General features: G+C 59.8%; 50 protein-coding genes and 1 pseudogene (1 of these 51 running past the window's edge). 31 read left to right on the top strand and 20 right to left on the bottom strand.

Translation table 11 applies throughout. The features are described 5' to 3' along the window. The 3 genes from LUN51_RS16135 to LUN51_RS16125 form a co-directional block, all read right to left on the bottom strand. Window positions 1-161, bottom strand: partial view of a tRNA dihydrouridine synthase gene (locus LUN51_RS16135; RefSeq protein WP_277812058.1) — the 5' end (the start) only. 862 nt of this gene lie to the left of the window's left edge; only the first 161 of its 1,023 coding nucleotides appear in the window; its start codon is at window positions 159-161; the stop codon falls past the left edge of the window. Between the two features lie 126 nt (window positions 162-287). Next, on the bottom strand, window positions 288-911 hold the full coding sequence (locus LUN51_RS16130; RefSeq protein ID WP_277812057.1) for an IMPACT family protein: 624 nt from the start codon (window positions 909-911) through the stop codon (window positions 288-290). Continuing rightward, on the bottom strand, window positions 911-1,384 hold the full coding sequence (locus LUN51_RS16125) for a LexA family protein (RefSeq protein WP_040239712.1): 474 nt from the start codon (window positions 1,382-1,384) through the stop codon (window positions 911-913). Before LUN51_RS16125 ends, LUN51_RS16130 begins: the two co-directional genes overlap by 1 nt. A 182-nt stretch (window positions 1,385-1,566) precedes the next feature. Here LUN51_RS16125 and smc point away from each other — a divergent pair, with 182 nt between their 5' ends. Next, complete coding sequence (smc, locus tag LUN51_RS16120; protein WP_277812056.1) at window positions 1,567-5,061, top strand: chromosome segregation protein SMC; 3,495 nt, start codon at window positions 1,567-1,569, stop codon at window positions 5,059-5,061. A gap of 197 nt (window positions 5,062-5,258) precedes the next feature. After that, window positions 5,259-6,530 carry a cell division protein ZipA gene (gene zipA / locus LUN51_RS16115; protein ID WP_277812055.1) on the top strand — a complete coding sequence of 424 codons (1,272 nt, stop codon included), beginning with the start codon at window positions 5,259-5,261 and terminating at the stop codon, window positions 6,528-6,530. 121 nt (window positions 6,531-6,651) lie between these two features. Here zipA and LUN51_RS16110 read toward each other — a convergent pair whose 3' ends face one another. Together LUN51_RS16110 and dcuS are read right to left on the bottom strand one after the other, a co-directional pair. Then, entirely contained in the window at window positions 6,652-7,392 is a 741-nt protein-coding gene (locus LUN51_RS16110) for a response regulator (RefSeq protein ID WP_277812054.1), read from the bottom strand. 21 nt (window positions 7,393-7,413) lie between these two features. Further along, window positions 7,414-9,039 (bottom strand): DcuS/MalK family sensor histidine kinase, encoded by a 1,626-nt coding sequence (gene dcuS, locus LUN51_RS16105; protein WP_277812053.1) that lies wholly within the window; start codon window positions 9,037-9,039, stop codon window positions 7,414-7,416. A 207-nt stretch (window positions 9,040-9,246) separates the two neighbouring features. Here dcuS and LUN51_RS16100 point away from each other — a divergent pair, with 207 nt between their 5' ends. Then, the gene (locus LUN51_RS16100; RefSeq protein WP_277812052.1) at window positions 9,247-10,563 is read left to right on the top strand and encodes a 2-hydroxycarboxylate transporter family protein; all 1,317 of its coding nucleotides are present in this window, start codon (window positions 9,247-9,249) and stop codon (window positions 10,561-10,563) included. Between the two features lie 94 nt (window positions 10,564-10,657). Here LUN51_RS16100 and LUN51_RS16095 read toward each other — a convergent pair whose 3' ends face one another. The 5 genes from LUN51_RS16095 to LUN51_RS16075 form a co-directional block, all read right to left on the bottom strand. Next, window positions 10,658-10,927: a YheU family protein gene (locus tag LUN51_RS16095; RefSeq protein WP_040239721.1), complete on the bottom strand. Its 270-nt coding sequence runs from the start codon at window positions 10,925-10,927 to the stop codon at window positions 10,658-10,660. Beyond that, complete coding sequence (gene ligA / locus LUN51_RS16090; protein ID WP_277812051.1) at window positions 10,924-12,969, bottom strand: NAD-dependent DNA ligase LigA; 2,046 nt, start codon at window positions 12,967-12,969, stop codon at window positions 10,924-10,926. Before ligA ends, LUN51_RS16095 begins: the two co-directional genes overlap by 4 nt. Further along, the gene (gene mnmC / locus LUN51_RS16085) at window positions 12,966-15,053 is read right to left on the bottom strand and encodes a bifunctional tRNA (5-methylaminomethyl-2-thiouridine)(34)-methyltransferase MnmD/FAD-dependent 5-carboxymethylaminomethyl-2-thiouridine(34) oxidoreductase MnmC (protein ID WP_277812050.1); all 2,088 of its coding nucleotides are present in this window, start codon (window positions 15,051-15,053) and stop codon (window positions 12,966-12,968) included. Before mnmC ends, ligA begins: the two co-directional genes overlap by 4 nt. A gap of 158 nt (window positions 15,054-15,211) precedes the next feature. Next, window positions 15,212-15,511, bottom strand: coding sequence for a YciI family protein (locus tag LUN51_RS16080; RefSeq protein WP_040239724.1), 300 nt, complete (start codon window positions 15,509-15,511; stop codon window positions 15,212-15,214). Then, window positions 15,511-16,080, bottom strand: coding sequence for a septation protein A (locus LUN51_RS16075; RefSeq protein WP_261505935.1), 570 nt, complete (start codon window positions 16,078-16,080; stop codon window positions 15,511-15,513). The genes LUN51_RS16080 and LUN51_RS16075 overlap by 1 nt, the downstream gene beginning before the upstream one ends. A gap of 110 nt (window positions 16,081-16,190) precedes the next feature. Here LUN51_RS16075 and LUN51_RS16070 point away from each other — a divergent pair, with 110 nt between their 5' ends. Continuing rightward, a complete protein-coding gene (locus LUN51_RS16070) occupies window positions 16,191-17,084 on the top strand; it encodes a PHP domain-containing protein (protein WP_277812049.1) in 894 nt (297 codons plus the stop codon). A gap of 106 nt (window positions 17,085-17,190) precedes the next feature. Continuing rightward, window positions 17,191-17,814 (top strand): L-threonylcarbamoyladenylate synthase, encoded by a 624-nt coding sequence (locus tag LUN51_RS16065; protein WP_097023555.1) that lies wholly within the window; start codon window positions 17,191-17,193, stop codon window positions 17,812-17,814. A gap of 11 nt (window positions 17,815-17,825) precedes the next feature. Here LUN51_RS16065 and LUN51_RS16060 read toward each other — a convergent pair whose 3' ends face one another. Both LUN51_RS16060 and LUN51_RS16055 read right to left on the bottom strand, forming a co-directional pair. Then, window positions 17,826-18,704, bottom strand: coding sequence for an ion transporter (locus tag LUN51_RS16060; protein WP_277812048.1), 879 nt, complete (start codon window positions 18,702-18,704; stop codon window positions 17,826-17,828). A gap of 36 nt (window positions 18,705-18,740) precedes the next feature. Next, a complete protein-coding gene (locus LUN51_RS16055) occupies window positions 18,741-19,616 on the bottom strand; it encodes a CYTH domain-containing protein (RefSeq protein WP_277812047.1) in 876 nt (291 codons plus the stop codon). A 104-nt stretch (window positions 19,617-19,720) separates the two neighbouring features. Between LUN51_RS16055 and LUN51_RS16050 the strand changes: the two genes are divergently transcribed. The 6 genes from LUN51_RS16050 to glrR all read left to right on the top strand — a co-directional run bounded on the left by LUN51_RS16050 (window position 19,721) and on the right by glrR (window position 27,560). Next, entirely contained in the window at window positions 19,721-20,401 is a 681-nt protein-coding gene (locus LUN51_RS16050) for a TIGR00153 family protein (protein ID WP_246893916.1), read from the top strand. A 50-nt stretch (window positions 20,402-20,451) separates the two neighbouring features. Further along, the gene (locus LUN51_RS16045) at window positions 20,452-21,723 is read left to right on the top strand and encodes an inorganic phosphate transporter (RefSeq protein WP_261505939.1); all 1,272 of its coding nucleotides are present in this window, start codon (window positions 20,452-20,454) and stop codon (window positions 21,721-21,723) included. Between the two features lie 114 nt (window positions 21,724-21,837). Beyond that, window positions 21,838-23,151: an amino-acid N-acetyltransferase gene (gene argA, locus LUN51_RS16040; protein WP_277812046.1), complete on the top strand. Its 1,314-nt coding sequence runs from the start codon at window positions 21,838-21,840 to the stop codon at window positions 23,149-23,151. Between the two features lie 896 nt (window positions 23,152-24,047). Next, window positions 24,048-25,604, top strand: a complete 1,557-nt coding sequence (locus tag LUN51_RS16035) for a sensor histidine kinase (RefSeq protein ID WP_277812045.1) — start codon at window positions 24,048-24,050, stop codon at window positions 25,602-25,604. Continuing rightward, complete coding sequence (locus tag LUN51_RS16030) at window positions 25,601-26,131, top strand: hypothetical protein (protein ID WP_040239748.1); 531 nt, start codon at window positions 25,601-25,603, stop codon at window positions 26,129-26,131. Before LUN51_RS16035 ends, LUN51_RS16030 begins: the two co-directional genes overlap by 4 nt. 28 nt (window positions 26,132-26,159) lie before the next feature. Beyond that, complete coding sequence (gene glrR / locus LUN51_RS16025) at window positions 26,160-27,560, top strand: two-component system response regulator GlrR (protein ID WP_277812044.1); 1,401 nt, start codon at window positions 26,160-26,162, stop codon at window positions 27,558-27,560. A 9-nt stretch (window positions 27,561-27,569) separates the two neighbouring features. Here the strand turns inward: glrR and xseA are convergent, their stop codons facing one another. The 6 genes from xseA to LUN51_RS15995 form a co-directional block, all read right to left on the bottom strand. Next, window positions 27,570-28,919 carry an exodeoxyribonuclease VII large subunit gene (xseA, locus tag LUN51_RS16020; RefSeq protein ID WP_277812043.1) on the bottom strand — a complete coding sequence of 450 codons (1,350 nt, stop codon included), beginning with the start codon at window positions 28,917-28,919 and terminating at the stop codon, window positions 27,570-27,572. A 136-nt stretch (window positions 28,920-29,055) separates the two neighbouring features. Continuing rightward, the gene (locus LUN51_RS16015) at window positions 29,056-29,985 is read right to left on the bottom strand and encodes a nucleotidyl transferase AbiEii/AbiGii toxin family protein (protein ID WP_277812042.1); all 930 of its coding nucleotides are present in this window, start codon (window positions 29,983-29,985) and stop codon (window positions 29,056-29,058) included. After that, a complete protein-coding gene (gene abiEi, locus LUN51_RS16010) occupies window positions 29,975-30,514 on the bottom strand; it encodes a type IV toxin-antitoxin system AbiEi family antitoxin (protein ID WP_277812041.1) in 540 nt (179 codons plus the stop codon). Before abiEi ends, LUN51_RS16015 begins: the two co-directional genes overlap by 11 nt. A gap of 143 nt (window positions 30,515-30,657) precedes the next feature. Continuing rightward, complete coding sequence (locus LUN51_RS16005; protein WP_040239756.1) at window positions 30,658-32,160, bottom strand: tripartite tricarboxylate transporter permease; 1,503 nt, start codon at window positions 32,158-32,160, stop codon at window positions 30,658-30,660. 12 nt (window positions 32,161-32,172) lie between these two features. Continuing rightward, the gene (locus LUN51_RS16000) at window positions 32,173-32,622 is read right to left on the bottom strand and encodes a tripartite tricarboxylate transporter TctB family protein (RefSeq protein ID WP_277812040.1); all 450 of its coding nucleotides are present in this window, start codon (window positions 32,620-32,622) and stop codon (window positions 32,173-32,175) included. Further along, window positions 32,619-33,608, bottom strand: coding sequence for a Bug family tripartite tricarboxylate transporter substrate binding protein (locus LUN51_RS15995; RefSeq protein WP_277812039.1), 990 nt, complete (start codon window positions 33,606-33,608; stop codon window positions 32,619-32,621). The genes LUN51_RS16000 and LUN51_RS15995 overlap by 4 nt, the downstream gene beginning before the upstream one ends. 149 nt (window positions 33,609-33,757) lie before the next feature. On the opposite strand from LUN51_RS15995, the gene LUN51_RS15990 reads away from it, so the two are divergent. The 8 genes and pseudogenes from LUN51_RS15990 to LUN51_RS17465 all read left to right on the top strand — a co-directional run. Beyond that, window positions 33,758-34,426 (top strand): response regulator, encoded by a 669-nt coding sequence (locus LUN51_RS15990; RefSeq protein ID WP_277812038.1) that lies wholly within the window; start codon window positions 33,758-33,760, stop codon window positions 34,424-34,426. Next, the gene (locus LUN51_RS15985) at window positions 34,423-35,826 is read left to right on the top strand and encodes a sensor histidine kinase (RefSeq protein WP_277812037.1); all 1,404 of its coding nucleotides are present in this window, start codon (window positions 34,423-34,425) and stop codon (window positions 35,824-35,826) included. Before LUN51_RS15990 ends, LUN51_RS15985 begins: the two co-directional genes overlap by 4 nt. Beyond that, entirely contained in the window at window positions 35,826-36,980 is a 1,155-nt protein-coding gene (locus LUN51_RS15980; protein ID WP_277812036.1) for an ABC transporter substrate-binding protein, read from the top strand. The genes LUN51_RS15985 and LUN51_RS15980 overlap by 1 nt, the downstream gene beginning before the upstream one ends. A 1-nt stretch (window position 36,981) precedes the next feature. Beyond that, window positions 36,982-37,641 carry a glutathione S-transferase family protein gene (locus LUN51_RS15975; protein WP_277812035.1) on the top strand — a complete coding sequence of 220 codons (660 nt, stop codon included), beginning with the start codon at window positions 36,982-36,984 and terminating at the stop codon, window positions 37,639-37,641. A 151-nt stretch (window positions 37,642-37,792) separates the two neighbouring features. Beyond that, entirely contained in the window at window positions 37,793-39,262 is a 1,470-nt protein-coding gene (gene guaB / locus LUN51_RS15970) for an IMP dehydrogenase (RefSeq protein ID WP_246893904.1), read from the top strand. A gap of 95 nt (window positions 39,263-39,357) precedes the next feature. Then, a complete protein-coding gene (guaA, locus tag LUN51_RS15965) occupies window positions 39,358-40,935 on the top strand; it encodes a glutamine-hydrolyzing GMP synthase (protein ID WP_277812034.1) in 1,578 nt (525 codons plus the stop codon). Window positions 40,936-41,345: 410 nt separating this feature from the next. Beyond that, on the top strand, window positions 41,346-42,788 hold the full coding sequence (locus LUN51_RS15960; protein WP_277812033.1) for a hypothetical protein: 1,443 nt from the start codon (window positions 41,346-41,348) through the stop codon (window positions 42,786-42,788). A gap of 849 nt (window positions 42,789-43,637) precedes the next feature. Further along, window positions 43,638-43,935 (top strand): annotated as a pseudogene (locus LUN51_RS17465) (NYN domain-containing protein); the annotation flags it as partial. 70 nt (window positions 43,936-44,005) lie between these two features. Here the strand turns inward: LUN51_RS17465 and LUN51_RS15950 are convergent. Continuing rightward, complete coding sequence (locus LUN51_RS15950; protein WP_277812032.1) at window positions 44,006-44,893, bottom strand: AraC family transcriptional regulator; 888 nt, start codon at window positions 44,891-44,893, stop codon at window positions 44,006-44,008. Window positions 44,894-45,000: 107 nt separating this feature from the next. On the opposite strand from LUN51_RS15950, the gene LUN51_RS15945 reads away from it, so the two are divergent. Continuing rightward, window positions 45,001-45,810: a sulfite exporter TauE/SafE family protein gene (locus LUN51_RS15945; protein WP_277812031.1), complete on the top strand. Its 810-nt coding sequence runs from the start codon at window positions 45,001-45,003 to the stop codon at window positions 45,808-45,810. Between the two features lie 58 nt (window positions 45,811-45,868). Here the strand turns inward: LUN51_RS15945 and LUN51_RS15940 are convergent, their stop codons facing one another. Then, window positions 45,869-46,744: a LysR substrate-binding domain-containing protein gene (locus LUN51_RS15940; protein ID WP_277812030.1), complete on the bottom strand. Its 876-nt coding sequence runs from the start codon at window positions 46,742-46,744 to the stop codon at window positions 45,869-45,871. A gap of 129 nt (window positions 46,745-46,873) precedes the next feature. Here LUN51_RS15940 and LUN51_RS15935 point away from each other — a divergent pair, with 129 nt between their 5' ends. The 11 genes from LUN51_RS15935 to LUN51_RS15885 form a co-directional block, all read left to right on the top strand. Continuing rightward, window positions 46,874-47,959: an aromatic ring-hydroxylating oxygenase subunit alpha gene (locus tag LUN51_RS15935; protein ID WP_277812029.1), complete on the top strand. Its 1,086-nt coding sequence runs from the start codon at window positions 46,874-46,876 to the stop codon at window positions 47,957-47,959. 16 nt (window positions 47,960-47,975) lie between these two features. Continuing rightward, window positions 47,976-48,842 (top strand): DMT family transporter, encoded by an 867-nt coding sequence (locus LUN51_RS15930; RefSeq protein WP_277812028.1) that lies wholly within the window; start codon window positions 47,976-47,978, stop codon window positions 48,840-48,842. Between the two features lie 505 nt (window positions 48,843-49,347). Next, window positions 49,348-49,680, top strand: coding sequence for a helix-turn-helix transcriptional regulator (locus LUN51_RS15925; RefSeq protein WP_179000295.1), 333 nt, complete (start codon window positions 49,348-49,350; stop codon window positions 49,678-49,680). 58 nt (window positions 49,681-49,738) lie between these two features. Further along, window positions 49,739-50,983 carry a type II toxin-antitoxin system HipA family toxin gene (locus LUN51_RS15920; RefSeq protein ID WP_277812027.1) on the top strand — a complete coding sequence of 415 codons (1,245 nt, stop codon included), beginning with the start codon at window positions 49,739-49,741 and terminating at the stop codon, window positions 50,981-50,983. 502 nt (window positions 50,984-51,485) lie between these two features. Then, window positions 51,486-52,214, top strand: coding sequence for a hypothetical protein (locus tag LUN51_RS15915; protein WP_277812026.1), 729 nt, complete (start codon window positions 51,486-51,488; stop codon window positions 52,212-52,214). Between the two features lie 178 nt (window positions 52,215-52,392). Then, window positions 52,393-52,767, top strand: coding sequence for a hypothetical protein (locus LUN51_RS15910; protein WP_277812025.1), 375 nt, complete (start codon window positions 52,393-52,395; stop codon window positions 52,765-52,767). 219 nt (window positions 52,768-52,986) lie between these two features. Beyond that, window positions 52,987-54,090, top strand: a complete 1,104-nt coding sequence (locus tag LUN51_RS15905; protein ID WP_277812024.1) for a hypothetical protein — start codon at window positions 52,987-52,989, stop codon at window positions 54,088-54,090. Window positions 54,091-54,434: 344 nt separating this feature from the next. Continuing rightward, window positions 54,435-54,851 carry a hypothetical protein gene (locus tag LUN51_RS15900; protein WP_277812023.1) on the top strand — a complete coding sequence of 139 codons (417 nt, stop codon included), beginning with the start codon at window positions 54,435-54,437 and terminating at the stop codon, window positions 54,849-54,851. A gap of 820 nt (window positions 54,852-55,671) precedes the next feature. Further along, window positions 55,672-55,875, top strand: coding sequence for a cold-shock protein (locus LUN51_RS15895; protein WP_277812022.1), 204 nt, complete (start codon window positions 55,672-55,674; stop codon window positions 55,873-55,875). Window positions 55,876-56,223: 348 nt separating this feature from the next. Next, window positions 56,224-57,171 (top strand): DUF808 domain-containing protein, encoded by a 948-nt coding sequence (locus tag LUN51_RS15890; protein ID WP_277812021.1) that lies wholly within the window; start codon window positions 56,224-56,226, stop codon window positions 57,169-57,171. 312 nt (window positions 57,172-57,483) lie between these two features. Continuing rightward, a partial coding sequence (locus LUN51_RS15885) for a hypothetical protein (protein ID WP_277812020.1) occupies window positions 57,484-57,671 on the top strand: 188 nt, incomplete at its 3' end.

Below are 57,671 nucleotides of genomic sequence, written 5' to 3'. Positions count from 1 at the left end.
CGCAGGAACACACGCGCCGGCAGACGTGCGTCGACCACGCGCACGAATTCGGTCACCGTCCAGTCGAGCGCCCCGTCGGCGCTCAACAAGTCCCGCGTGACCACGTCGATCACACCTTCCATCGGGGCTAAGCCGATGCGCCCATTGGCCACTTGCGTCATGTCTGCGCCATCACCCTTGATGTCATTGCAAAATCCCTGGAACCGGGCAGGTCATTATGTCATTACCCCCGGACGATAAGGAAAACGCCAGTTGCTATGGGAGCGGTGAGGGTGAGATTTCGCTGCCTACAATGAAACGTCGAGTGGAGTAAGACGCCCCTTGAGGCGCGAGGTCAGCTCGCTCAGGTCGCTTGCGCGTTCGCGGGGCCAGGCGATGTCGAGCGTCACGCCGTCGGCTTCGTAATCGGCGTTTTCGATGAGCGCATCTTGCGTGGCGAGCCACTCGCGGGCAATGGTCTCGCCGGCGAAATCGATGCGTATCCGCAGTGTTCGGCGCTCAATGAAGGGGCGTCGTGGCAGGTCCTCGAGTGCCTGGACGACCGCCTGTGTATAGGCGCGGACCAAGCCACCGGTGCCCAGCTTGGTGCCACCGAAGTAACGAATCACCACGCAGCCGATCTGCCCCAGTCCCGAGCCTTCCAGCGCCTGATACATGGGCCGCCCCGCGGTGCCGCCGGGCTCGCCATCGTCGGAAAAGCCGATGGCGTTCTGCTCACCGGGAGCACCGGCAATATAGGCCGTGCAGTGATGGCTAGCGTTGGGATGAGCTGCCCGTGCTTGCGCCAGCAACACGTCGAAACTGGCGATATCGGGGATGAAGGCCGTCCAGGTAATGAAGCGGCTCTTCTCGATTTCGATCTCATGGTAGCGATGCTCACCGGAGGCGAGGTCGGGAATCGCGTAGCGCATCAGTGACTCGTGGGCGCGTGACGCATCACGCCCATCACCAGACCCAGTACTTGTACATCGTCGTTCTTGAGATAGATGGGCGGCATGTCATCGTTGGCGGGTTGTAGGCGCACACCGGATTTCTCGATGTAAAGCCGCTTGAGCGTGACTTCCTGATTGTTGATTTGTACCACGGCGGTTTCGCCGTTTTCGGCGGACTCGAAGCGCTCGATGATAATGATGTCGCCATCGAAAATGTGGCTGTCGATCATCGAGTCGCCGCGCACGCGCAAAGCGTAGGTATTGCGTCGCACCATGCGCGATGGCACGTGAATAGCCTCGTCGTCGAGGCAGGCCTCCATGGGCAGACCGGCGGCGACCACGCCCAACAGGGGAATCTCGACGAAATCGGTCGGGTCGATCTCTTCCCAGGCGGCGTCCGATAGTGGCAGGTTCGGCAGGCGCTGCAGGTAGTGCGGCGTAACGTGCGACATGACCCTCTCCCTCGGATGATCCTGCGGCATCATAGCAAGGCGGGGCGAAGCGGCAAATCCCGCTGGCGACATGGAGTTGGCAAAGGGGCTTGGGCCGCGCCCGCGCCTCGGATAGACTGCGGGCTCTCATGCATGGCTCGAGCATCGGGCCGCGACTCACTCCTGGGGAATTCCGGCAGCGCATGCGCCTCACGTCCATCAAATTGGTCGGCTTCAAGTCGTTCGTCGATGCGGTCAATGTGCCGTTCGCCGGCAACATGACCGCCATCGTCGGCCCCAATGGCTGCGGCAAGTCGAACATCATCGACGCCGTGCGCTGGGTGATGGGCGAATCCTCCGCCAAGACGCTGCGCGGCGAGTCGATGACCGATGTCATCTTCAACGGTTCCACCGGACGCTCGCCGGTGGGACAGGCCTCCATCGAACTGGTCTTCGACAACAGCGACGGGACCATGGGCGGCGCTTACGCCCAGTACGCCGAAATCTCCGTCAAGCGTCAGGTGACCCGCGACAGCCAATCCAACTATTTCTTCAATGGCCAGAAGTGTCGACGTCGCGATATTTCCGATCTTTTCCTGGGCACGGGGTTGGGGCCGCGTTCCTACGCCATCATCGGCCAGGGCATGATCTCGCGGCTGGTCGAGGCGCGCCCCGAGGAGCTGCGCTCGACACTGGAGGAAGCGGCGGGCGTTTCCAAGTACAAGGAACGCCGTCGCGAAACCGAGAATCGCTTGCGCCGCACTCAGGAGAATCTCGACCGTCTCGACGACATTCGCGAAGAGCTCGACAAGCAGCTCGAGCGTTTGAAGCGCCAGGCCGATGCCGCGCGACGCTACCAGACTCTGAAAGACGAGGAATATCGCCTCAAGGGTGAGCTGGCGCTGCTGCGTACGCGGGCGTTTCGGACCCAGCAGCGCACTCAGGAGCAGCACGTCCGCGAGCTGGAAAATCAGGTCGAGCACGAGATCCTCGGCCAGCGCCAGTGCGAAAGTCGTTTGGAAGAATCGCGATTGGCGCACGATGAGGTCGCCGCCGAACTGGAGACCCATCAAGCCCGCTTTTATGAGACCGGTGCCGAGATAGCGCGGATCGAGCAGTCCATCGAGCATGCCCGTTCGCGCGATCAGCAACTGGCGCAGGATATCGAGGATGCGCGCCGCGAGCTGAGTGAACTCGAACAGTTGGGGTCCCAGGATGACGAGCGTCGCGCGGCCCTGGACGAGCGTCTGGAGAGCATCGCTCCCGAGCTTGAAGAGGCCCAAGAAACGCTGGAGATGCTGCAGGAGTCGCTGGACGCCGCCGACGAAGAAGCCACCACCGCGCAACAAGAGTGGGAGCGTTTCAACGAAAGCGATCGTGATGTGGCGCACGGGGCCGAGCGTGCCCAGGACGACGTTCGTCGCCTCGAAAACGCCATCGCCGAATTGGACGATCAGATCGGCAAGCGTCGCCAGCAACGCCAGGAACTGCCCGATGTCGAGGCCTTGCGCGGCGAGCGCGGTGAACTGCGCGAGCAACTCGAGGCACTGGAACTCGATCAGGAAGCGCTGGAAAGCCAGCGCGAACGCCTGCAGCAACAACGCGAAGACGCCCAGACACGCCTCGACGAAGCAGCAGCTCAGCGCGATACCCAGCGTTCGCAGCTGAGCCGCCTGCAGGGCGAGCTGGCGTCGGTAGAGGCCTTGCTCGATGCCGCCCTGACCGATGACGACGCCGCCCTGGAGTCGCATCTCGAGCGCCATGGCCTGGCCGAGGCGCCGCGTCTGGCCGAACGGTTGGAAGTCGCCGCGCCCTGGGAGACGGTCGTGGCTTGGGTTTTGTCGCCGTGGCTCAAGGCGCGTCTCGCGACGACCTCCACCATGGCCGAGATCGTCGCCGACGCCCCGCCTGCTGAATTGGCCTTGCTAGGTGGCGATGACGTGGTGCCGGTTGCCGGCACATTGAGAGCACAGGTCGATGGCGCCGGGGCGCTGGGCACTTGGCTCAATGGCATTCACTGCGCCGCCGATGAGGAGGCCGCCTGGTCGACGCGCACGCGCTTGATGGCAGGCGAGAGCGTGGTCACCCCTAGTGGGTTGTGGCTGGGCCCGGATTGGGTACGCCGGCGCGGCGAGTCGGCATCCGATGATGGCGTACTGGTTCAGCGCCGTCGACGCGAGACACTGCAAGCCGATATCGCGGCGCTCGAAGCATCGCTCGAGACCCTCGAGGAAACATTGCAGGTCACGCGTGAAGCGGTGGAGCACTCGGCGGCGGAACTCGAATCGCTGCGTCTTCAAGAGCGTGATCTTGGGCAGCGTCGGCAGCAGCTGGCCTCGCGCGAGGCTGGGCTGGCGAGCCGCCTGGAACAGCTCGACGCACGCTCTCGTGAGCTCGATGATGATGTGGCGCAGCTCGTCGAGCGCCATGCCGAGCGACGCCTGGAACTCGAGGAAACGCGTGAGCGCTGGCAGGCGGCGATGAGTGACGTGGACGCCAATAGCCAGACGCGCGAGGCATTGGAAAATCAGCGTCGCGATGCGCGGGAAAAAGCCCAATCCCTACGCCAGCAGGTAGCGCCTGCGCGCGAGCGCCAGCAACATCTGGCGATGGAGCGTCAGCGTTTGGAGACGGAACGCTCGGGGCTCGATCAGCAGCATGCGCGCTCGCGTGATCAGCGCGAGCGCCTGGCCGAGAAGCTCGCCATGCTCGAAGAGCAGCGCGCGACCCTGCGTGAACCGGAAGAGGAAACTCGGGAACGGCTCGACGAATTGCTCGACCGCCGCAGTCGCGAGGAGGCGACGCTCAACGCCTCGCGCGATCGCGCCCACCAACTGGCCGAAACGCTACGCGACACCGAAGCCAAGCGCCAGGAACACGAACGCAATCTCGATGGTCTACGTGGCAAGCTTGAAGAAGCGCGCCTGCAGGTGCAGGCCCTGACCCTGAAAGCCGATACGCAGGATTCGCACCTCGAAGAACTCGGGCACGATGTCGACGCGCTGCGTGAAGGGCTCGACCCCAACGCCACCGAATCGGCATGGCAGACCCGGCTTGATGAGCTCGGCGATAAGATCCGTCGCCTCGGCGCCATCAACCTGGCGGCCATCGAGGAGTACGACCAGCAGGCCGAGCGTCGCGACTATCTCGAGGCCCAGCATGCCGAGTTGAGCGAGGCCATCGAGACCCTGGAAAAGGCGATTCGGCGTATCGACCAGGAAACGCGGACGCGTTTCAAGCAGACTTTCGATCAGGTCAATGCCGGCTTCGGCGAGCTTTTTCCCAAGGTCTTCGGCGGTGGGGCCGCATGGTTGACGCTAACCGGCGACGATTTGCTAGAGACGGGGGTAGCCATCATGGCGCGTCCGCCGGGCAAGAAAAACACCACCATTCATCTCCTATCGGGAGGTGAAAAAGCACTGACGGCATTGTCGCTGGTATTTGCTATCTTTCAGCTCAACCCGGCACCATTCTGTATGCTCGACGAAGTCGATGCACCGTTGGATGATGCCAACGTGGGACGTTACGCCAAGCTGGTGAAGGAAATGTCAGAGAGTGTTCAGTTCATTTACATCACACACAATAAGATTGCCATGGAAGCGGCCGAACGATTGATGGGCGTGACCATGCAGGAAGCCGGGGTGTCCCGGCTGGTATCGGTAGGAATCGACGAGGCGGCGACCCTGGCGGATGCATGAACGACTTGCAGAAAATCGCCAAAAGGGTTACCAACACTATTGTGTGAGCCTCGACAGGGATATTGAAGGGTGATTGCTCTGAGCTAAGGGTACTACTTGACATTCAAAAAAAGTGGCCCTTTTTTTGTTAATCGCGCTATGCTTCTTCACGAACGAGTTTTAATCATGGCGCCAATAGCGAACAGGCAAGACGACCCATGGAACTAAGAGAGTGGCTAATCATCCTGGGGCTGGTACTGGTGACGACCATCGTGATCGACGGTGTGCGTCGGCTCCAGCGCCAGCGCCGCGTCCCGCGCCTCGACCAGGCAGCGCATAGTCGGGTATCCGAGGGCAGGGACGCCGAGGAAGAGGATCCGGAAAAAGCGGCCCGCGAGGCTGAGGTCCGGCGGGAGTTGCCCAATGGAGGTGCGCGTGTCGTGCGCGATGCCACCTTCGATCGTAGCGAGGAGCGTGAACCGGTACGGCCGGAGTCGCCCTTGCGCCAGGAGCGAATCCCCGAGGAAAAGCTCAAGCCCAGCGTGCTCAAGCGTGGCCGGGATCATGCTTATGAAGGCGATGCTTCTAAAGGCAATGCGCATAGGAATAATGACGCTCAGGAGGGCAAGCGTTCCGGCATGCAGGGCATGAAGGATGCCGTGCGCGCGGGGGCTCAGCGTATGAGCGCCTCGGCCCAGCGCTTCACGGCGTCTCGTGACTACGATGACGAGCACCTGTCTGATGATGAGCATCCGCATCACGAGCCGACACTTGAGTCATCGTCGGCTCGTGAGCCTGCGCCCGAGGCGGCGCGTCCGGCAATGGACGAGACCCCGCAGCGTCGCGAGGAAGCGTCCGCGCGACGGGCAATGCCTGACGAGCCACCGGCGGTGCGTGCCACGGACGAAGAGGCCGAGGCACCCTCGCAGCCAGCGCGTGCCGACGAACGTACGGCACACCGCGAGGTGGTCACCGATCACCCGGCGGTAGAGCGTGCCAAGCGTAATCCGGTGCATGCCGATCGTGCACGCGAGGCGTTGTCCGACGCCGAAGAAGTCATCGTCATCAGCGTTCTGTCACGCGATGAGGCGGGTTTCCAGGGCCCGGACCTGCTCAACCTGATGCTGGCCTGTGGGTTGCGTTACTGTCATGAAATGGGCGTTTTCCATCGTTTCGAGACCGAGTCGGACGACAGCGCCTTGCAATTCACCATGGTCAACGTGCTCAAACCGGGCGTGTTCGATCTCGATGACATGGACGAATTCGCGACGCCGGGTGTGACGTTCTTGATGCCGCTGCCCAGCGCGCATGACAGCGCGGCGGCGTTCGAGGCCATGTTCGAAACTGCCATGGTGCTGGTACGCAATCTCAGCGGCGAGCTGAAGGACGAAAACCGCAGCGTGATGACCGCGCAGACGGTGGAGTTCGCCCGGCAGCGTGTGCAGGAATTCGAGCGCCGCCATCGCCTGCATCGCTATCAGGCGAACTGAGAGCGTTAGCGTCGCGATTCTTGCCTGTTCTCGCTGATGCTTGTTCTTTAAGACGGCCACTCTTGAAAACCAGCGGGGCCCTTCGGGGCCTCGTTTTTTTTATGCATGTCGATGGTCGATTTCATGGTGTCGTGCGATTAGCCGTGAGGAGCCCTTGCAGGGCGTTAGTATCCAGGCAGCGATAGGTAAACGAAGGGCGCCCCACCTGCCCGTAGTGGAAGGACTCGCCGAGGTAGCCGTGCTCGGTCAGGTATTTCAAATACTTGCGCACCGATACGCGGGACATGCCGGTGGTCGGGATCAGGCTTTCGGTGGTGAAGGTTTCCTCGTCGAGGCTCAGAATGGCCTGGACGATTTGTACCAATGAGGGTGTCGTCAGCCCCTTGGGTAGCCCATCGCTACGTGTTTGGCGTGGCCTGGCGGGCTGGAAAAGCCGGTCGAGATCGCGTTGGTCGGCTTGTTCGGGGAGACGCTCCAGTGTGGCACGTACGCGTCGGCAGGCATCGACGGCGACCTTGAAGCGCTCGAATTCGAAGGGCTTGACCAGATAATCACGCACGCCGAGGCGTCTCGCGGCGCGCACGGTCTCGGTCTCGCTGGCGGCGGTGATCAAGATGACGTCGATGTCGCGTCCCAGCCGTTGCAGGTAACGGACGATTTCCAGCCCGTTGCGGCCGCGCAGATAGACGTCGAGCAAGATGACGTCGACGGCGTCGCGCTCCAGCACGTCCAGGGCAGCGGGGACATCGCCGCATTGCGCGACCAGCGCGACGTCATCGAGTCGGTTGAGGTATTCGACGTTGAGGCGCATGACCATGGGGTCATCCTCGACGATGAGTACTTGCAGTGGCGTGTCACTCATGCCGGCGTTCTCATTGCTCGCTCAATTCTCGGTGGTGGCCGAAACGGGATAGGGCAAGGCGACTTCGATCAAGGTGCCGCGCCCGGGCTCGGAATACAGCGCCAGGGTACCGTCATGCGCTTCGACATGCTCGCATACCATCGTCAGTCCGAGGCCGCGTTGGCGTCCCTTGGACGAGGTGCCGCTGGCGAAGACGTGCTCACGCATGGCCTCGGGGATGCCGGGGCCGGTGTCCTGTACATGCAAAGACAACAAATCGGTGTCGACGCCCATGGTCAGCGTGACCTGGCGCTCGTGTTGCTCGTCGACGGCGTCGAAGGCGTTCTCCAGTAGATTGCCCAGCACGATGACCAGCGTGTGAATCATGGCGGGGTCTCGCGGCGCGGGGATGGCGTCCTCGACATCCACCGTCAAGGTAATGTCGCGCTCGCGGGCCTCGCTTTGCTTGCCGAGCAGAAAGCCCGCCAATACTGGTTCGCCGATGCCTTCGACCAGGGATGCACCCGGCGCGACATGGTGGTCCACCACATCGCGGAGGTAGCGGTGCAGCGCGGGGTATTCCTCGAGTTGCATCAGACCGAGCATGACATGCAGTTTGTTCTTGAATTCATGTGTCGCGGCGCGCAGAGCCTCGGCGTAACGTCGGACGCCAGTCAGCTCCTCGGCGAGCAGACGTACTTCGCTCTTGTCACGGAAGGTGGCTACTGCCCCGATTACCTGGCCTTGGTGGCGAATCGGCATGCGATTGGCGAGCAGCGCCTGGCCGTTGATGAAGACTTCCTGGTCGAGCGAAGCCTCGCCGCTTTGCAACACATCCGGCAGTCCACTCTGCGGCAGGTAGTCGATGATAGGCGTGCCCAGCGCCGGCGCTTCAAGGCCCGCTTGGTCTAGCAGTGAGCAGGCGGCGGCGTTGGTCAGGGTAATACGCCCGGCGACATCCACCGCGAGAATGCCTTCGTGCACCGAGCCGAGAATCGCCTGGCGTTCTTCCACCAGGCGCGTGATCTGGTGCGGTTCCAGCCCCATCAGCACACGCTTGATGTAACGGGCCAGCCAGCTGGCACCCAGGGTGCCGAGAATCATTAGAAGCCCGATGCCCAGCACCATGTGCAGGCGGTTGTCGGACAGGCGGGCGCCCAGCGTATCCAGTGTCACCCCTACCGAGACGGCGCCGATCACCTCGCCGGCATCATTGCGTACCGGGGCGAAGCCGCGAATGCTGATGCCCAGGGTTCCCTCGGCCCGCGAGGCATAATGCTCGCCCTGCAGTGCCGGGCCTTCGTCGCCGCCCTGGAAATGCGCACCGATACGCGCCGGGTTGGGGTGCGTCAGGCGTATGGCATGGGAATTCATCACCACGATGAAATCTACTCCCAAGCGCTGGCGCAAGGCGTCGATTTCCCGTTGTATGTCGCTATCGGCGGCGAAATCGCGCTTGCTTTCTGCCTCCTTCAACACATTGACGACACGCCGTTGAGACGCCACGACCTGGGCGATATCTGTGACACGGGCCGCCTGGGCGTCTTCCTGAGTATCGCGCAAGGTGGCATCAAACATCCATAACGCCACGCCCAGCGTAACGATTACCGTCGAGGCAACGAGCAGCGAGATCAGCACATTGAGGCGAACAGTCGGCAAGCGGGACATGCGTATTGGGCCATATGGGGTGATTTTCGACCTTGGTGTAATACCCAAGCATGACGTGCTATGCCGGATACAAGGTCGTCGTTTTCAATAATTTCAAAACGCTTTAATAAGTTGGCAAAGCTTGGTTCACGGCACGTGCGGCTTATCCTCGGCGGCGTTCACGTTCTCCGCCCGCGCGGGCGGATTCCAACACATGGGAGCACGCCAATGAATACCAGTGCCGCTACACAAAGCCTGGACGATACCCAGCACGCTTCGAGTGCGCTGGGTACGTTGCGCATCTTCGGCATGCCACTGCCGGTCTTTTTCATCTCTTTCGCTGTCATGGTCGTGGCCATGTTCACCGACACGCTGCCCAGCGGCATGATCGGTGCCTTGCTGGTCATGATGATACTCGGTGAACTCCTGGGCTTCATCGGTGATCGTATGCCGATCGTCAAAAGCTACCTGGGCGGTGGCGCGATCCTGGCCATCTTCGGCGCGGCCGCATTGGTCTATGTGGGTTGGCTGCCTACCAGTATCTCCGAGAATGTCACCCAGTTCATGAAAGGCGGTGGCTTCCTCAACTTCTATATCGCCGCTCTGATTACCGGCAGTATCCTGGGCATGGATTCCACGGTGTTGGTCAAGGTCGGCTCGCGGTACGCGCTGCCCTTGCTCTGCGCGGTGTTCTTCGCGGGGCTGTTCGCGGTGATCGTTGGCGCATTGATGGGCTTCTCGCCGAAGGACGCCCTGGTGGTCATCACGCTGCCGATTCTCGGTGGTGGTATGGGCGCGGGCGCGGTGCCCTTGAGTCAGATCTACGAGCAGCTTCTCGGTCAGCCAGCGAGCTACTACATCTCGATTCTGGTGCCGGCGCTGGCCCTGGGCAACGTGTTCGCGATCATCATCGCGGGTTTGCTCAACGGTCTGGCCAAGCGTTTTCCGAAACTGACGGGTAACGGCCAGATGATGCCGGGCGTGGAAATCGAGGAGCGCAAGAGCACCTTCGACCTTTCCAAGCTGGGCATCGGTGTCGTCGCCGCGCTGACGTTCTTCACCGCCGGACAGATTCTGGGTAGCTTCATCCCGCTGCACCCCTATGCGCTGATGATCATCCTGGTCGCCGTGCTCAAGATCGCCAACGTGGTGCCGGAAAGCATCAACGAGTCCGCCTCGCAGTGGTTCCAGTTCGTGGCCAAGAACTGGACCTTCGCACTGCTGTTCGGGATCGGCATTGCCTATACCGACCTCGGCCAGGTGATTGATGCCATCACGCCGACCTATGTGATGATCGTGCTCGCCGTAGTGGCCGGGGCCGCCTTCGGCGCCGGGCTGGTTGGTAAGTTGGTGGGCTTTTATCCCGTCGAGTCGGCGATTACCGCGGGGCTGTGCATGGCCAATATGGGCGGCACCGGTGATGTCGCGGTACTCTCGGCCGCCAAGCGCATGCAACTGATGCCTTTCGCGCAGATCTCCTCGCGCCTGGGTGGCGCCTTGATCCTGCTGATCTCCAGCATCCTCGTGCCAATGTTCTTTACTTGAACCGTTCTTCACCGGATTCGGTCCGGCGAAACGATCAACGGCGCCCCTTGGAGGGCGCCGTTTGCGTTTGACGCTGGGTACACCGAGAAGCGTCTCAGCCTTCTTCCTCGTCGTCGGCTAGCTGGCGTCCGAACGCATGCCATTGTGCCAGCGTCATGACCTCGGTGGTCTCCGTTTGCAGGTCATGGGCGATCAGTAACTCGCCGCGTTCGAGCTGGCCTTTGAGCTCACGTACCCAGGCCGTCATGCCTTCGCCTTCATCGGTCGTGTCGTAGCCTTCGCGGGTGACGAAACCCTCCAGCAACGCATCCAGGGTGTCGGCCGGCAGCATACGGTAGGGCACTTCGATGAAACGTCCGCTCATTGGTTTTCCTCCGCGTTTTCCCACTCGGCGAGTCGTTGCAGGAATGTACTCTCATCGAGCACTTCCACCTCGAGCTCGCGTGCCTTTTCGAGCTTGCTGCCCGCTGCCTCGCCAGCGACGAGCGCGGCCGTCTTCTTGGAGACGCTGCCTGAGACCTTGGCGCCGAGCGCTTGCAGGCGCGCCTTGCCGTCATCGCGGGTCATGCTCTCGAGGGTACCGGTGAGCACCCAGGTTTGCCCGGTGAGTGGCTGGGGACGACCAGCAAGCTCGACCTCCTCCCACGTGACACCGACCCCCTGAAGGTCTTCGAGCGTTTCCTGGTTGTGGGGCTGACGGAAGAAGGTGTGAATATGCCGGGCGACGACCGGGCCCACGTCCTCGACCGCTTCCAGCGCGTCCAGAGAAGCCTCCGACAGTGCCTGCAGCGAGCCAAAGTGACGTGCCAGGCTCGCGGCGGTGGCTTCGCCCACTTCACGAATGCCGATGGCGTAGATGAAACGCGCCAGCGTGGTGCGCTTGGCGTTTTGTAGGGCGTTGACCAAGTTGTTGGCGGACTTCTCCGCCAATCGGGGCAGTTCGGCCAGCGATTCGGCCTCGAGCCGGAACAGGTCCGCCGGGGTCTTGACCCATTCGCGATCGACCAGCAGTTCGATCAACTTCTCGCCCAGGCCGTCGATATCCAGCGCGCGACGGCTGGCGAAGTGCTTGAGAGCTTCCTTGCGCTGCGCGGGACAATACAGGCCTCCCGAGCAGCGGGCCGCGACTTCACCCTCGGCACGCTCGATCTGCGAGCCGCAGACCGGACACTCGGTCGGCATCTCGATGGCCCGGGTTTCGGTCGGTCGCTGGGCGTCGACGACACCCACGATCTGCGGGATGACGTCACCGGCGCGCCGCACGATTACGGTATCGCCGATACGTACGCCAAGGCGCGCGACTTCGTCCATGTTGTGCAGCGTGGCGTTGGAGACGGTGACGCCGGCTACTTGGACCGGCTCCAGCTTGGCCACCGGCGTCAGCGTGCCAACACGGCCGACCTGGAAAGCCACGTCGTTGAGCACCGTCACTTGCTCTTGGGCCGGGTACTTGTAGGCGATGGCCCAGCGCGGGGCGCGGGCGACGAAGCCCAACTCGCGCTGATCGCGCAGGCTATCGACCTTGAGCACGGCGCCATCGATGTCGTAGTCGAGGCCTTCGCGTTGCTCGCCCAGGCGGTGGCAAAAGTCGATCACGCCGCGCTCGCCCTGGACCACGTCGAGCAATGGGCTGGTGCGAAAGCCCAGCGCCCGTAGTCGCTTGAGATAGTCTGAATGGGAGCGAGCATCGTCCTCGCCCTCCAGCCGGGCGACCTGGTAGGCACAGAATTCCAGCGGCCGTTGGGCGGCGATCGAAGAGTCCAACTGGCGTAGGCTGCCGGCGGCGGCGTTGCGCGGGTTGGCGAAGACCTTGTCGCCGTTCTCGCGGGCGCGTTCGTTGAGCGCTTCGAATCCGGAATGGCGCATATAGACCTCGCCGCGCACCTCGATCCGTGAGGGCACTGCACCGCCGCGTAGCTTGAGCGGAATGGAGCGCACCGTGCGCAGATTGAGCGTCACGTCCTCTCCGGTACGTCCGTCGCCGCGTGTGGCGCCCTGCACCAGTTGACCGTTTTCATAGACCAGCGCCACAGCCAGGCCGTCGAGCTTGGGTTCGCAGCAGAACGTGAGCGTTTCGCCGTCACGTTCGAGCTTGTCCGCGACGCGTTTGACGAAGGCCGCGAGCTCCGCTTCATCGAAGGCGTTGTCCAGCGACAGCATGGGGACGGCATGGGTCACTTCCTCGAAACGCTCGGCGGGGGCCGCCCCGACGCGTTGCGTGGGGGAATCCGGCGTCACCAGTGCGGGGTGCTCGGCCTCCAGTGATTGAAGTTCGCGCAGCAGGGCATCGTATTCCGCGTCGGTGATGCGTGGGTCGTCCTCGACATAATACTGATGGTTGGCGTCTTCCAACTGCTGGCGCAGGGTATCGGCCCGCTCGCGGACCGTTTGGGGAATCTGGCTCATGGCGTCTCGGTCGTGTTCGGTGACGTCGGGGGCTCGTCGCGCATGGATGATGCCGACAGTGTAGCGTTTCCCCGGATGATATCGGCAATCAATCGTCGCCCGGGATGCAGATGGTCGGCGAGTTCGCGCTCCAGTGGGAGGGGTTCGTCGCACAGCCGCGAGGCGATGACCTCGGCGCACAGCGGCGCGCTGGCCAGCCCCCGCGAGCCATGCGCGGCACTGACCCACAAGCCGGGGTAATGCTGTCCCGGTGTGTCGGGTACGCGACGCGCATCGCTGCCGAGCACGGAGTAATCGTCGAGCCAGGCCTCGCGTACGGGCACTGACCCCGCGTAGGGCGACTTGTCAGGGCTGGCGGCGCGCAGGCTGGCACGGCCCTCGCAAGCGGCCGGGTCGAGCGTGACGCCGGCTTCGCGCAGCGCCTCGGCGAAGGCGGGCAGGGTGGCCTCGAATTCGGCCAGATTGCGGGCGTGATCGGCCGTGTGCACGGCGGTGTCGGTATCGCCGGGAGCGAAGGTCGCGCCGAGGCTGAGCATGCCGTCCATCGCCGGGGCGACATAGCCGCCCGCGCAGATCACGCGCGCCAATGACGGCGCGTCGGCGGGTACCGGCAGATGGGTGAGCTGGCCACGAATCGGCTGAAGTGGCAGTCCGGCCAAGGGGCCCAGCGCGGGCGCCTCGTGGGCGGTGGCGACGATCACCTGATCGGCCTCGAGAGTCGTGCCATCGGCCAGTGTGATGCGCCATCCGGCATCGTCTGCATTGCGCTCGAGCGTGCGCGCCTCGCCCTGATGGAAGGTGACCCCAGGGTGAGCGGCCAGGCGTTGGCAGAGCATATCGGGACGCACCCAACCGGCCTGGGGATAGTCGAGTCCCGGGGCGTCGAGCGGTGTGCCGGCCTTCTGGCTCGCGGTGGTCGCATCCACGCCGTGCACCACGCGCTCGGGTAGGGCGTGATGGGCCAGGAAACGCTGCTGGCGGGCGGCTTCCTTGGCGTTGGGGGCGAGTTGCAGCACGCCGCAGTCGCTCCAAAGCTGACGACACTCGGGGTCGAGCGTGGCCAGCCAGCGCCGGGTGTGCAGCAAGCCGGCGAGGTAGACACGGCTCTGCGGGTTGGTCTCGGCGGCGAGCTTGACATAGAGCGCACCCTGGCGATTGCCGGAAGCGCCCGCGCCGGGGGCGTCGCGCTCGAGCAGCGTGACCGCGACCCCGCGGCGGGCCAGGGCTGCGGCCACGCTAGTCCCGGCGAGCCCCGCGCCGATGACCAGCACATGCCGCGCGGTGAATGCTTTAGGCGGTGTGTACCAGGGCGTCGCCGCGCGTCGCCTGTCATCCGGAGGCGCGGCGATCTCGCCGCACAGCATCTCGCGTTTGCGGCCGAAGCCGGGCGCCTTGCGCCAGGTGAAGCCCGCATCGCGAAGCCCGCGCTTGACCACCCCGGCGCAGGTGAAGGTAGCGAAGGTGGCGCCGGGGCGGCTGACGTTGGCCATCGCCTCGAACAACTCGGGTTGCCACATGTCGGGGTTCTTGGCCGGCGAGAAACCATCCAGAAACCAGGCGTCCACACGGCCATCGAGACGCGTCAGACGCTCGGCCGCATCGCCAAAGTGCAGATCCAGGGTGACGCGCTCAGAAAGCCATAGCCGGTGCACGCCGCTGAGCGGTTCGGGCCATTGATCGATCAGCGGGCGAGCCTGCGCGGCCAGGTCGGGCCAGATCGCCAGCGCCCGCGCCAGGGCATCACGCGGGAACGGATACTTCTCGGTCGACACCAGGTGCAGGCGTGCCTCGGCGGGGGCGTGTTGCTCGAAACACGTCCAGGCGCAGAGCATATTGAGGCCGGTGCCGAAGCCGGTTTCACCGATCACGAAGGGCCTCGCTTCTCGCCATGCGGCGAAACGCTCGGGTAGTCGGTTGCCGTCGAGAAAGACATGTACGGTCTCGGCGCGGCCGTCGTGACGCGAGAAATACACATCGTCGTAGACGCTGGAATAGGGCGCGTCACTGACATCGTCGGCGCGCCATTCCAGGTCGGGGGCACTTAGCGCGGTCAGTGGCGGCAGGGGACGCGAAACGGCGGGCATGGCACTCGCTACCAGGTCAAAGTCTGGTTAAAAATTGATCGAAATCGGCAAGGCGGCGTGATAACGGCGATCTGGAAAGCCGTCCGCCGCCTCTTCACAGTGTTATCCACACCTGGTGTGCATAACAGCTCGTCGCACGGGTGTGGATAAACTTGCGCTTACGGCAAGACCTTCTTGAACGGCTTGACGGTGACCTTGGCGTAGACGCCAGCGATCACGAAGGGGTCGGCGTCGGCCCACGCCTGGGCATCCTGCAGGCTGTCGAATTCGGCGATCACCACGCTGCCGGTGAAGCCGGCCTCGCCCGGGTCGTTGGCATCCACGGCGGGGCTGGGGCCGGCGAGAACCAGGCGCCCTTCGTCGCGGAGTTTCTCGAGACGCGCCAGGTGATCGGGACGCGCCGCCTTGCGGCGTTCGAGACTGTCTTGCACATCGTCGCTAACGATTGAGTAAAGCATCAGACGTCATCCTTCTGGTGGTCGTTTTGATGAAGCGTATCGTGGGACATGTGACGCGCCAGGTAGAGACCCTGGCCGATCACGAACAACAGAGTCAGCCCCAGCATGCCGAACAGCTTGAAGTTAACCCAAGTGGCCTCGTCGTAGGTCTTGAAGACATACACATTGATTGCGCCCAGCACAATGAAGAAGAGCGCCCAGGCGAGGTTGAGGCGGCGCCAGGTCGCGGCGGGAAGCGTGAGGGCCTTGCCCATCATACGTTCCACGAGTGTCTTGCCACCGAACAGCGGTGCGATCAGAAACGCGAAGGCGAACAGCCAGTTGACCACGGTCGGCTTCCATTGAATGAACGCCGCGTTGTGAAACAGCACGGTCGCCCCACCCATAACGACGACCAGTACCAGGGTCACCAGTTGCATCTTTTCCACACGGCGGTAGCGCCACCACATGAAGGCGACCTGCAGCAGTGTGGCGGGAATCAGCACCAGGGTGGCGAGCAAAATATCGCCGCTGAAGTGATACACCGCGAAAAACAATACGATGGGCAGAAAATCCAAGAACATTTTCATCGGCGAGCATCCTGTGAGGTGCCGGCGCGGCACGGGAATTGACCCAGCGCAGCGCGAGCGAGCACTATGGCGAGCCTATTCTGACAAAGACGCCGCACCGCGTCATGCCCATGAGCCAACCCTTACCGCCCCTGCCCGATACCTTCGATGCCGATCTCGGCCTCGATCTGCACATGCATTCGACCGCCTCCGATGGCGCGCTATCGCCACAAGCGTTGACCGACATCTGCCACGCCAAGGGCGTCACGCGATTTTCCCTGACCGATCATGACACCGTGGCCGGTGTCGCCGAGGCCCAGCGCCATGCTGAAAGCTTGGGCATGCGTTGCCTGGCGGGAAGCGAGTTATCCACCCTGTGGCGTGGTATCGGCATTCACGTGGTGGCGTTGTTGCCCGAGGGTGCCAGTGGCGCCCTGGTACCCGGGCTCGAAGCGCAGGCGCAGGCCCGTGTAGCAAGAGCCCAGGAAATCGCCCGACGCCTGGAAAAGATCGGCCTCGAAGACGCCCTGGCGCGTGCCCGCGAGCAGGCCGGCAGCGAGCGTCCTCTGGGACGGCCGGACTTCGCCAAGGCTCTGGTGGCCGCGGGCTTGGTCCCGGACATGCCGACGGCCTTCAAGAAGTATCTGGGCGCCGGGAAGCCCGGTGATGTGAAGACCCATTGGCCGTATCTCAGCGAAGTGGTCGAATGGATTCGCGACAGCCAGGGCATCGCGGTGCTTGCGCATCCGTTGCGCTATCGCCTCACGCATCGCAAGCGTAGCCAGCTGCTGGACAGCTTCCGCGAAGCCGGCGGGGAAGCCGCCGAATTGATCAGCGGGCATCAGAACGCCGACGTGGGGCGTGACCTGGCCCGTCAGCTCGAAGCGCGCGAGCTCATGGGATCGCAAGGCAGCGATTTTCACTATCCGGGTGGACCGTTGGCACCGGGCGTGATGAGTGCGCCGCCACGCTGTTCGGTGACACCGGTGTGGCGTCACCCCAGGCTTGCGAGATTCGCCGCGTAAGGTTAATGCTGGGGACGAGGCACACCGTGCGGCCCAGCACCTACGCTACTCAGCACGTTTGGTCCTCGGTTCTTCCGGTTCGTTCTTCCGGCCCAAGGAGGCAGGCATGACCCAGTTCTTTCAGATCCATCCCGACAACCCGCAGAAACGGCTCATCGATCAGACGATCTCGTTGCTGCGCGGTGGCGGCGTGATCGCCTATCCGACCGATTCCGGCTATGCGCTCGGTTGCTGCCTGGGCGAGAAGAAGGCCATCGAGAAGATTAAGTGGCTGCGCTCGCTGGATGACAAGCATAACTTCACGCTGGTGTGTTCCGACCTGTCCGAGATCGGCACTTACGCCAAGGTCGATAACGACGTGTTCCGCCTGCTCAAGGCGCATACGCCGGGACCGTATACCTTCATTCTCAATGCCACCAACGAGGTGCCGCGTCTGCTCTTGCATCCCAAGCGGCGCTCCATCGGGGTGCGCGTGCCGGATCATCGCATCAGCCATGCGTTGCTCGCGGCGCTGGGCGAGCCGTTGATGAGCGTGACGTTGATTCCCGTCGACGACGATCTGCCGATGACCGACCCCGAGGCGATCCGCGAACGCTTCGGCGCTCACCTCGATGCCGTCATCGACGGCGGCGCCTGCCACCTGGATCCGACCACGGTGGTCGATATGCGCGAGATGCCGCCTACCGTCGTCCGTGAAGGGCGCGGCGACACGGCGCCGTTCACTGCCTAGTCGCGCGTCTTCTACTCGTTAGCTGGGTCCGCGTCGTCTTCATGGCGCGGATCTTCGGTGTTCTCGTCGAGCCAGGTGCCGCAGCGCCGACAATAGCGGGCGTCGTGCTCGTGGCGATCGAGGCCGCACCCAGGGCAGGCTTCGCTGGAATAACGCTGCTCGCGCAGCGAGCGAATCACCTCGGCGGAGAACACCCCGGTGGGCACGGCGATGATCGAATAACCGATCAGCATGACCATCATCGAGATGAACTGGCCCAGCGGGGTGACCGGCGTGATGTCGCCATAACCTACCGTGGTCAGGGTGACGACGCCCCAGTAGACCGCCGTGGGAATGTTGGTGAAGCCCGCTTCGGGGGGTTCGATCAGATAGACCACGCTGCTGAAGATGATCACGATCATCAGCACGGCGAACAGAAACAGCAATATCTGATGCCAGCTATTTCTAAGTGCATCGACCAATAGCCGCCCCTCGCCGACGAACTGCATCAGCCGTAGCACGCGGAAGATGCGCAGCACGCGCAGCAGCCTCACCACTAGCAGTGACTGCCCCCAGGGGAGCAGCAGGGCCAGCCAGGTGGGCAGTATCGACAGCATGTCGACGACGCCATAGAACGAGGTCAGATATTTGAGAGGCCGCTCTAGACAGTACAGGCGTACCGCCAGCTCCAACGTGAACAGTAGCGTGAAAGCCCATTCCGCTTCGTAGAAGAGCGTGCCGAACGCGCTGTGATAACTGTCGACGCTATCCAGCATGACCACGGCCACGCTAGCCAGGATCATCAGGATCAGGGCGATGTCGAAGCCCTTGGCCAAACGGCTGTCCGACTCGAAGATAATCTGGAACAAGCGGGTACGTAGGCCGATGGCGGCCGGTCGCAAATCTGCCAAGTGTTATCGCCTTGGGCGTAGCTAGTCGAGCTCGACTCAGTGCGCATCCAGCGCGGCAAGCAGGGCCAGGCTGTGTTGTCCGAATTGTGGGGTCAGCCACTGCGGCCCGTCGAGCGTTTCGGCCAGCCAACCAGCCGGCTGACGCACGGCCGTGGCCAGATTAGTGTCTTCGGCCAGCGACCAGAAGGCGTGCTGAGCGCGGGTCAAAAACTCGGCTTCGCCGCTATCGCTCAGTGCGTCGAGGGCGGCGATCGCCTGGTCGGCGTGTTGCCTCGGAGTGGCGTTGCACAGCTCTGCGGCGTTGTCGGGGAGCGTCCAGCCGTCATGCAGGGCGGCGCCGCGCTGGGCCTTGCTGGCATTGGCGGGGCGTAGTGCCACGCTATCTGCCAGTGAGGCAGCCAGTTGCCACAGGGCATCGGCGCTGCCTGCCTTGAGCTCGAGCTCGAGCTCGCGGATCGCGACCTGCCGCTCGCCGGCATGAATGGTGCCGATATCCAGCGCGACCTCGATGGTGGCGTCCGCCTCGATGACGTCCCAGCGCTCGCGAGTGAAGTCAGTGGTGAAGCGCGGAGCAAGTTGGGCGAGATCCGCTTCGTCGATGGTGTCCGGCGCATGCTGACGGATGCCGTCGATATCCAGTTCGTCACCCTTGATCGGCCATTCCCATTCGCCGCGTGCATGCAGGCCGCCCTGACCGCTGCCTGCCGTCTTGAGAGTCTGCAGGTAGCCGTTTGGCGTACGGCGAATGCGCAGCGCGATACGCGCGCGCTCCAGGGCGCGCCCTGGCGTGTCGTAGTAGGTGTTGGCGAGCCACGCACGCTGCATGCTGTGGTGCGCGAGTCGCGGATGTTGGCGCAGCGCATGCGGGCCGTTAGCGCCGAGGGCGAGCTTGAGTTCGATTTCCTGAGCCATGCCTGTCCTTATGCGTTGATGACAAGAGGGTGAATTTTCCATGACGAGAAGGGGTGCAGTCACTATACTGACGCCGCCATTCCCAACGCATCGAATCTGACATTATGGTGACTTCCAATCCGTTTTCGGCTTTGTTCGGGCGCTCGCCTTTCGAGCCTTTGCTCGCGCATATCGTCAAGACAAGCGAATGCGCCGAACGACTCCTGCCGTTTTTCGATGCCACGCAGGCGGGCAACTGGGACGACGCCGCCAAGCATCGAGAAGCGATCACCGAGCTCGAGCACGAGGCCGATACCCTCAAGACCGAATTGCGTCTCAACCTTCCCAATAGCATGTTCCTGCCGGTCTCGCGTTCCGACCTGCTGGAGTTGATCAGCGTACAGGATAAGATCGCCAACAAGGCGCGCGATATTACCGGCATCATGCTGGGCCGCCAGATGCAGGTGCCGGAGTCGCTGGCGCCTTCGATGCGTGCCTATCTCGAAACCGCTATCGCCACCGTGGGCCAAGCGCGCAAGGCGCTTGAAGAGCTTCAGGAGCTGCTCGATTCCGGCTTTGGACGTAACGTCGGCGATCTCATGCAGGATTTTATCCGCGAGCTTCATGATCTCGAGCATCAGGCCGACGATCAGCAGGTGCATATTCGTCGCCAGCTCTTCGAGTTGGAGGCCGAGTTGCCGCCGGTCGATGTGATCTTCCTCTATAAGATCATCGAATGGATCGGTGAGCTGTCCGATCGCGCCGAACGCGTCGGCAGCCGTCTTCAAATTCTCACGGCCCGCTAAACGCGGGCCGTGTGATTTTCCGTCTCACGCCAGCCAGATAGAACTTGCCCATGTCCATCATTGCGCAGTACGGCGATGTCTTCATCATTCTCGCCTGCATTTTCGGTTTCTTCATGGCCTGGGGGGTAGGGGCCAACGATGTGGCCAACGCCATGGGAACCTCCGTGGGGTCCAAGGCCATTACCATTCGTCAGGCGATTCTCATCGCCGTGGTGTTCGAATTTCTCGGGGCATGGCTGGCGGGGGGCCAGGTCACCGACACCATTCGCAAAGGGATCATCGACCCCAGCTTGCTTTCCGATGACCCGCAGTTGCTGGTTTACGGCATGCTGGCCTCGTTGCTGGCCGCAGGCGTGTGGCTGTTCATCGCTTCCATGCGCGGTTGGCCGGTGTCTACCACGCACTCCATCGTCGGAGCCATTGTCGGTTTCGCGGTTGCCGGGCTTGGCGTCGACTCCGTCGGCTGGCCCAAAGTCGGTCAGATCGCGGCAAGCTGGGTGGTGTCGCCGCTGTTGGCGGGGTCCATTGCCTTTGCACTGTTCAAGTCGGTGCAGTTTTTGATCTTCGAGAACCGCGATCCCTTCGCGGCGGCCAAGCGCTATGTGCCCGGTTATATCTTCATGGTCGGCTTCATCATAGCGATGGTCACGCTGGTCAAAGGGCTTTCCCATGTCGGGCTGAAAATGAGCTTTGGTGACAGCCTGTTGATCGCGATCGGGATCGGCTTGGTGGTGATGGTCATCGGCATTCTGATGGAAAATCGCGTCGCTCGCGCCAAACGCAAGCGCGGCGGTTCGCCGTTCGACTTCAACAGCGTCGAACGCGTGTTCGGCGTGCTGATGATGTTCACTGCCTGTGCCATGGCATTCGCGCACGGCTCCAACGATGTCGCCAACGCCGTGGGGCCGCTGGCAGCGGTCATCAGCGTCGTCGAATCGAGCGGCGATGTTAGCGGCGCCGCCGCATTGCCGTGGTGGGTACTGGTACTGGGCGGCGGCGGTATCGTCGTCGGCTTGATCACCTATGGCCACAAGGTCATCGCCACGGTAGGTACGGGCATCACTGAACTGACGCCGAGTCGTGGTTTCGCGGCGACCCTGGCGGCGGCGACGACCGTCGTGCTGGCCTCGGGGACCGGTTTGCCGGTCTCCACGACGCAGACGCTGGTCGGTGCGGTGCTCGGCGTCGGCCTGGCCCGCGGGATCACGGCACTCAACATGCGCGTGCTGGGCACTATCGTGCTGTCCTGGGTGATCACCCTGCCAGCCGGGGCGTTGCTGTCGATCATGTTCTTCTTCATGTTCAAGGGCTTCTTCGGCTAACGCATCGCCGAGCATCGGGCGCGTACGCAAGGCGGGATCGGAGAACACCGGTCCCGCCTTTTCATTGCCTCTGATATAGTCAGTATCTCTTTCTTCCTGCAGCTGGAGCGGGCCTTGAACACGCGTTTCCCCTTCGCCGATTGGTTTCGTAATTCGTCTCCGTATATCAATGCGCATCGCGGGCGTACGTTCGTGGTGCTCATCGAAGGCGAGGCATTGGCATCCGAGCGATGGGAGCCGCTGCTTCAGGACCTGGCGCTGCTGCATACCCTAGGCGTGCGCCTGGTGATGGTCTTCGGCATTCGTCCGCAGGTGGGCGAGGCGCTGAGCGAGGCGGGGATCGAGCCGCGCCGGATCGAAGGGCGTTGGGTGGCCGACGAGGCGATCATGCGCCATGTCGAACGCATCGCCGCCGAGCTGCGCCTCAAGATCGAGGCACGCCTCTCGTTGGGGCTGCCCAACACGCCGCTGCATGGCGTCGAGCTGACGGTGGTCTCCGGCAATCTGGTGACCGCCAAACCGCTGGGCGTGCGCGATGGTATCGATTTCCACCATAGCGGCGAGGTGCGCCGCGTGCGTAGCCAGGCCATCGCCGACTTGCTGGCGAAGGAAACCTTGGTACTGGTGCCGCCGCTGGGTTATTCGAGCACCGGTGAGGTATTCGATCTCGACGCGGCCGATGTCGCCCAACACGTTGCCATGGGGCTGGGTGCCGACAAGCTGATTCTGCTTGGCGACGCGGCGGGGCTGCACGATGCCAGCGGCATGCTACAGCGCCAGCTTACCCCGCTGGAGGCGGATCCGTTACGGCGTCAGGCGGCGCCGGGCAGCGAACTGGCGCGTCACCTGGGCGCGGCGTGTGAAGCGGCGCGTCATGGGGTGGCCCGCACACACCTGCTTTCCTGGCATGATCGCGACGCCTTGCTTGGCGAGCTGTTCACCCGCGATGGGGTGGGGACCATGATCACCCAGCATCGCTACGAGCAGTTGCGCCGCGCGACGCTGGAAGACGTGGGCGGCTTGCTCGAATTGCTGCGTCCGCTGGAGGAGCGCGGCATGCTCGTGGCGCGCTCGCGGGAGCGGCTCGAACATCAGATCGACGACTACTGGGTGATCGAACGCGATGGCATGATCATCGGTTGCAGTGCCATGCATGCCTACCCCGAGGCGGGTATGGGGGAACTGGCGTGTGTCGCCGTGCATGGCGATTATCGCGGTGGTGCGCGCGGCGATCTACTATTGGCCGAGGTCGAGCGTGAATCCCGTCGGCGCGGCTACAGCGCCTTGTTTGCCCTTACCACCCACACCACGCACTGGTTCCTCGAGCATGGCTTCCGACTCGACGGTCTAGAGGTACTGCCACACCTGCGGCGCGATTCCTATAACCATGCGCGCCAATCCAAGGTGTTGCTCAAACCCCTCGGTTGAACGCCAGCCCTGTGCCGCCGCTCAACGGCAAGGCGGCATCGATACTCGCCTGTCCGGCGGCATGCAGTGTCGCTCCCATCTGATAGGGTGTCGCCAAATAGATACGTTATAAGAACCTGTTTTTATTGATATTTATTTATACGTTCGGAATAGCGTTGGTGGATAGCGACACTATGAGCGCCGCAATGCCCTCGATTTTCGATGTAAGAACCTTTCGTGCGGTTTTGGCCTGCAGGTGGAATTTTTAACTTCATGTTTTTAAATGACTTTTTAAAAACTGGCATGGCTATCGCAATATATAGGATGAGCAACGGGAAACGGTTCAATACGGCTCGAGCCGTTTCTCGATCGATCAAGCCAGGGCGTTTCGATCACAACCCTGTGCGCAATGTCCCGGCTAGATTGATCAGCGTCTGCTCCACGCGATGTGTGACTTAGGTTGCGATGAGACGGGTACCGCCTACGGGCATGGAAAGGTACCAAAAGGGCAAGGATGCCCAGGCAAGGATGCCACCCCTTCGGGGGCTAACTTCGCCGCGCCGCCCTTGGCGACGTGGCACACGAAACGAAGTGGCGGCTATGCCGTCAACATGAGGGCCTTTTCCTGGCAATGTATGGACCTCATGGCTTCGTGGGCTTTCGAGCCCCTCGATCACTCTCGAGAATTCAGCCAGGTGGATGTTCGAGAGTGTTCACTTGACCCTTCAGTTCCCTGCGTACCTTGGGCCGGATTTCCGGCCCATTTTTTTGCGCGTCTTGTGAGCCGCTGGGATGTGCCTAGCGGATGCGTCGGGTATTCATGGCTGAATGGGGCTTACTCCTCGCTTTCGATCGGTGCGGCGATGCGGAAACCGGCATGCGAACGCAACTCTGTTATCCTATGCGGGTAAGATGACATGGCATCCACTCTCTTTCTGCATAGAATCGCGCTCATGACCACTCAGGTCTCCCGCCGCTGGCGTCCTCGTTCGTTACTGCAGTTGGTAATGCTCGCCTTTGTGATGGTGATGCTGCCAATTGCCGTGCTCATGTTTCAGGCCGGCCAGGCACTCTCCGAGCTCTCATCGCTGGCCGATGTCAGCGCGCGGCAAGCGGTGGAGCAAACCCGCCGTGCCCGCACATTGAGCAATCTAGCATTGGAAATGGAGCGCAGCGCGCGTCAGTACGCGGTGCTCGAGCAGGAAGGGTTGCTCAGCATCTATACCGAGAAGGCCCAGCGCTACGCGGAACTGCTCGACGAGCATGCCCCCCTGCTGCCCGACGATCCCGATATCCCGCGCCTGCGTGAGCAACTGGGCGAACTCGAGGCCCTGCCGGAAATGCCCATCGAGGAAGTTCGTGAGCAGCTGGCGGCATTTGGCGACTTCTCCCAGCGTACCGACAACGTTCGCCAGGCCACCAACCAACTGATCGATGAGCGTATCGAAAACATTCGCGAGCGTGCCAGCACCGTACGCGGGCAGCTGTGGCTGCAGACCGCCGCACTGGTCTCGGTCAGTCTAGGGCTGATGTTGATCTTTACCTGGCTGATCATCCGCCCCATTCGCCAGCTCGAGCGGCGTATCTTCAGCCTGGGCAGTGGCATGGAACCGGCCTCGCCGCAGCATATCCAAGGGCCGGCGGAACTGGTCAGGCTCGGCGAGCGGCTGACTTGGCTCTCCGGGCGCCTCTCCGAACTCGAGGCGCAGAAGCAGCAGTTTCTGCGGCATATGTCTCATGAGCTGAAAACCCCGCTGGCCAGCGTGCGGGAAGGCACGGCGCTGCTGTCCGATGGCGTGGTCGGCGAACTCAGCGAGCGTCAGCGGGAAATTGTCGGCTTGATCGATGTCAGTGGTCAGGAACTTCAGGACCTGATTGAGCAATTGCTCGACTATAATCTGTTGCAGCACAGCCGGGGGCTCAAGGTCACGCGCTTCGACCTGGTCACGGTGATTCAGGAGGTGCTCGCCAAGCATCGCTTGGCGCTCGACAAGAAAGGCATGCAGGTCGAATGGCCGCGGCATATGCCGCTGCCTTGGCAGGCTGATCGCGAACGTACGGCCAGCATTCTGGATAACCTGATTTCCAACGCCATCGCATACGGCGAGGACGGCGGCCATCTGGCACTGCGTGCTAGACAACATCACGCCTCGCTGATCGTCGAGGTCGCCAATACCGGCGAGCCCATCGATGATGATGATAGCGCGCACCTTTTCGAGGCGTTCTATCAAGGCCGTATGCGGCGCCAGGGTGCCCTCAAGGGCTCGGGCATCGGCTTGTCGGTAGCTGCCGATTGCGCCAAGGTTCAAGATGGACGCTTGGAGTTGGTCGAGGATGACACCTTCCCGGTTTGCTTCCGACTGACACTACCCGAGGTGACGTCGCCGGAGGAAGGAGCCGATGGCGACGACGCTTCCATAACGACGCCGGCCACGACGCAGCCGGCGCTAAACGCAAGGAACTCGAACGCATGAACATCCGGATGCTGCTAGTGGCATTGTGCGCTGGCTCGCTGTTGACCGGGTGCCAGTGGATGACCCAAGAGACATCCGCTCCGGCAGCCCCGGTCACCTCTTGTAATGACGACATCCCCAAGCTGGCCGACAATGTCTGCCTGGTGGATGACTGGATCGCCTTCGGGCTCGCTTCGCAACGCGGCGATAGCGAGTGGCGCGACACCATGCTGACGCGCCTCGAGGGTGATATGCCGCATCTCAAGCTGGCACGCGCAGCGGTGCTGGCATGGGGTGAACGCGACGGCTGGGAACAGGCGTCTGAGCTTTACAAGGCCGATATCTCGGCTGCGCCGAGCCGTTTGCAGCCCCTGCTGCGGCAATGGCTCAACGAGCTTGAGACACGCCGCGATTTGGCCAGCGATCTCGCCAAGAGCGAATCGCGCCGCCAGGCGTTAGAACGTGAGCGCGATGATCTCGCCGAGAAACTCGACGCCTTGACGGCCATCGAACAGAGCATCAACTCGCGCCATGAGCAATCGCCATGACGGCGCGACGGTTACCAAGGAGAGATTCGTGAAGCACGCCGCCGCCCATATTCTGCTGGTCGATGACGACCCCAGCCTCCTCAAGCTTTTGGGCATGCGCCTGGAAAGCCGAGGTTACCGTGTGACCACTGCCGAAAGCGGGCGGCAGGCGTTGGAGTGTCTCGCCGAAGACCGCCCCGACCTGGTGCTCTCCGATCTGCGCATGGACGAAATGGACGGCATGGCGCTGTTTCATGAATTGCAGCGCCGTGCGCCGGGCATGCCGGTGATCATTCTCACCGCGCACGGCTCGATTCCCGATGCGGTGAGCGCCACGCGCCAAGGGGTATTCAGCTTTCTCACCAAACCGGTGGACCGCGACGAGCTGTTTGCCGCCATTGAGGAGGCCTTGTCGCAAACGGCGAGCACCCATGGTGCCGGCGACGATGCTTGGCGGGCCGAGATCATCACCCGCAGCCCGCAGATGGAGCGCATCCTCGAGCAGGCGCGCATGGTGGCGGCGTCCGATGTCAGTGTGCTGATCACCGGGGCATCCGGCTCCGGCAAGGAACTGCTCGCCAACGCTATCCACCAGGCCAGTGGACGCGCCGACAAGCCATTCGTGGCGATCAACTGCGGTGCACTGCCCGAGCAATTGCTGGAAAGCGAGCTGTTCGGCCACGCCAAGGGCGCCTTTACCGGCGCGGTCAGCCAGCACGAAGGGCTGTTTCTTGCCGCCGATGGGGGCAGTCTGTTCCTCGATGAGATCGGCGACATGCCGCTGACATTGCAGGTCAAGCTGCTGCGCGCGTTGCAGGAACGTCAGATTCGCCCGCTGGGCTCGACCACCTCGGTGCCCATCGACGTGCGCATCATCTCCGCCACGCATCGCGACCTCGACCGCGCCATGCACGAGGGCGACTTCCGCGAGGATCTTTACTACCGCCTCAACGTCGTCAATCTCAAGCTGCCGGCCCTCAAGGAGCGCGCCGAGGACGTACCGCTGCTGGCCAAGTACCTGGTGGGGCAGGCCGCCGAGCGCCACAAGCCCTTCGTCAAAGGCTTCTCGTCGGAAGCGCTCAACCTGCTGGCCTCCAGCGCCTGGCCGGGCAATGTGCGTCAGTTGGTCAACGTCGTCGAGCAGTGCGTGGCGCTGACCAGTTCGCCGATCATCCCCGAGGCGTTGGTGGCGCAGGCGCTGGCGGCCGAGGAAAACGCCTTGCCGTCGTTCAACGAGGCACGCGCAGGCTTCGAGCGCAGTTATCTCGTCAAGGTGCTCAAGATCACCGAAGGTAACGTCACCCAGGCTGCGCGCATCGCCGGGCGTAACCGCACCGACTTCTACAAGCTGCTGGCCCGCCACGACCTGGAACCGAGCAGCTTCAAACCCAGCACGCAGCCGCAGTCGGCTCAGAACGACGACGCCCAGCCGCGCCGGGCCCAGCGCTGAGCCGCGTTTTCAGCGTTTGAAGCGGCGCTTCACCTCTACCTTAAGCCGCCCCTCACCGAGTCGCGCGGTGAGGGTCTGGCCGGGCTGGGTGTCGTGTGCATTGCGCACGATATGGCGCTCGTCGTCCTCGAGAATTGAATAACCGCGTCCCAACACCGCCAGCGGACTGACCGCGTTGAGCTCGCGTGCCAGGGCTTCGAGGCGTTCCCGGGACTGATCGAGGCGGCGCGGCAAGGCGGCATGCAGTTGGCGCTCCAGAGTCGTCAGGCGTTGCTGGAGCGAGGTGATGGCAAGACGTGGGTCCTGGCGTTCCACGCGGCGTGTCAGCGTCTCGTGATGCTGGCGCTCGCGGTCGAGTCGGCGTCGCATGGCAAGCCGCAGGCGCGTTTCCCAGCTCTCCAAGCGCCGACGTTGCTCGGCCAGACGCTCACCGGGATGGCGCAGCCGCGCCCGGGTATGATCGAGGCGTTGACCGTCGCGCTCCAGGCGCGCCTGCATGGCGCGTGTCAGGCCGCGTTCGGCGACTTGCAGCTGCGCTTGCTGCTCCCGCCAGTCAGGGACCAAGCGCTCGGCGGCGGCGGACGGCGTGGGCGCACGCTCATCGGCGGCGAAATCCGCCAGCGTGACATCCACTTCATGGCCCACCGCCGACATCACCGGCAGGCGAGAATGATGGATCGCCCGCGCCAGATGTTCGTCATTGAATGCCCACAGATCCTCCAGGCTGCCGCCGCCGCGCGTGACGAGCAGGGCATCGACGGTGTCGTCCGGCGACTGGGCGCGTTGATTGGCCTGGGCGATAGCGCGGATGATCGCCGGTGGCGCCTCGCGGCCCTGCACCGGCACCGGCAAGATCGTCACCTCCAGTGCCGGCCAACGGCGGCGCAACACCGCCAGCACGTCACGCACCGCCGCGCCGGTAGGCGAGGTGATGATGGCCAGATGGCGAGGTGGGCAAGGCAACGGCCGCGCGTTGGCGAAGACACCCTCGGCGGAAAGCTTCGCCTTGAGCCGCTCGAACGCCGCCAGCAGCTCGCCTTCCCCCGACGCCTGCACCGCCTCGACAATCAACTGGTAGTCGCCACGCGGCTCGAACACCGACACGCGCCCGCGTACCCGCAGCCGGTCGCCATCCTTGAGCGGCGCACGCATCAAGCGCGCCCGGTTGCGGAAGAACGCACAGCGCAACTGGGCACGGTCGTCCTTGAGCGTGAAATAGATATGCCCCGACGCCGGCCGCGCCACGCCCGAAATCTCGCCTTCCACCCAACACTCGCCGAAGCCGCGCTCCAGCATTAGACGGGCCTGGCGGTTGAGTTCACTGACGGACAGGGCGTTGGGGGTGCCAGTATCATCCATCGCAGGCCTCGCAAAGTTGGGTAAGATTGAGAAAAGGGGAGTCTAGCATTGTGGCTACGAGCCATCGCTATCAGGACTTCACGCCGACTCTCATACGGCCAGCGTGGTGGCTAGAGGTGTTTGGGAGCGGTGCTCCCTAGAGAGTAAATTCCGGGCTGGATGATCCGGGCTTCGGGCCTTCGAGTGTGATGATTACCTGCTCTAGCATGGCGGTGATCTCACGGGTGAGAAAGTCGGCAAAGCGGGGATTCCTTATCGTCCGGTCGACTGTCTCTGTGGGCAGAAAGCGGGCCATTTCACCCTGAAAAGCCGTACCCGAAACAACGCCGGCCAGACGTGATTGCATGTCCCTGGCCCGGTCAGGGTAGTGCTCCACGGTGTAGTCCTGAATCTTGCGCTTGACGAGCTCGACGTCGGGAGATGCCCCTTGCTGCTTGAGCCAGGCCAGGTCCCAGATGTCACGATGCCGCACGTATTTCTTTGTGTTGACCAGTGAGATCAACTTATCCGCCATGACCTCCTCTAGGCTTTCCGTCATGATCAGCAAGTCATTGTAGCCATCCGGTAGAAAAGGGTAGTGGACCTGGATCGCATGTGCTTCCCGCGTATACGCCGGGAGGCTGGCCACTTCCAGTTTGATGCGCTGCTTGGGAATGTCCTTTCGGGCTGGTGCCGTCACGACGGAAACCTGCCATTTGTCGACGCGAATATCTCGGTAGCCGGGTTCTTCGCGCAGTTCCTTCGGTTCCTTGACGCTGACCTCGAGCTGATAGCGCTTGCTGACGTAATCCTCGATACACTCGCGAATGCGGGACAGGTCTTGGCTGCAGAAATTCCAATCGCCGGCAAAATCCAAGTCTTCGCTGAAGCGTGGTGAGCCCTGACACAAGCGAAGCGACGTTCCTCCCTGAAAGGTCAGCTGGTCCAGGAGCCGTTCTCGCTCGAGTGCGAACAGGATGTCGAGATGCAACAGCTCCTTCTCGATTACCGGGCGCATGGCGGCACGACCGGGCTGGGCCATCGCTCGAGCGACCAGCTCGTCGAAGTTGGCGCGTTCAGTGTTCATACGGCAGGCTCGCTTCATCGACAAGGTGGGTATTACGCCCGACACGCTTGAGATCAGCCCAGGCGGCTTGGGGCGTTGCTAGCCGCAAGGGACGTCCGACGTCGCGCATCCGATCCAGTAATTGGGGAACGGATCGTTTGGTATGGGTGAATTCAATGGTGCCATAAGGGGTTCGATATTCCCCCTTGCGGCCTGTGGTCATGATCGTCAGTCGATCGACAGGAATCTGCGAGATCGCGCCATATTCCGAGAGCGCGGACTCGAGGCTGACATAGCTGTACTCGCCGCGGCGCATGGCCTTGGCGATTCGTTCGAGTAGGTCGGCGTCATGGTGCCGTGACAGCTTGTAGACATACACGCCGCGACTGACTGCCTCGAGCATGCCATGTCGACGTAGTCGATTGATCCCTTCCTGAAGCGTCTTTGGACTGTCTTCGGGAAAGATCTTGGCCAGGTCCGAGAGGGTAAATACATACCGGTGTTGGCGGTCCCAGTAGTCGAGCCGCTCACGGGCGGTGATCTGATCCATTAAGTCTACACAAAAGCTATTTATAGATAGTGTATGTGTAGACTTAATGGATGGCAAGTGGTCGACGAATTTCCGGGAAGAGGTCTAAAAAAAGAAGCCCACGCATCTCGATGTCTGATGCGTGGGCCTGTTGCTTTGCCGCTTCAAGCCTTGCTGGTCTTGGCTTGCCACAGCTTGGGCAGCAGCCAGGGCAGGAGCAGCAGGGCGAGCGCGGCGATCCAGAGGCCGAGCGAGATGCCGGATTGCCACAGGATGCCGAGGTCACCGCCGCTGATGGACAGCGCGCGCCGCAGATTCTGTTCCATCAGCCCGCCGAGGACGTAGCCCAGGATGACAGGCGCCAGCGAGAAGCCTAGCTTGCGCAGTAAGTAGCCGAACACACCGATGATGAGCATCAGGTAGATAGCCGCAAGATTGGAATGGAGCTGGAAAACGCCGACGAAGGCCAGAATCGCGATGCCTGGCACCAGCACCCAGCGTGGAATCGTCAGTACGCGGGCAAATACGCCGGCCAATGGCAGGTTGAGCGCCAGCAGTACGATATTGCCGATATACAGCGAGGCGATCAGGCCGCCGGCGACTTCCGGGCGTTCGCTGAACATCATGGGGCCGGGGGTGATGTTGTAGAGCATCAACGCGCCGAGTAGCACCGCCGTGGTGCCGGAGCCGGGAATGCCCAGCGTCAGCATGGGCACGAACGAGCCCACCGCCGAGGCGTTATTGGCCGCCTCCGGCGCCGCTAGGCCGCGCATGTTGCCCGTGCCGAATGAATTGTCCTTGTCGCTCAGGCGCTTCTCCGTGGTATAGGCGACCGCGCCGCCCACCGAGGCACCGGTGCCGGGCAATATGCCGATGATAAAACCGATCAGGCCCGAGCGTCCCATCGTCCACTTGCAGGCCAGCACTTCCTTGAGGCTGACGAAGACGCGTCCCAGCGGCGGGAGGCCGTCGTTGCCATCCTTGCGATTGGCGTGCTCCAGCATCAGGAGTATTTCGCTGATCGCGAACAGGCCGATGATCATGACGACGAAATCGATACCGTCGTAAAGCTCGGGCAGGCCGAAGGTATAGCGCAGCACGCCGGTGCTTGAATCGACGCCCACGGTGCCGATCAAGATCCCCAGCACGGCGCCAATGGCGGTCTTGACGGGATCCTTGCCCATCATCACGGACATGGAGGCGAAGGCGAACACCATCAGCGCGAAGAACTCGGCGGGACCGAACATCACCGCCACTTCCGCCAGCAACGGCGCGAACAGCGTCAGGCCGATGATGGCGATGGTCGCGCCGACGAATGAGCTCACCGCTGACAGGCCGAGCGCCGGTCCGGCCAGCCCCTTCTTGGCAAGCGGATGGCCGTCGAGCGTGGTCATCACGGCCCCGGCATCGCCGGGCACGTTGAGCAGAATGCTCGACATGCGCCCGCCGTACTCGGCCCCCGTGTAGATAGCGGCGAGGAGAATCAACGCCGACTCGGCGGGCAGGCCGAGCGTATAGGCCAACGGCATCAGGATCGCGATCCCGTTGATCGGACCGATGCCGGGCAGTGCCCCGAAGAGTGTGCCGAGAAGCGCACCGAGCAAAGCCAAGCCGAGATTCAGCGGGCTAAGGGCGACGTCGAAGCCATGGATCAGGAAATCGAACATGAGGGCGCTCCGTTATAGAAAGGGCTCGACCCAGTAACCGCTGGGCAGCGAGATCCCCAATGCATTCGCAAAAAGGAAATAGCTGACGACGGCCATGAGCCCACCGGTCAGTAGTGCCTTGCCCCATGGCGCGCCAAAGATGCGAGACAGGCTCGCGACGGCCAGTAGCGAGGTGATGATGAAGCCGAGCTTGGTGAAGAGCAGGGCATAGACCAGAAGCGTGGCCAGCACCAGCAGCAACTTCATGCTGAGCTGGCGACCGGGCCACGCCTCGTTGGTGCCGGGTTTCACGATCAACACGCTGGCCAGTGCCGTCAGCAGGATGGCAAGACCGAGCGGAAAGGCGCGTGGGCCTACGGGGTCGTAGCTGAAGGGCACTTCCAGTTGGATGGCCTGGACGGCGACGAACGCCGCCAGACCGATCAGGACAATGCCCAACAACCGGTCGGCGGCGAATGTCATTGCTTCAGACCTACTTCTTTAGCCAAGGATTCGAACTGGTCGACTTGGTCCAGCACGTAGTCATTGAACTCGGGGCCGAAGCGCGACATCGGGAAGAGGCCTCGGTCCTTGCGCAGTTCGGCGAACTTTTGCGATTCGGAAAGCTCTTTCATGCGCTGTACCCACGTCTGATAAGCCTCGTCGCTGACGTTGGGGCCCATGTAATAGCCGCGCCAGATAGGCCATTGCACGTCATAGCCTTGCTCCGCCGCGGTGGGGATGTCGGCGTAAGGCCCGCCCATGCGCTCTTCGGACAGTGAGGCCAGCACGCGAATCTTGCCGCTTTCCAGCTGCGACTTGAGCTCGGAAAGATCGCCCGTGAAGACCTGAATGTGGTCACCCAGCAGCGCCGCCAGGGCTTCGCCGCCGCCCTCGAAGGACACGTACTTGAGCTTGCGCGGAGAGAGGTCGGCGGACTTGGCGGTGAGCGCAGCCTTCATCCAGTCCTGGCTGCCCACGGTACCGCCCGCCCCGAAGGCGATGTCGCCCGGGTTGGCCTTGAGATCTTTCATCAACTCATCGAGCGACTGCCAGGGCGCGTCGGCGTTGACCACGATGGCGCCGTAGTCGACGCCCAGGGCACCCAGCCAGCGAACGTCATCGGCATCGTATTGGCCGAATTTGCCCAATGCCAGGTTCACGGCCGCGCCTGTGCTGGCGGCGACGATGAGGTTGGGATCGTCGTCGCGTACGCCGTTGACATGGTTGTATGCTACGGCCCCGATGCCGCCCGGCATATAAGTCACGGCCATGGGCGTGTCGATCATGCCGGTCTTGTCCAGGCCATTGGCGGCGAGACGGCAGGTGAGGTCGTAGCCGCCGCCCGGCTTGGCGGGGGCGATGCACTCGGTATCCTCGGATTGCGCCTGTACGCCACTAGCGGCCAAGAGACCGCCCGTCAGCGCCAGCATACTTGCGTAGGTGGAAAGCCCTTTGTTGATCTTCATGGCGAACTCCTGTTCTCTTGTTTTGCGCTGCTTTGGAATAATGCCGATGGTGGCTGATGTCATCGCCATGGATGACGGGTACCGATGCTAGGGAGAGAACCTTTCATCAACCTGTCATCGTACGTTCGCCCACATGAGACATTGGTCGTATGCGCCTGCTCGTCATCGAAGATGATCCCTTGATCGCACGCTCGCTGGATCAAGCGCTCACTCCGCTAGGCAACACCGTCGACGTGTTCACGCATTACGCGCAGGCACATGAGGCCCTGCAGAGCGGGCAGTTCGATCTGGTGCTGCTCGACCTGGGGCTGCCCGACGGGGACGGCCTGTCGCTGCTGGCGGAACTGCGCCGGCGTGGCGACACCACGCCGGTGCTGATCCTCACTGCGCGTGACGGCATCGAGGCGCGCGTGGAAGGACTGGACCTCGGCGCCGACGATTACCTGGCCAAGCCGTTCTCGCTCGCCGAGCTGGAAGCCCGCGTGCGTGCCTTGCTGCGCCGTAGCCAGCAGCGTGCCGATAATCGCCTGGCGTTCGGCCCGCTTGCCTTCGATGCTGCCTCGGGCGTCGCCACGCTGGACGAGCAGGTTCTCGACTTGCCGCGCCGTGAACTGCTCTTGTTGGAAGGACTGCTGCTGCATGCTGGCAGCATCACGCCGCGCGAGACTCTGGAGAATCGTCTCTTTGGGTTCGGCGATGTCGGCTCCAACGCGTTGGAGGTGTACATCAGCCGTTTGCGCAAACGGCTCGACGGCAGCGGATTGCGCATTCGCACGTTTCGCGGCATGGGGTATCGGCTTGAGGAAGTCTCTCCGTGATCGAGGTGGAAGGCTCGCTGAAAGCCCGCCTGGCCGTCTGGCTGGTCGTGACCGTTAGCGCGCTCGGCGTGCTGCTGCTGGTCGAGGCCTATTTCAGCTCGCAACGCGCGGCCGAGCGCGCCTATGACAGTCAACTCGAAGCCGCCGCCTTGACCATTGCCGAGGCCATACAGTGGGAAAAGGGCCAGCCGGTGGTGGAAATTCCCTCGGCGGCGTTGCAGATCCTGGCGACGCGTCATCAGGAACGTGTGTTCTATGCCGTGCTGGACGCCGACGGCCATACGGTGTCGGGTAACTTGGATCTTGGTATTTCCCCCGATTGGCGCCGACGAGTGTCCTCACAACCGACATGGCTGAATGACTCATACCATGGGACCCAGTGGCGTCTTTATGGGCGGGAGCTCGACTCCGCCGGCTGGGAAACCCAGGACCCGGTGCAGATCTGGGTCGGCCACACGATGTCGGGGCGCGACGCCCTGACCGAGACGCTCTTCGAGCATGCGGTCACCCGTTTCGTGATCATGGTGCTGCTGGCGGGCATCCTGATGCTCCTGGCGATGCGCGTGGCGCTCGCGCCGATGCGCCGTCTGCGCCACCAGTTGCGCCAGCGCGATGCCGACGACATGCGCCCGCTGGAGGCCCGGGTACCCGAGGAAATGCGCGAAATGGCAGAGACCTTGGACTCCCTTTTCACGCGCCAGCGTGAAGGCCGAGAAGCGCTGTTACGTTTCACTGCCGATGCCAGCCATCAACTCAAGACGCCACTCGCGGGATTACAGACCACGAGCGAGTTGGCCTTGAAAAGCGATAGCCCCGATGCCTGGCGACAGGCATTAACCGAGGTCCATGGCAGTGCGGGGCGTACGAGCCGTTTAGCCAACCAGCTATTGAGTCTGGCGCGCCTGCGTCATGCGGTAGAGGCAAGCGCAACATCGCGTATCGACGCGGTGGCGCTGCTGCATGAAACGGCTTTCGATTGGGCGCAGCGTGATGCCTCACAAGCACATGACATCGGTTTGGCGCCTCTTCCAGCATCACCGCAATACATCCAGGGCGAGGTATGGGCTTTGCAGGAGTTGTTGGGCAATTTGATCGACAATGCCCTGCGTTATACGCCTGCCGGCAGCGTTATTACCCTGGGCGCGGTAAATCATGCGCAGACGTTGGAGTTATATATCGAGGATGATGGGCCAGGTGTGTCGCCCGAGATGCTGGCGCACTTGCACCACCCTTTCGAACGCGGTGGTCGTCAGGACACCGAAGGCTCCGGCCTGGGGTTGGCCATCGTGGACTCGATCGTGCGTCGTCACGAGGCGCGGATGCAGGTCGAGTCGGCGGAGAAGGGCGGGCTGAGAGTCCGTCTGTTGTTTCCTTGTCTCACCCGACACGAGGAGGGGTGATGTCGATTCGTTGTGTGGCGCTCGTCTGGCTTTTGGGGGCGTTGACGCCGAGCCTCGCCTGGGCCGATAACCCGCTCATCGTTGAGGCCGCGCTCGACAGGGAGGTCGCAGCACCCCTGCTGGACGCTTTCGAGGAGGCCTATCCGCGCATCCAGTTGACCTTCCGCGATCACTCGACGCTCGAAGTCGACGCCCGTGTCGCCGATGCGGACGACCCGCCCGATGTCGTCATCAGCTCCGCCATGCCCTGGCAGATGTCGCGCGTGAATGAAGGCTATGCCCAGCGTCTCGACTCAACGGCGGCGCGGGAGTGGCCAGAGTGGGCCAAGTGGCGAGACGAAGTTTTCGGCTTCACCTTTGAGCCCATCGTGATGGCGTACCGGTTGGATCTATCGCGTCATATGATGCCGCCGAAGACCCATGCCGACATGCATACGCTACTCACGCAGCATCGCGAGACGCTTCGCGACAAGGTGGCGACCTATTCGCCTTCACGCAGTGGTGTCGGCTACTCGCTCTTTCAGCAGGACGCACGCTATACAACCCGGTTTTGGGATCTCGTGGCCGCGATGGGGGCGGCCGATACCAACCTCGAGGCCAACACGCGGGCCATGCTCGAGGGGCTCAGTGAGGGGCGCTATTGGCTGGGTTACAACCTGCTGGGCTCGTACGCCATGGTGTGGGCGCAATCGCATCCCGAGGTCATCGTGCAGGTGCCGCAGGATTATTCGCTGGTCATGATGCGCATGGCGTTCATTCATCGCGATGCCCCGCACCCCGCGGCGGCCCGGGCGTTTCTCGACTTTCTGCTAGGCCGCGAAGGGCAGCGTGTCATCGCCGGCGAGACGCCGCTGTTCAGCGTTCGCTCGGATGTCGAGGGCCCTTACACGGCCCAGCGGCTGCGCGACCAGGTCGGGGAGCGCTTGTACCCGATTCCACTTAACGCCTCGCTGCTCGCGTTCGTCGACCCCTCGCGGCGCACGGCGTTCATGGAGCGCTGGCAGCGGGAGTTCCATCGCTTGTCGCACCCCGCACCGGACCAAAGCGCGGCCGCCACCGAATCGCCCATCCGGCCTGACGCGCTCGCGGCGGTTCGTCGCCCGGGGTATGGTGTTGTGTTACCGACAAACGATTCACCCGACGACATGGAGTGATATGAGCGATCTACCCACCCTCTACGGATACGATCCCAGCAGCTACATCTTCAGCGTCCGGAGCCTACTCGCGGAGAAAGGCGTCGACTACCACCAGGTACCGGTCAACGTGATTGCTGGCGAGCCCCGTTCCGAGGCGCACCGGCGGCTGCATCCCTTCGGCAAGGTGCCGGTCTTCGTCCATGGCGATCTGCGTATTCTCGAGACGGCTGCGATCCTGCGCTACATCAACGACGCCTTCGAGGGACCGTCTTTCGTACCCGAGAACCTGGTCGACCGCGCCCGCATGGATATGGCCATGGGGCTGCACGACTCGTATGGCTACCCCGCCATCGTGCGCGTCATCGGCTACCATCGCTTTCCCGCCTACTCGGGCCATCCGACGCGGGCGGATGTCGAGCAAGAACTGGATGGGTTGCACACTCTGTTCACCGAGCTGATGCGCAATCGCGGCGATTCGGCTTTTCTTGCCGGCGAGCGGCCGAGCCTCGCCGACTTCTTCGTCGCGCCTGCATGCTTCTATCTCGAGCTGGTCGGTGAGAGCGCGCGATTCGCGGAAATCCCGGGCTTCGACGCGTGGTGGCAGCGGGTCCAAACGCTGGCGGGCTATCGCGCCTCGATTCCCGATCTCAGCGAGTGGGGCGAGCGTGTGGAGGCGTGAGCCGGACGTGAGTGCTTTCCGGCGGGGGCGGAGAGAGCAACCGCCCCTTATAGCGCATTGACAAATCTCCTAAACGTTGAGAGGACGGGGATAGGGGGTTATAATGGCGGATTAATCTTCCCCGCACCCGCTTCCCCACAGGTGTCGCAACATGCTACGTATAGCGCAAGAAGCTCTTACGTTCGATGATGTTTTACTCGTCCCCGGCTATTCCGACGTCCTGCCCAAAGACGTCAGCCTTAGATCCCGCCTGACTCGCGACCTTTACCTCAACATCCCGCTGCTTTCCTCCGCGATGGATACCGTGACCGAAGCCCGCCTGGCGATTGCCATGGCCCAGGAAGGCGGCATCGGGATCATTCACAAGAGCATGAGCATCGCCGCGCAGGCGACGGAAGTGCGCAAGGTGAAGAAGCACGAGAGCGTGATCGTCAAGGACCCGGTGACCGTCAGCCCCAAGGCGAAGCTGGCCGATCTGCTCGAGATGGCCAACGAGTACGGCTACTCCGGGTTTCCGGTGGTCGAGGGCGACACCCTGATGGGCATCGTCACCGGGCGCGACATGCGCTTCCGTCCCGACAAGGGCGACAGCGTCGCGGAAATCATGACGCCGCGCGAGAAGCTGGTCACCGTGCCCGAAGGCACCTCGCTGGACATCATCAAGACCAAGCTGCAGGAACATCGCATCGAGAAGATCCTGGTGGTCGACGATCAGTTCCGCCTGCGTGGCTTGGTGACCGTGCGTGACATCGAGAAGGCGCGCACCTATCCGCATGCCGCCAAGGATGGCGATGGCCGCTTGCTCGCCGGTGCCGCCGTGGGCACCGGGGCAGAAACGCCGGACCGCATCACGGCATTGGCCGAGGCTGGTGTCGATGTGGTCGTGGTGGATACCGCGCATGGCCATTCCCAGGGCGTCATCGAGCGCATACGCTGGGTCAAGGAACATTATCCGCAGGTGCAGGTGATCGGCGGCAACATCGCCACGGCCGCTGCCGCCAAGGCGCTGGCCGAAGCGGGCGCGGACGGCGTCAAGGTCGGCATCGGCCCCGGCTCCATCTGCACCACGCGCATCGTCGCCGGTGTCGGCGTGCCGCAGATCTCCGCTGTTTCTGATGTGGCCGACGCGCTCAAGCCGTTCGACATCCCGCTCGTTGCCGATGGCGGCATCCGCTTCTCCGGCGACCTGGCCAAGGCCATCGCCGCGGGTGCCAGCACGGTGATGATCGGCGGACTGCTGGCCGGCACCGAGGAAGCGCCGGGCGAGATCGAGCTCTACCAGGGCCGGACCTACAAGGCCTATCGCGGCATGGGCTCCATGGGCGCCATGTCTCAGACCCAGGGCTCGTCCGACCGCTACTTCCAGGACAAGAACGCCGGCGTCGAGAAGCTGGTGCCGGAAGGCATCGAAGGCCGCGTGCCCTACAAGGGCCAGATGAGCGCCATCGTCCATCAGCTGATGGGCGGCCTGCGCGCCTCCATGGGCTACACCGGCTGCCACGATATCGACGAGATGCGCACCAAGCCGGAGTTCGTGAAGATCACCGGCGCGGGCTTCGCCGAATCCCACGTGCATGACGTGCAGATCACGAAAGAGGCCCCCAACTACCGGGCGGGCTAACTCAAGCTTGATGCCGGAAGCTTGAAGCTGGAAGTGGCCACGCCGCTTCCAGCTTTCGCATTTTCGGCCCTTGTTGCTTCTCAAAGGAACGCCAGATGACCGACATTCACGCCCACAAGATCCTGATTCTTGACTTCGGCTCCCAGTACACCCAGCTCATCGCGCGCCGTGTGCGCGAGATCGGCGTCTACTCCGAAGTGCGCGCCTTCGACATCAGCGAGGAAGAGATCCGCGAGTACCGGCCCAACGGCATCATCCTCGCCGGCGGGCCGGAATCCGTCACCGAACTGGCCTCGCCGCGCGCCCCGCAGTGCGTGTTCGAGATGGGCCTGCCGGTGCTGGGGATCTGCTACGGCATGCAGACCATGGCCGAGCAGCTGGGCGGCAAGGTCGAGGGCTCGCAGAAACAGGAATTCGGCTATGCGCAGGTGCGCATCGACGCCGACAACGCCCTGCTCACGGACATCAAGGACCATGTCGACCATGACACCGGGCGCGCGCTGCTCGACGTCTGGATGAGCCATGGCGACAAGGTCGCCCAGGTGCCGGAGACCTTCACCGTCACCGCCTCCACCCCGAGCTGCCCGATCGCCGCCATGGCGTGGGAAGACAAGCAGTTCTACGGCGTGCAGTTTCACCCCGAGGTGACCCACACTCAGCAGGGCCAGCGCATCCTCGAGCACTTCGTGCTGGGTATCTGCCAGGCCGAGCGCCTGTGGACCCCGGCCCAGATCATCGACGACCTCTGCGTGCGCGTGCGCGAGCAGGTCGGCGACCGCCACGTGCTGCTGGGCCTCTCCGGCGGGGTGGACTCCTCCGTCGTCGCCGCGCTGCTGCACAAGGCCATCGGCGATCAGCTCACCTGCGTGTTCGTCGACAACGGCCTGCTGCGCAAGAACGAAGGCGACCAGGTGATGGAAACCTTCGCCAGCCACATGGGCGTGCGGGTGCTGCGTGTCGACGCCGAGGACGAGTTCCTCACCAAGCTGGAAGGCGAAAACGACCCCGAGGCCAAGCGCAAGATTATCGGCAACACTTTCATCGACGTGTTCGACCGTGAAGCCGCCAAGATCGAGGGTGTGGACTTCCTCGCCCAGGGCACCATCTACCCGGACGTGATCGAATCCGCCGCCAGCAAGACCGGCAAGGCGCATGTCATCAAGTCGCACCACAACGTCGGCGGCCTGCCCGAGACCATGAAGCTCAAGCTGGTCGAGCCGCTGCGCGAGCTGTTCAAGGACGAAGTGCGCAAGCTCGGCCTCGAACTCGGCCTGCCGTACGACATGGTCTACCGTCATCCCTTCCCGGGACCGGGCCTCGGCGTGCGCATCCTCGGCGAAGTCAAAAAAGAGTACGCCGACATCCTGCGTGAAGCCGACGCCATCTTCATCGAAGAACTGCACAATTTTGAGTGGTACCACAAGACCAGCCAGGCCTTCGCCGTCTTCCTCCCGGTGAAATCCGTCGGCGTCGTCGGCGACGGCCGTCGCTACGAATGGGTCATCGCCCTGCGCGCCGTCGAAACCATCGACTTCATGACCGCCCGCTGGGCCCACCTGCCGTATGAGTTGCTGGAGAAAGTCTCCAACCGCATCATCAATGAGATCAGTGGCGTCTCCCGCGTGACGTACGACGTCAGCAGCAAGCCGCCCGCGACGATTGAGTGGGAGTGACATACGCATTAGCTGGAAATTTCTAGCAATAAATCAAAAAAGCCCATGTTTTCATGGGTTTTTTGATTTTATATTTGGTGCTGTTTTGCAAGTTTAGTGGATGTGCCGACTTCTAGATGCTGTCTATACTATTTAAGCGCTAAAGTTCACCGGCTATATTTTGTGCTTCATAATATGTGGTTCTGATTTAAAAGATAGTAAGGTATAGCAAGCGGTACGCCAAGAAAGCTAATATAGCGGTGAATAAAGCATTAAATCTGCTCGACTAAGACCTCTTTTGTGATTATCTAGAGCGCTATTGTAGGTTTATTTTACGTCTTAAATTTCGACGTGATCGCGACCGGCGCAGGGTGTTGGTTTGTAGGTGGTATGAAACGGTCTTGATAAACGTCGATAGGAGGTTCGTGACAATGATAATTACTTTCGCTTTTGATGTTAAAAATTATGTCGAAGTCATGGAAGGTTGGCCAATTAAAAGTGAAGGAAGAGTTTTCTTTCTTGAACGCGAAGAGAACGTTCTGAAAAGGGTCTGTCTTTCATTCTTTAACGTCGGGATTGAGCATGCCCCACGTCTCACTCCAGAAGCGAACGCGGACAGTACGCTGCAAGTTAAATTGAGTGATGGCGACTATACTGTTGTAGCGAGGAAAGAAATCATAAAATGGCAAACCGTCGTAAGCGGTCTACAGGTCGTAGATATCGACTACGATAGCTACGAGATGAGTTTTCATGCAGAGAATATTGATGAGGAGCCGCTCGTTCCGATTAAGTCATTTAAATCCAGTGTTGGTATGGATTTGAATGCCGCGTGTGACTTCGAACAGATTGGTAGAGCATTTTGTGTCGGACCTGTCGACGATGATCGGATAGAATCTACGTCTCACTTTAGGGAGGGAAGGATCGCGTTCGAAGCAAAACGCTATGTTGATTCCTACAATAATATGTTCTTGTTTCTTGAGACAAGGTATTGCGACGGAAAAACAAAGGCAGTACAGCAAATAGAAAAACTATCGAAAGAACATATTTTTTGTGAGGTTTTGGAGAGTACCGCTGCTGATTTTATAAAGCAAAGTGGATTGGCTACACAGGGAAGATTCGAGCTTTTTAAACCGCAGGATAGCCTTTGGGAAAAAATAAAGGCACTAGTGCTTCTACGAGGAAAGCTTCGCCATCATTCACTCAAGAGCCCTCACCGGTGGGACCCTAATAAGCAGAATGAATATGAAAATGCGGCACGCTTCTTAGGGGCAGTCGTGGGTGATATCGTAATAAGGGAATCTATCAGCGACATTTATGCTCCTGACGTGCTGGGGAAATTCAGAGATATATCAGTCAGTACCGGTTATGAGACAAAAGTGAGTTTGGTGACTCATCGGCTAGAAAAAGCGCGATCGCTCGCATTGAATATGAGTTATCCGACTACTGTTGTTTCGAGCCAGCTATGTCTGGCGACTGTCAGGAATGCTATCGAGGCCTGTGAGAAAGAAGGGCAATTAAATGACACGGTTCGGTTTGAGGCGACGGACGGCCGGAAAGGCCTCGAACTGTTCTCGTTGAATTTCGACGTATGGGCGTACACCCCGACTAGGTCAATCGAGCAAACTGTACCTATTGAAGAAATCCGGTGCAGCTTTGAGCATTACCGTTCAGGTGGCATTACAAAACACGAATTCACTGTCTCTTTTCGGGCTAATAAGATTGCCGTTCCTGACGTATGGCGAGTGCTAAGACTCTGCTTCGACCATATCGAGGAAAAAGATCCAACGACACGAATAATGAAACTGAAGCTTTTCATTGACGGCAGTTCGAGAGCGATCGTTTCATATGGTGTGGGAGCACAGGTTAAAAACTGATATCGCGCGCCAGTTTCCTCTACGGCTAAGCGCCTGTTATCGGCCGGGAGGTTATTGGAAAAGTGCTCGTGGTGGGAGGCTGAAAAGACTACGGCTTTTCAGTCCTAGTGAAAGTTCTCGTGGTCACCTGATTGGTGGTTTTCCCGGCTTTTTAGATACAGCTGAAATGCTAGGCTGTTAAAATATAAGGCCATTACGCAGTCCGCGATATTCAATATTTTTGTTCACCTTTTAGTGGGGTGTCCCCTGTATTTTTCATGGTATCCGATATAATGTGTCCCCTGATCGTGTGATTTTATTTCCTGCGCTGGCAGTCGGTATGCCATAGATAAGACAATCCATTTTCCCGTGATTATCCTTCATTGTGGCCACCAAGTGTAGTGTTATATTGATGGCATCTAATATGTTGAGCTATCATCCAAGCTTCGATATCTACCTTCTTGGAAAGGTTTGAGAATGGTTGAAAATATGCAGTAAGTGGGTGGTCTAATTGGTTTCGGACGAGCCGATGTTGCATAAGAAGGTGTTACCTATTTAATTTCATATTTGATTTTTCATCAATAGTCCTGACTTTTGCAGCCGGCAGACGACATTGTGATCCATAAGCTTTTTGCTCATCGCAAAGCTGGAGCGCGTTGGCGCTTCAACGCCTTTAGGGGCTCTCCCCCGGTGCGATACACGTTGCCAACTTCATGGCCCCCAAAAAATCACTACGCCATATGAGACGCCTACGGCAAACACTTAGACTATCGCCACCGGTTCGAAGTGAGTCTACCGAGGGGGATATGCTGACCACCCGCTGTGACGTCACCGACAAGGATGATGCGAAGTAGCGCAGTTTCAGAAGGCATTCGTTCAGTTGGCTTCGAGATGAAGCTCAAGCCGTTTATTCAGCGCGCGGATGGTTCCGCCAAGGGTGGCTGGGACGTGTGGGTATCACGCGGATGCTATCGAGCACGCGGCACAGGCGGATGTGGTGGTGCTGGTCTCCGGCGATGGCGATTTCGATCTCCTGGCGCAGAAAATTCGTGAGGTGCATGGCAAGCGCGTCGAGGTCTACGGCGTGCCCAAGCTCACCGCCAATTCTCTTATCAACGCCGCGAGCCAGTTCATACCCATCGAGCGCGACCTGCTGCTGGATCGATGAGCTGATGTGTTATGTCATCGGCGGGTCGCCGTCAAGAACTCTGCGGCTCAAGGAACTCTAGCAATACCAACTATCCGGAAATTCCGGATAGTTCGTGCGAAGTCTCAGTCAGGTTACGCATATCAGCGATCACCTGGTCCCCGGCGGTCTCCTGTATCAGCAACGGTTGGGTAGCTCCTCCCCCCTGGCGGGTAGCCGAGCGGACAAAGGCGGTCGGGGATTGGCCGAGTGCCTTGCGGAACATGCTGGAGAAGGCGCCGGGGCTGTCGTAGCCGAGTTCCAGCGCGGTACGGGTAACGGAACTGCCGGAGAGCAGTCTGGGAATGGCGGCCATCAGGCAGGCCTGTTGGCGCCATACCGCGAAAGACATGCCGGTCTGCTGACGGAACAGGCGATTGAAGGTGCGTTGGCTGCAATGAAGTTGCCGCGCCCACTCCTCGGGCAGGCTACGGATATGCGGCTGGGCGAGAAAATCCTTGCACAGTCTGGCCAGTTGGGGATCCCGGGGCAGAGGCGCAAACAGCGGCAGCGATGGTGCCAGTTGCAGTTCGTGCAGCAGGAGTTGGGCGAGGGCACCATCGCGACCGCTCTCGTCATAGAGCGCGGGCATGTTGGCGGAGGCCAGCAGCAGGTGATGCAGAAGCGGCGTCACGACCAGCACCTCGCAGCTGCGGGAGGGGCGCGGAGCCGCCAGAGGTTCGATATACAGGCTGCGGGTACTGACGCCATGCATGCGCACCCGGTGGCGCTTTCCCGCAGGCAACCAAACACCGCTGTAGGGCGGTACCATCCAGGTGCCGTCATCGGTGTCGACTTCCATCAACCCCGTCATGCCGTAGAGAAACTGGGCGCGGCGATGGGTATGAAAGTCGAGCAGGGTGCCGGGGCTGTAGTCGGTGCCGATGGCCACGATGGGTCGGGCCACATGATCCACGTCCGCCAGAGGGATATTGAGCATTTGTCGTCAGCGTGGCCGAAATACAACGATTATTGGCCAACCAGCGAATGTCGGCCACCCCTTATCGGAATATCGTTCCTGTCTTTGGGTTCCTCAGGAGTGTTCCGGTGTATAGCATATTGCTTCTCTGCGGCGGTTTGGCCGGAGTCACCACCGTGTTGTTCGGTTTCGGTGGTGGCTTCGTCGTCGTTCCCTTGATGTATACCCTGCTGATTACCATCCATGGGCCGGATAGCGCGGCTGGTCTGGCGGCCATGCATATCGCGGTAGCCACCTCGACCGCGCTGATGATCTTTGCTGCCTCTCTATCGACATGGCGTCACCACCGGCGGCGGACCGTGCAATGGCGTCTGGTGCGTCCGCTGGTCGGCTATATCGCCATCGGTGCCGTGCTCGGCGCGGCGGCGGCAGTGTCGTTGAGCGGTGACTGGGTGCGCTGGGCGTTCATCATCTATCTGGCGATTACCATTGCGGATGCCATCCTGAGGCCCGGCTTCCTGCGTCAGGCGGGTGGCGATGTACGTCCCATGGGCCGTCTGGTGACAGCGATGACAGGCACGTTCATCGGCACTGTGGCTGCCTTGCTGGGGGTTGGCGGGAGCGTGATGACCGTGCCGCTCATGCGTCGCAGAGGGGCCAGCATGACAGCGGCCACGGCGATGGCCAATCCGTTGTCGCTGCCGATGGCGGTGAGTGGCACCGCGACCTATGTGTTGCTGTCGGCCAGCGATACCGCCCTGGGCGCTTGGTATGCCGGGTATGTGGATATGCGCGCCTTGCTGGCGCTGGCGGTGGGGTCTTGGCTCGGTATTCGCCTGGCGTCGTTATGGATCGGGCGCATTCCCGATCGCATTCATGCTGGAGTGTACCTGTTACTGTTGACAGTAGTGCTGGTGGTGATGGTCGTCATGCACTGAGCCGTTTCAGACTTGCATGACGCCTCTCCGTATAACTACCGCATGTATTCAACACAACTCACTTTGACGTACTGGCTCGGTCGCGTTGGACTTCGTCATGCAGCCATCGGCGAAAATGCGGAAAGCAGGAATGCATAGGATGGTGTCGCGAACGAACCAGGTAGTGGCGCTTCGGCATTCTGATCCATTGACTGGCGAGCGTGACCAAGTCGCCTCGCTCAAGCCAGGGAGCTACGTGTGTGTAGCGTCCCAGAACCACGCCCATGCCATTGACCGCCGCTTCTGTCAGCGAACTGGTGTCGCGTAGCTCTATGCTTGATCGCATAGCCTCGCCCACTACCTTGTCGCCAAACCAACTCGACCAGAGATCGTCAGGGTCTGGTAGGCGAGGCCACTGTGACGGCTCCTGGGTATGCAAGCCCATTTGTGCGACTACAGTTGGGCTGGCTACGGGAATCACCCACTCGTCAAAGAGCGGCTCTACCTCGATCTCCGGCCAATCCCCCCGGCCAAACCTCAGCGCTGCTGTGATATGCCCAGGAGCCAGATCGCTTAGCTGACTGCTGGTCTCGATGCGAATGCGTGCGTCGGGACAGCGCAACTGGAACCGTTTGAGACGCGGCATCAGCCAGCTAGAAGCAAACCAGGGCATGACACTCACGGTAAGTGGTCCTTCTTGCCCTGCCTCTGGGTGCAACGCCATTTCAATTGCCTCGATCGGATCCGAGATGCGGTCCTTGAATCGCTGTCCTTCGGCCGTCAGCGCCATGCCATGAGGTGTTCTGCGCAACAGCTTGATCCCCAGACGCTGCTCCAACTGGCGAAGGCGGTGGCTCACGGCACTAGGGGTCACGTGCAGCTCTTCCGCTGCCAGCGTCAGGCTGCCCGCCCTGGCGACAGCCAAAAAGCTCTGTAAGTGCACGATTTCTTTCATGTTTTGAGCCTATCTCAAAGCTGATTGAAAAACTATCGGTTGTTACTTAAGGGTGTATTTGTATATTTATAGGTGCCACTTAAGGAATTTCTGTATTTCTCGTTATTGTGCGCTTATGGGGTGGTTGTTATGAGTGAAATATTTTCAACTTACGACGAGGGAGAGTCGTTTTTTCCTGATGCCTATGCTTCTGAAAGGTGGTGTGAACGAGAGAAATCCCGTTTGTTTAAGAAAAAATGGCTCATGGTGGGTAGAGAAGAGGATGTCCGTAATGACGGGGATTTTTTCTGCCTCGATGTTTTGGCAGAAAGTATTTTTATAACAAATTCGGATAACAATATAAGAGCATTTTATAATGTCTGCCCCCATAGAGGGATGAAGCTTCGTGAAGGTCACGGTAACAGTGCCAGCGTCGTCTGCCCATTTCATGGGTGGGTTTTTTCTAACAATGGTGAGATTTTTTCGCATCCCGGCGTTAGAGATGGTGAGGAGGGTTTTGATAACTGCCTGCTTGGTTTAAAGAAGGTCCACTGTGAAGTTACGGGAGGCTTTGTCTGGATTAATTTTTCGCAAGATCCTGGTTCTTTGAAAGATCAGATTGGCAGCCTTGAAGAGGATGTGCTGACTCCTTTTGATACTGGTGGTCTGACTTGCTATAAGGTAGAAGAATCTTTTTTGCAAGCCAATTGGAAGCTTTATTTGGAAGTGGGTATGGAGAATTTGCATATCCCATTTGTACATAGGGGATCAATAGGCAAACAGTCGCTTTCTCGCTTGAAGACTTCAGGAGAGTGGCAGTGTCTGGAAATGGAAGATGCCGAAACGGCTTCTCTACCGAGAAATATAAAGGCTGGGTTAAGAAATATTGAGTCTCTTGACCGCAAGGTGACAAGGTTTTGCCTTGTTTACCCTAACCTGTTCATCGTCGCGACCATCGATTCAGTATGGTGGGCACAGACGTGGCCAGTATCGCCCGAAACGTGCGTCGTGAAATTCGGGTTTTGCGTACCCAAGAGCTCTTTTGAACGTGATGATTTTGACGAAATTATAAAGCCCTACGAATGCCACTGGTCTCAGGTGATAAGCGAAGACGAAGCCATCATTCAAAGGCATCAGAAAGGTGTCAAGAAAGCCAGTTCGGTTTTCTATACCCGCTATGAAAAAGAAGTGGAGAAATTTCATGGCTGGTTGAGAAGCGCCTTTGTCGAGCCTTAGTAGGTATAGAGAATCTATGGAGAAAGCTAAATGGGTTTATACGTTTTTGGCAATAGCGGTGCTGGCCATATCGACGACGGCGCCGCTGGTTAAACTGGCCGATGCCACTGCGCCGGTGATTGCCTTTTACCGGATGTTTTTCGCAACTTGTCTGGTAGTGTTTCTCGTTGTATCCGGCCGAGACTCCCTGCTGAAAATAGATGGGAAGCGATTGGCTTATTGCGCGGTGGCTGGCTTTCTTTTGGGGCTTCATTTCATTACTTGGTTTTCCTCTCTAGATTATACGTCGGTGGCTAGCTCGGTAACCCTTGCCACCATGCAGCCTCTTTTTGCCTTCATTATTGGATACTTTATTTACCAGGAACGCCTGAACCGTGGCGCCGCGCTGGGCGCGTTGGTATCGGTACTGGGGGGTATCGTTATCGGCTGGGGTGACTACCGGGTGTCGGGGGTTGCGCTATGGGGGAATTTGCTTGCTCTTTCTGCAGCGTTCCTTGCCACTGTCTATTTTTTTGTGGGTCAGCATGCGCTGAAAAGTGTCAGCCTCAATGTCTATACTTTCTATTGCTACGGTTTTGCCGCAATTGCCATTGCCTTGTACTGCTTGGTGACGGGGAATGCCTTTTCAGTCGTCACTCATGGTGATCTACTCATCTTCTTCCTGCTCGCGCTGCTACCGACCTTGCTGGGACATTCCGTGCTCAATTATTGCACTCGGTTTATCAGCGTTTCCCTGGTCTCCATGGCGATGCTCTGCGAGCCGGTTGGGGCCTCGATACTGGCGTGGCTGCTACTGGGCTCGTTTCCTACAGTGACTCAGCTTGTCGGCGGGGCGTTGACGGTTCTCGGGGTCCTGTACTTTCTTCGCAAACGCGGTGACTGAAATGAACGGCTTTTCTGAAGAGTGTCTAGCGAGCTTTGGTTGATAAGTTTCCACCGTATGAAGTGATCATGACCGACTACTTCGAATCCCATTGGCACCACTGAACGCCGCCTGGTTAGTGGCGTTCAGTATCACGGAGTGTGACAAGTTCACTAATCGGGCAGGCCATGCCGCGTGTATGGGCTTGCTGTCACAGCTATGCCTGAGAACACCCATGCTCGATAACGCCACGAGCCCGACGACGATGGAGAGAGTGTCGATAGGCATCTGCAGCGCCAGGGCGGAGCCCACTGAGCGAGGTGCCGACGGCGCCCCATAACGCGATTGGGACAGGTGGTGGTCACCAACTGCCTGGGTGATGAGTATTTAAAGTTTCATTTCGACGTATTGTGGCTAATAAAATGCCCGTCTTCTTGCTATCTCATGCAGGCCGCATCATAGTGAGCACTTGAATACTCAAAAGCCGTCTAATGAGTCTTAAAATGCCCAATTTGACGAGATGGCAATGAAACGGCCGCGCAGCTATTCCCGCGTCACTAAGCAGACACTCTCGATCCTCGGCAAGCTGATCAAAGCTGGCCGCTTGGAGCGGGAGCTCACCGCTGCCGAACTGTCTGAACGCGCAGGCATCTCGCGTAAGACCCTCCGTAACATCGAAAATGGCGAAGCCGGCACCGAGATCGGCATCGTCTTCGAGGTCGCCACACTCGTTGGCGTGCGGCTGTTCGATGTCGACGACCGGGCAGGAGCGATGCATAGCGCCCATCTCGAGGAAAAATTGACGCTGCTGCCGAAGCGGGTTCGCCCGAGCAGGCAGGAGGTCGATGATGACTTCTAGGCTGACGCAGCCACGAGAGGCTTATGTCTGGATCTGGTTGCCGGGAGAGACACAACCCGTGGTGGCCGGTCGCGTCACGCAGCATGGCGATAGCTACAGCTTCAACTATGGCGCCAGCTATCTGGCGCGTGATGGCGCGATCCCGATTTATGGCCCCGAACTGCCACTGCGCCGCGGCCTGATCGAACCGACCGCTGGCCTGTCGATGGCCAGTTGCCTGCGTGACGCCTCGCCCGATGTCTGGGGGCGCCGGGTGATCATCAATCGTTTGATGGGGGGCAAAGCCGACGCCGCAGCTGACGACATCTCCGAACTCACCTATTGGCTTGAATCGGGGTCGGACCGGATCGGCGCCCTCGACTTTCAGCATTCCGCCACGGAATACGTGCCTCGCCTCAAGGCCGAGGCGTCTTATGAAGAGTTGCTGGAAGCGGCTGAACGGATCGAGAAGGGCGCCCCGCTGACGTCCGCCCTCGATCAGGCGTTGAACCACGGCACCTCGATCGGCGGCGCCCGCCCGAAGGCCCTGATCGACCATGGCGATAGCAAAATGATCGCCAAGTTCTCGTCGAGCACGGACATTTACAGCGTCGTGAAGGTGGAATTCATCGCCATGAAGCTGGCGGCTGCATGTGAGCTCGATGTCGCCCCGGTCTCGATGACCGCGGCGGCCGGCAAGGATGTGCTGCTCATCGACCGCTTTGATCGCATCAAGTCAGGGGCTGGCTGGCAGCGCAAAGCGATGGTGTCAGCGCTGACGATGCTCGGCCTTGACGAAATGATGGCGCGCTATGCGTCTTACGAGGACCTTGCCGAAGTCATCCGTCACCGCTTTACCGACCCGAAGCAAACGCTGCGCGAGCTCTACGCTCGGATCGTCTTCAATATCCTGTGCGGCAATACGGACGATCATGCCCGCAACCATGCTGCGTTCTGGGACGGCAGGATGCTCTCGTTGACCCCGGCCTATGACATCTGCCCGCAGGGGCGAACGGGCAACGAGGCGACGCAGGCGATGCTGATCAAGGGCGAAAACCGTATGAGTACGCTGCACAGCTGCCTCGCGGCCGCCCCGGATTTCCTGCTCAATGACCAACAGGCCCAGGCCATCATCGAGAACCAACTCGTAACGATCGCTAGTGAATGGGGCGGGGTCTGCGAGCAAGCCAAACTGACCGAGACCGACCGCAGGCTTTTCGCCGGTCGACAGTTTCTGAACAGCTACTGCGTCGAAGGCCTCGGGGCCGCGCATAGCACGATACTGGATGGCTTTGCGGCCGCACGCGCGCAGTTACTCGGCTAACAAGGCGGCGAGGTTAATCCCTCGGCCCGCGCACCGCGACCAACGCCATCTCGGCGAGATTGAGTGGTCTATGCCGTGCAGGAGACAGATCCCCAGGCCGAGGCTTTCGCCCGCTGGGTGACTAGCGAAGGCGAGGAATAGCCGAGTAGCCATCGCGACGATTCAGCATCGCTCCGATTTGCCGACTTCCCGAACCTGCCGGTAAGTCCCATTGCAAAATGTTACCGAGCAAGGCTAAGTTGGGTTAAACCCCAGGGCTAGCGGCCGATAGGAAGTACAAGGAGAACAACGCGTAGCGGGTCACAGGGAAAGGATGATATCCCCGGACGGTAGTGTGGTTGGGTAAGGTAAAAGTCCGCTTTCGACCCTGAGCGGACGTCAAATGTTGCGCCGCGACGGACTCTCAATCAAATTGGATATGCGTCACTGGCACCAGTCTTATTGTGCTGCGAAGGCCGGCTTGAGGGCAACGCGCTGCTGTTTGTGTCGGCTGGGATGGCCGATGACTTTCAAACGGCCCGATTGGCGGGAACGAATCAGTCTTGAGGAAATTATGACCTTGTCATCCCAGAATTTGCGAGATCGTGCCAGCTCCGCGTTCAAGCTGATTCATGAGACAAAGCTGGTGCTGGATAACTTGGACATCAAGATTAATGAGAGAACAGCCACCGTTGTCCCACTGGTTTTGGCTTCGATGGACACCGCCGAGGCCATCTACACCCTATTGATCAATCATCCGGAGGAGTACTGGGTTGCTGGATTAATCATGCAACGAACCCAGATGGAGTACGTCTTGCGCGCAGCATACTTCGCCAAGGCCGCCAGCCACAAGGAGCTGATGCGCTTCCGGAAGAAGGGCAAGATGCCCAATCGAGGGAAGCGAGCAATCTACATCGCCCAAGTGGCGGAAGATGCCAGCCAACATTTAGGCTGGGACAAGGACAAGTTGCTTAAGACAGTCTTGAATCACCAGCACGAGCTGTCTGGCGTGGTACACGGCGGAAAAGAGATATTGGGCATTTACACAATGCACGATACATGGGGTGACCTCACTATCGAGTGGGACGAGTTAATCCATCACGTCGATAACATCATGGTATTTGTGCAGCTTGCTTTGGCAGTGACAATGTATATTTCGCCATTGGATCCAGAGACGATGGATAAGGTGGTGCGCCCAATCTACGAAAAGGCTCATGCATACTTTGGTGATCAAAGATCAATCGAAGCCTAGTGGGCTGAGGAATTCGCTCCTCAATCCGCTGGCCTGTCACTTGCTGCTGGCCGCTTCTGGCGGGGTTCGGAACTTCCGATTATGCGCGTAGGGTACTTGTGGCAGCTGACGACCCAAAGCAGGCATTTTGAAAAAAACGTTGCAAGCTCATTTTTAAGCCAAGATGCTTAGGTGGTTAATGTTTGAGTTATTAAAGGCAAAGATTTATCTTGCTAAGATTCAAGCGGAACTAAAGGCCCAATACGGCGACCAGGCTTTTGTGAACAAGGTTTGTCAACTCCCTGAGAATCTTGAGCAGTTGAGAGTGCTTCGTGAGCAAGCATATTATAGGAAGGATCGCATCGCTCCTTTTTTGAATGTTTGCCATATTTTGGGTGAGAGCATGAGTTCTAAATCGTTGTCAGAGGGTGATCGTGAAATCTGCGCATCTTTATTAGCGCAACGCCTTCAGAAGGCCTCTAGCGATCCTCAGTTCAGGCTTCGGCATATTATAATTTTTGGTGATCTTGAAGACAAGATAAGAGAGTGGGCAGCGGAGAGCTGGAATGATTAGGAAATGAAATAATTGAAAGCCTTGATGGAGATGTTGCTTCTGCTAACGACCCAAAGCCGACGTGCCGCCAAAGGAAGCAGGTACGATTATCCGTATTATATAGCCACCTCAAAAGAAAAATTAATGGTTTGAGGTGGCGGTATAAGAATATTAAACGCGCGCTCGTTCAAGTGGGAAAATGCGCGTGCCGCCTAATACCTGTTATGTTTTGAGAGAGATATGAACAATAGGGATAATTTCATACCATCGGTCAAAAAAACTATGGCTGAGCGCGTTGCTTGGAGGTGCAGCTTCCCTGATTGTGGCGTGATAACCATTGGTCCAAAAATGGGAGACGACTCGAAGTCAATTAACCTTGGCGAGGCTGCACATATTCACGCTGCATCCCCTGAAGGGCCACGCTATGATGCATTAATGTCATCTGAACAAAGAAAAGCTATTCAGAACGGAATATGGATGTGCCGGAGCCATGCAACATTTATTGATGCTGATTTTACGGAGTTTTCCCCAGAGACTCTCCGTCTGTGGAAATCCCAAGCAGAAGAGCAAGCATATAGCAATCTTAAGTACCAGGAACGCTATTCCATTGAGGACAATAGCACCCTGATAGCCTTAGGCTTCGGAATAATTGTGAACGGGCATTGGGAGTCTGCCAGTCATAACAAATGGCAATTTAGACTGGATTCATACTTGAAAGGGTCAATAAAAGACCTGAAAGATTACATTTCGAATTTTTACTATACCAAGAACGACGAGAGATTTATTCTTGTTGAGTCACAGGGCGATGCCAGAAAGATAACGATGCCAATGACGCTTCTATTTAATGAAGCCGGGAAAAACTCACTGGTTGTGGATGTTGACAGAAAATATCAACCTACAGACCCAAATAAATCCGGTTTCGATTTGGCAATTGGGGATGATGGTGACATTTGTATTGATAACGGTGATTTGAAAACGGTTTCTGGAGTAGATGCCGCTATACAGCATTTAACAACGGCAACCAGCACTATATACGGCGAATGGTTTCTAGATCCGACAATGGGATCCTTTGTGTCTGAGTATTATCGAGACTACAAAGATGACTTGGAGATGTTGTCTCGCCTAATTAAGTTTGAATTCATTCGGCTTTCGTTGATACCAACTTCTGAAGATAACGACAGTCCGGATTCCAGGCCCCCTTTGGGCTTTGTAAACAGATTTGAAAGAGTGACGATTAATTCCTCAGAATTAGTAGATCATAGACTAATCACGCATGTTGAGCTTGAGTGGGGGAATTATGAAAAATGGTCCGGTAAGGTGCCGCTGTGGATCGACGAAACATAACCATGTCAGTCACGGCGACGGCTTTTCCATTACGGCTTCGCCTTCATTTCAAAGCCGCGCGTGCTGAGCGGCGTTATATCTGCTCTGGCTAAATGTCCACTCCTGGCCGAACAGGGAATGTTAGTATACTCTGATGGAAATAGTGCAGCAGCTGGCGACGCAATGTGATTATGAAGCAACGACCGAACCCTCATTCTTTGCTGTTTGCCACCAGATAGAAGAGGAGAAAAAGAATGCCACGTACTATGCGAATATGAATACAGTCGAGAATGGAAATCATGAAGTCCATACGACTGGATGTCCGCATCCCCCAGCCGACCACAACCGTGTGACTTTGGGTATCCATGCTGGATTCTAGTTGCCAACAATTTGTACGCTCAGTTCGGCTGGCTCAGGCGTTAGGCCAAATTTGGAACATAACTAATATGAAGAAATTAAATAAGCTAATTCTGCTATCTTGTCTTTTGATGTCATCTATGGTTTATGCGTATCCATTGGAAGACCCTGAATTCCTTAAGGCTTCATACTGCTTTCATATGGCAAAGGCACCCCGTTTGGAAGTGGATCTCTCTAGAAAAGAAAAACAAGCAGGCCAAAATTACTTTTTTTCAGAATTGAGTAAGCGAGACCTAAAATTTCCCCAGGAAAATGAATACAAAGAAATAAAACTAAAGTTTATGCAGTGGGTGGTCCCGCGCTTCAAAAATGAAGCAACGTCAGCGGCAATAGAATGGTATCAAGATGAATGTTTACCAAAATAGGCATAGTGAATTTTTATTTAAAAGTGGCGCTAAAGATTTACAATTTTGTTGACATGGATTGTCTTCACAAAAACACTTCGATATTCTCGGGTTGAGAATAAAGTTAAAGATCCTGAAAGTCCGCTCTTGGCCGTTAGCTGACCGGTGGGTATGGCTGGGACAGGTGTTTGTTCCTGTGGAGTACTGGTTCGGATCGCCTTGGATCCCCCGGAGCATTCCAGACACCCGCTAGACCATGAATGTTACGCCGCTGTCACGCTGACCCCGGCTCGTGAGCTGCCTCTGAAGGTTGGAGACCAACCGATTCAGAGACGGTTAACGAGCCGGGGTTTTGCTTTCTTGGCCTTGCAGGCCATTGCAGCGCCTGGTGAGCGCAAGCGGACGCGCATGGGCGAAGTTGTCCGCAGCATCACTGGATGATGTGAGTGCCGCCGCTGGGCGTGCGACGACGACGGCGGCCGGGTGGTGGTCGATGATACGGCGGTGACGCCGCATACTTGCAGGGGGCAGCGGAGCGTGAATTCTCGATTGTGCATATGATGAGTAGGAAGCTGCCCGCGATGGCTGAGTGAGTGATTGCTGCTTTCAGGTTATCCAAAGCTGCGGCACGGCATATCGACTCGTTGGGCTTTATAGCGACAACCCCATTGACTGCTCCTGGCTAACATGACACGATGCATTCAGTTGGTTAGCAAGTCGCATATGTCAGTTGTACTCGAATCATTCGATAGTCTGGTTATATCCCCTTGTTTTGCCCACTTCATCTGGGGTAGCACCCGGCAATCGTAGTAAAAGCGCTTTCGCGCTAAGGAATTCGAACATGGCAACTGGTACAGTTAAGTGGTTTAACGACGCTAAAGGTTTTGGCTTCATTTCTCCCGCCGATGGTGGTGATGATCTGTTCGTCCATTTCTCTGAAATTCAAGCTGAAGGCTTTAAATCCCTGCAGGATGGTCAACAAGTCTCGTTTGACGTGACTCAGGGCAAGAAAGGTCTTCAGGCTTCAAGCGTCCAGGCTGCCTAACCTCTGGGTTAGTCTGCGCTTTCGAGCCACAAGGCTTCGAGCACCAAAGCCCGCTTCGGCGGGCTTTGGTGTTTCTGCGTGCCAAAAACGTGAGATTTCACCTGATGTTGGGTGTCCAGCATCGATATTTACTACCTGCCTCACCCACCTCCCACCGCACATTATGAACTTTCTTCCCTAACGCCTGGCCCCTTGCTGATACTGGCTAGCGCAATTACTCAAGTGCCTTGATGATGAAATCGCCGGTGAGAAATTGTCGGCGGTGCCCTTGGGGCAAAAGTGGTAATCCTCCCCGGCAGCAGCCGTGTGCTTTACTATCGTTACCTTTTATTGATGCAGGAGGCTTCCATGATCGGCGGCTTGATAGGACTACTGGATGACATCGCCGCATTGGCGAAGTTGTCCGCAGCATCACTGGATGATGTGAGTGCCGCCGCTGGGCGTGCGACGGGGAAGGCGGCCGGGGTGGTGGTCGATGATACGGCGGTGACCCCGCAGTACTTGCAGGGGGTAACGGCGGAGCGTGAACTCTCGATCGTGAAGAAGATCGCGCTGGGGTCGATCCGCAACAAGCTGATATTTATCCTGCCGGTGGCCTTGCTGCTGAATCACTTCTTGCCCGGGCTATTGCCGATCATCCTGATGGTCGGTGGTACCTACCTGGCTTTCGAGGGCGCGGAGAAAGTCTGGCACAAGCTCTCCAGGGAGCAGGATGACGACAAGCCGTCGGTCGAAAAGGGACCGGAGGCCGAGAAAAAGATCGTCAGCAATGCCATTCGGACCGACTTGATTCTGTCCGCCGAGATCATGGTGATCGCGCTTTCCGCCGTCTCCCATCAGGGATTCTGGTCACAGCTGGCGAGCCTGGTGGTGGTCGCGTTTTTCATCACCATTCTGGTGTATGGCGTGGTGGCGCTGTTGATCAGGATGGACGATTTCGGCCTGAAGCTCGCCCAGCGCGATAGCTCGGGAATGAAGAAGCTGGGCCGGAGTCTGGTGACTGCCATGCCCAAGGTGCTGACAACCATCTCGGTGGTGGGAACCGTCGCCATGCTCTGGGTGGGCGGGCATATCCTGCTGGTCAATCTGGGTGCCGATGGCACGGGCTGGTTCAACGCGCCCTATGCGTGGGTACACCATGTCGAGCAGGGCATCGGCGAGGCAACCGGTGGCTTAGGCGGCATGCTGGGCTGGAGCTTCAATACATTGTGCTCTGCATTGATTGGCTTTTTGGTGGGCTCGGTTGTCGTGGGCGTGCTGCACTTCATCCCCTCCAGGAAGGCGCAGACCAAATAGGTACGAGCCGCGAAGTGTGTATACGGCAGCAGCAGCAAGTGTGATTCCTGTCCCGCACGGGTTTTCGTGCGGTCATGGCATCCATGCTCTCGCGTATCGCCGCATAGCCTGGCCCAGTCCTCTGCTAGATTCTGCTGTTGGCGGACGTCAGCGCGATAAGTCGAGCACCACAACTTCGACCCGACCCGCCGTCACAGCTAGATGCTGGTCGAGTTCATGTTGTAACTCGACGGCGCTAGTCGTTTTGGCCCCACCACCGGGAGGTGCTGGAACTTGATAGCCGGAGCCAAACCAGAAGGCAAGGAATAGTCCTTGTCCTTCTGCCTGCCAGTGGCCGGTGTAAAGTGCTTCAAGCTGACCATCAATTGCATTCCACAGCTCCCGATGCTGCTGTCGTTTGGCCTCGACTGGCAACAGCAGACCTGTAATGACCCCCTGGTTTCTGCACACCCTACGCCGTTAATGCGGGGTGTGCTCGGGGTGCCACGTAGTCCAGAGAC

Source organism: Chromohalobacter canadensis, assembly GCF_029544075.1.
In the GTDB taxonomy this organism is placed as follows: domain Bacteria; phylum Pseudomonadota; class Gammaproteobacteria; order Pseudomonadales; family Halomonadaceae; genus Chromohalobacter; species Chromohalobacter canadensis_A.
Note: the sequence above shows the minus strand (reverse complement) of the source record. Positions and strands in the feature narration are given on the sequence as shown.

Excerpts from the sequence above, each read along its gene's own strand:
- LUN51_RS16130 (WP_277812057.1), bottom strand. The coding sequence starts at position 911 with ATGCGCTACGCGATTCCCGACCTCGCCTCCGGTGAGCATCGCTACCAT.
- LUN51_RS16125 (WP_040239712.1), bottom strand. The coding sequence starts at position 1,384 with ATGTCGCACGTTACGCCGCACTACCTGCAGCGCCTGCCGAACCTGCCA.
- smc (WP_277812056.1), top strand. The coding sequence starts at position 1,567 with ATGCGCCTCACGTCCATCAAATTGGTCGGCTTCAAGTCGTTCGTCGAT.
- zipA (WP_277812055.1), top strand. The coding sequence starts at position 5,259 with ATGGAACTAAGAGAGTGGCTAATCATCCTGGGGCTGGTACTGGTGACG.
- LUN51_RS16110 (WP_277812054.1), bottom strand. The coding sequence starts at position 7,392 with ATGAGTGACACGCCACTGCAAGTACTCATCGTCGAGGATGACCCCATG.
- dcuS (WP_277812053.1), bottom strand. The coding sequence starts at position 9,039 with ATGTCCCGCTTGCCGACTGTTCGCCTCAATGTGCTGATCTCGCTGCTC.
- LUN51_RS16100 (WP_277812052.1), top strand. The coding sequence starts at position 9,247 with ATGAATACCAGTGCCGCTACACAAAGCCTGGACGATACCCAGCACGCT.
- LUN51_RS16095 (WP_040239721.1), bottom strand. The coding sequence starts at position 10,927 with ATGAGCGGACGTTTCATCGAAGTGCCCTACCGTATGCTGCCGGCCGAC.
- ligA (WP_277812051.1), bottom strand. The coding sequence starts at position 12,969 with ATGAGCCAGATTCCCCAAACGGTCCGCGAGCGGGCCGATACCCTGCGC.
- mnmC (WP_277812050.1), bottom strand. The coding sequence starts at position 15,053 with ATGCCCGCCGTTTCGCGTCCCCTGCCGCCACTGACCGCGCTAAGTGCC.
- LUN51_RS16080 (WP_040239724.1), bottom strand. The coding sequence starts at position 15,511 with ATGCTTTACTCAATCGTTAGCGACGATGTGCAAGACAGTCTCGAACGC.
- LUN51_RS16075 (WP_261505935.1), bottom strand. The coding sequence starts at position 16,080 with ATGAAAATGTTCTTGGATTTTCTGCCCATCGTATTGTTTTTCGCGGTG.
- LUN51_RS16070 (WP_277812049.1), top strand. The coding sequence starts at position 16,191 with ATGAGCCAACCCTTACCGCCCCTGCCCGATACCTTCGATGCCGATCTC.
- LUN51_RS16065 (WP_097023555.1), top strand. The coding sequence starts at position 17,191 with ATGACCCAGTTCTTTCAGATCCATCCCGACAACCCGCAGAAACGGCTC.
- LUN51_RS16055 (WP_277812047.1), bottom strand. The coding sequence starts at position 19,616 with ATGGCTCAGGAAATCGAACTCAAGCTCGCCCTCGGCGCTAACGGCCCG.
- LUN51_RS16050 (WP_246893916.1), top strand. The coding sequence starts at position 19,721 with ATGGTGACTTCCAATCCGTTTTCGGCTTTGTTCGGGCGCTCGCCTTTC.
- LUN51_RS16045 (WP_261505939.1), top strand. The coding sequence starts at position 20,452 with ATGTCCATCATTGCGCAGTACGGCGATGTCTTCATCATTCTCGCCTGC.
- LUN51_RS16035 (WP_277812045.1), top strand. The coding sequence starts at position 24,048 with ATGGCATCCACTCTCTTTCTGCATAGAATCGCGCTCATGACCACTCAG.
- LUN51_RS16030 (WP_040239748.1), top strand. The coding sequence starts at position 25,601 with ATGAACATCCGGATGCTGCTAGTGGCATTGTGCGCTGGCTCGCTGTTG.
- xseA (WP_277812043.1), bottom strand. The coding sequence starts at position 28,919 with ATGGATGATACTGGCACCCCCAACGCCCTGTCCGTCAGTGAACTCAAC.
- LUN51_RS16015 (WP_277812042.1), bottom strand. The coding sequence starts at position 29,985 with ATGAACACTGAACGCGCCAACTTCGACGAGCTGGTCGCTCGAGCGATG.
- abiEi (WP_277812041.1), bottom strand. The coding sequence starts at position 30,514 with ATGGATCAGATCACCGCCCGTGAGCGGCTCGACTACTGGGACCGCCAA.
- LUN51_RS16005 (WP_040239756.1), bottom strand. The coding sequence starts at position 32,160 with ATGTTCGATTTCCTGATCCATGGCTTCGACGTCGCCCTTAGCCCGCTG.
- LUN51_RS16000 (WP_277812040.1), bottom strand. The coding sequence starts at position 32,622 with ATGACATTCGCCGCCGACCGGTTGTTGGGCATTGTCCTGATCGGTCTG.
- LUN51_RS15995 (WP_277812039.1), bottom strand. The coding sequence starts at position 33,608 with ATGAAGATCAACAAAGGGCTTTCCACCTACGCAAGTATGCTGGCGCTG.
- LUN51_RS15990 (WP_277812038.1), top strand. The coding sequence starts at position 33,758 with ATGCGCCTGCTCGTCATCGAAGATGATCCCTTGATCGCACGCTCGCTG.
- LUN51_RS15980 (WP_277812036.1), top strand. The coding sequence starts at position 35,826 with ATGTCGATTCGTTGTGTGGCGCTCGTCTGGCTTTTGGGGGCGTTGACG.
- LUN51_RS15975 (WP_277812035.1), top strand. The coding sequence starts at position 36,982 with ATGAGCGATCTACCCACCCTCTACGGATACGATCCCAGCAGCTACATC.
- guaB (WP_246893904.1), top strand. The coding sequence starts at position 37,793 with ATGCTACGTATAGCGCAAGAAGCTCTTACGTTCGATGATGTTTTACTC.
- guaA (WP_277812034.1), top strand. The coding sequence starts at position 39,358 with ATGACCGACATTCACGCCCACAAGATCCTGATTCTTGACTTCGGCTCC.
- LUN51_RS15960 (WP_277812033.1), top strand. The coding sequence starts at position 41,346 with ATGATAATTACTTTCGCTTTTGATGTTAAAAATTATGTCGAAGTCATG.
- LUN51_RS15950 (WP_277812032.1), bottom strand. The coding sequence starts at position 44,893 with ATGCTCAATATCCCTCTGGCGGACGTGGATCATGTGGCCCGACCCATC.
- LUN51_RS15940 (WP_277812030.1), bottom strand. The coding sequence starts at position 46,744 with ATGAAAGAAATCGTGCACTTACAGAGCTTTTTGGCTGTCGCCAGGGCG.
- LUN51_RS15935 (WP_277812029.1), top strand. The coding sequence starts at position 46,874 with ATGAGTGAAATATTTTCAACTTACGACGAGGGAGAGTCGTTTTTTCCT.
- LUN51_RS15930 (WP_277812028.1), top strand. The coding sequence starts at position 47,976 with ATGGAGAAAGCTAAATGGGTTTATACGTTTTTGGCAATAGCGGTGCTG.
- LUN51_RS15925 (WP_179000295.1), top strand. The coding sequence starts at position 49,348 with ATGAAACGGCCGCGCAGCTATTCCCGCGTCACTAAGCAGACACTCTCG.
- LUN51_RS15915 (WP_277812026.1), top strand. The coding sequence starts at position 51,486 with ATGACTTTCAAACGGCCCGATTGGCGGGAACGAATCAGTCTTGAGGAA.
- LUN51_RS15910 (WP_277812025.1), top strand. The coding sequence starts at position 52,393 with ATGTTTGAGTTATTAAAGGCAAAGATTTATCTTGCTAAGATTCAAGCG.
- LUN51_RS15905 (WP_277812024.1), top strand. The coding sequence starts at position 52,987 with ATGAACAATAGGGATAATTTCATACCATCGGTCAAAAAAACTATGGCT.
- LUN51_RS15900 (WP_277812023.1), top strand. The coding sequence starts at position 54,435 with ATGCTGGATTCTAGTTGCCAACAATTTGTACGCTCAGTTCGGCTGGCT.
- LUN51_RS15895 (WP_277812022.1), top strand. The coding sequence starts at position 55,672 with ATGGCAACTGGTACAGTTAAGTGGTTTAACGACGCTAAAGGTTTTGGC.
- LUN51_RS15890 (WP_277812021.1), top strand. The coding sequence starts at position 56,224 with ATGATCGGCGGCTTGATAGGACTACTGGATGACATCGCCGCATTGGCG.